39 protein-coding genes are annotated in these 42,875 nt (G+C 73.6%); 15 read left to right on the top strand and 24 right to left on the bottom strand.

What is annotated here, in order from left to right:
- Positions 1–422 precede the first annotated feature (422 nt).
- On the bottom strand, positions 423–1,427 hold the full coding sequence (locus ACWCXH_RS35245; RefSeq protein ID WP_449805584.1) for a stage II sporulation protein M: 1,005 nt from the start codon (positions 1,425–1,427) through the stop codon (positions 423–425).
- A gap of 310 nt (positions 1,428–1,737) precedes the next feature.
- On the opposite strand from ACWCXH_RS35245, the gene ACWCXH_RS35240 reads away from it, so the two are divergent.
- The gene (locus tag ACWCXH_RS35240) at positions 1,738–2,676 is read left to right on the top strand and encodes an RDD family protein (protein ID WP_449805583.1); all 939 of its coding nucleotides are present in this window, start codon (positions 1,738–1,740) and stop codon (positions 2,674–2,676) included.
- Between the two features lie 8 nt (positions 2,677–2,684).
- Here ACWCXH_RS35240 and ACWCXH_RS35235 read toward each other — a convergent pair whose 3' ends face one another.
- A complete protein-coding gene (locus tag ACWCXH_RS35235; RefSeq protein WP_449805582.1) occupies positions 2,685–3,320 on the bottom strand; it encodes a hypothetical protein in 636 nt (211 codons plus the stop codon).
- Positions 3,321–3,439: 119 nt separating this feature from the next.
- On the opposite strand from ACWCXH_RS35235, the gene ACWCXH_RS35230 reads away from it, so the two are divergent.
- Positions 3,440–3,952, top strand: coding sequence for a SigE family RNA polymerase sigma factor (locus ACWCXH_RS35230; RefSeq protein WP_449805581.1), 513 nt, complete (start codon positions 3,440–3,442; stop codon positions 3,950–3,952).
- The gene (locus tag ACWCXH_RS35225; protein ID WP_449805580.1) at positions 3,949–4,992 is read left to right on the top strand and encodes a hypothetical protein; all 1,044 of its coding nucleotides are present in this window, start codon (positions 3,949–3,951) and stop codon (positions 4,990–4,992) included. The genes ACWCXH_RS35230 and ACWCXH_RS35225 overlap by 4 nt, the downstream gene beginning before the upstream one ends.
- A 72-nt stretch (positions 4,993–5,064) precedes the next feature.
- On the opposite strand, the gene ahcY is transcribed toward ACWCXH_RS35225, so the two are convergent.
- The 6 genes from ahcY to ACWCXH_RS35195 all read right to left on the bottom strand — a co-directional run bounded on the left by ahcY (position 5,065) and on the right by ACWCXH_RS35195 (position 11,355).
- Complete coding sequence (gene ahcY / locus ACWCXH_RS35220) at positions 5,065–6,513, bottom strand: adenosylhomocysteinase (protein ID WP_449805579.1); 1,449 nt, start codon at positions 6,511–6,513, stop codon at positions 5,065–5,067.
- A gap of 271 nt (positions 6,514–6,784) precedes the next feature.
- Positions 6,785–7,759, bottom strand: a complete 975-nt coding sequence (locus ACWCXH_RS35215) for a cation diffusion facilitator family transporter (protein ID WP_449805578.1) — start codon at positions 7,757–7,759, stop codon at positions 6,785–6,787.
- A gap of 69 nt (positions 7,760–7,828) precedes the next feature.
- On the bottom strand, positions 7,829–9,079 hold the full coding sequence (locus ACWCXH_RS35210; RefSeq protein ID WP_449805577.1) for an SIS domain-containing protein: 1,251 nt from the start codon (positions 9,077–9,079) through the stop codon (positions 7,829–7,831).
- 75 nt (positions 9,080–9,154) lie between these two features.
- A complete protein-coding gene (locus ACWCXH_RS35205; protein ID WP_449805576.1) occupies positions 9,155–9,337 on the bottom strand; it encodes a Trm112 family protein in 183 nt (60 codons plus the stop codon).
- A gap of 132 nt (positions 9,338–9,469) precedes the next feature.
- Positions 9,470–10,855 (bottom strand): phosphomannomutase/phosphoglucomutase, encoded by a 1,386-nt coding sequence (locus ACWCXH_RS35200; RefSeq protein WP_449805575.1) that lies wholly within the window; start codon positions 10,853–10,855, stop codon positions 9,470–9,472.
- 134 nt (positions 10,856–10,989) lie between these two features.
- Positions 10,990–11,355, bottom strand: a complete 366-nt coding sequence (locus ACWCXH_RS35195) for a DUF3499 domain-containing protein (protein WP_449805574.1) — start codon at positions 11,353–11,355, stop codon at positions 10,990–10,992.
- Between the two features lie 163 nt (positions 11,356–11,518).
- On the opposite strand from ACWCXH_RS35195, the gene ACWCXH_RS35190 reads away from it, so the two are divergent.
- Positions 11,519–11,971: a metallopeptidase family protein gene (locus tag ACWCXH_RS35190; RefSeq protein WP_449805573.1), complete on the top strand. Its 453-nt coding sequence runs from the start codon at positions 11,519–11,521 to the stop codon at positions 11,969–11,971.
- A 34-nt stretch (positions 11,972–12,005) separates the two neighbouring features.
- Here the strand turns inward: ACWCXH_RS35190 and ACWCXH_RS35185 are convergent, their stop codons facing one another.
- From ACWCXH_RS35185 to ACWCXH_RS35175, 3 genes are all read right to left on the bottom strand, one after another.
- Positions 12,006–13,721, bottom strand: a complete 1,716-nt coding sequence (locus ACWCXH_RS35185; protein ID WP_449805572.1) for a DUF5719 family protein — start codon at positions 13,719–13,721, stop codon at positions 12,006–12,008.
- 6 nt (positions 13,722–13,727) lie between these two features.
- Positions 13,728–17,660, bottom strand: a complete 3,933-nt coding sequence (locus ACWCXH_RS35180) for a glycosyltransferase (RefSeq protein WP_449805571.1) — start codon at positions 17,658–17,660, stop codon at positions 13,728–13,730.
- 161 nt (positions 17,661–17,821) lie between these two features.
- Positions 17,822–18,094, bottom strand: a complete 273-nt coding sequence (locus tag ACWCXH_RS35175; RefSeq protein ID WP_030062195.1) for a WhiB family transcriptional regulator — start codon at positions 18,092–18,094, stop codon at positions 17,822–17,824.
- A 620-nt stretch (positions 18,095–18,714) separates the two neighbouring features.
- Between ACWCXH_RS35175 and ACWCXH_RS35170 the strand changes: the two genes are divergently transcribed.
- The 3 genes from ACWCXH_RS35170 to ACWCXH_RS35160 are packed head-to-tail and all read left to right on the top strand — an operon-like array spanning position 18,715 to position 21,790.
- The gene (locus ACWCXH_RS35170) at positions 18,715–19,392 is read left to right on the top strand and encodes a cysteine dioxygenase (RefSeq protein ID WP_449805570.1); all 678 of its coding nucleotides are present in this window, start codon (positions 18,715–18,717) and stop codon (positions 19,390–19,392) included.
- A gap of 41 nt (positions 19,393–19,433) precedes the next feature.
- Complete coding sequence (gene cofD / locus ACWCXH_RS35165) at positions 19,434–20,444, top strand: 2-phospho-L-lactate transferase (RefSeq protein WP_449805569.1); 1,011 nt, start codon at positions 19,434–19,436, stop codon at positions 20,442–20,444.
- Between the two features lie 53 nt (positions 20,445–20,497).
- The gene (locus ACWCXH_RS35160) at positions 20,498–21,790 is read left to right on the top strand and encodes a coenzyme F420-0:L-glutamate ligase (RefSeq protein WP_449805568.1); all 1,293 of its coding nucleotides are present in this window, start codon (positions 20,498–20,500) and stop codon (positions 21,788–21,790) included.
- 10 nt (positions 21,791–21,800) lie between these two features.
- On the opposite strand, the gene ACWCXH_RS35155 is transcribed toward ACWCXH_RS35160, so the two are convergent.
- Entirely contained in the window at positions 21,801–22,766 is a 966-nt protein-coding gene (locus ACWCXH_RS35155; RefSeq protein ID WP_449805567.1) for a DNA-3-methyladenine glycosylase family protein, read from the bottom strand.
- Between the two features lie 6 nt (positions 22,767–22,772).
- On the opposite strand from ACWCXH_RS35155, the gene ACWCXH_RS35150 reads away from it, so the two are divergent.
- Complete coding sequence (locus tag ACWCXH_RS35150) at positions 22,773–23,243, top strand: SgcJ/EcaC family oxidoreductase (protein ID WP_449805566.1); 471 nt, start codon at positions 22,773–22,775, stop codon at positions 23,241–23,243.
- Between the two features lie 147 nt (positions 23,244–23,390).
- On the opposite strand, the gene ACWCXH_RS35145 is transcribed toward ACWCXH_RS35150, so the two are convergent.
- Positions 23,391–24,548: a peptidoglycan recognition protein family protein gene (locus tag ACWCXH_RS35145; RefSeq protein ID WP_449805565.1), complete on the bottom strand. Its 1,158-nt coding sequence runs from the start codon at positions 24,546–24,548 to the stop codon at positions 23,391–23,393.
- A 104-nt stretch (positions 24,549–24,652) separates the two neighbouring features.
- Here ACWCXH_RS35145 and ACWCXH_RS35140 point away from each other — a divergent pair, with 104 nt between their 5' ends.
- The 3 genes from ACWCXH_RS35140 to ACWCXH_RS35130 all read left to right on the top strand — a co-directional run bounded on the left by ACWCXH_RS35140 (position 24,653) and on the right by ACWCXH_RS35130 (position 28,389).
- The gene (locus tag ACWCXH_RS35140; protein WP_449805564.1) at positions 24,653–25,444 is read left to right on the top strand and encodes a TIGR03089 family protein; all 792 of its coding nucleotides are present in this window, start codon (positions 24,653–24,655) and stop codon (positions 25,442–25,444) included.
- Between the two features lie 120 nt (positions 25,445–25,564).
- A complete protein-coding gene (locus ACWCXH_RS35135; protein WP_449805563.1) occupies positions 25,565–26,710 on the top strand; it encodes an LCP family protein in 1,146 nt (381 codons plus the stop codon).
- A 149-nt stretch (positions 26,711–26,859) separates the two neighbouring features.
- Complete coding sequence (locus tag ACWCXH_RS35130) at positions 26,860–28,389, top strand: LCP family protein (protein ID WP_449805562.1); 1,530 nt, start codon at positions 26,860–26,862, stop codon at positions 28,387–28,389.
- Between the two features lie 90 nt (positions 28,390–28,479).
- Here the strand turns inward: ACWCXH_RS35130 and ACWCXH_RS35125 are convergent, their stop codons facing one another.
- The 4 genes from ACWCXH_RS35125 to ssuE all read right to left on the bottom strand — a co-directional run bounded on the left by ACWCXH_RS35125 (position 28,480) and on the right by ssuE (position 34,059).
- On the bottom strand, positions 28,480–29,520 hold the full coding sequence (locus ACWCXH_RS35125) for a glycosyltransferase family 2 protein (protein WP_449805561.1): 1,041 nt from the start codon (positions 29,518–29,520) through the stop codon (positions 28,480–28,482).
- Positions 29,521–29,779: 259 nt separating this feature from the next.
- Positions 29,780–32,353, bottom strand: coding sequence for an ABC transporter permease (locus tag ACWCXH_RS35120; protein WP_449805586.1), 2,574 nt, complete (start codon positions 32,351–32,353; stop codon positions 29,780–29,782).
- A gap of 16 nt (positions 32,354–32,369) precedes the next feature.
- Positions 32,370–33,155 carry an ABC transporter ATP-binding protein gene (locus tag ACWCXH_RS35115; protein ID WP_449805560.1) on the bottom strand — a complete coding sequence of 262 codons (786 nt, stop codon included), beginning with the start codon at positions 33,153–33,155 and terminating at the stop codon, positions 32,370–32,372.
- Between the two features lie 337 nt (positions 33,156–33,492).
- Positions 33,493–34,059: an NADPH-dependent FMN reductase gene (ssuE, locus tag ACWCXH_RS35110; protein WP_449805559.1), complete on the bottom strand. Its 567-nt coding sequence runs from the start codon at positions 34,057–34,059 to the stop codon at positions 33,493–33,495.
- A 393-nt stretch (positions 34,060–34,452) separates the two neighbouring features.
- Between ssuE and ACWCXH_RS35105 the strand changes: the two genes are divergently transcribed.
- Both ACWCXH_RS35105 and ACWCXH_RS35100 read left to right on the top strand, forming a co-directional pair.
- The gene (locus ACWCXH_RS35105) at positions 34,453–35,787 is read left to right on the top strand and encodes an LCP family protein (protein ID WP_449805558.1); all 1,335 of its coding nucleotides are present in this window, start codon (positions 34,453–34,455) and stop codon (positions 35,785–35,787) included.
- Positions 35,788–35,831: 44 nt separating this feature from the next.
- Complete coding sequence (locus tag ACWCXH_RS35100; protein ID WP_449805557.1) at positions 35,832–35,999, top strand: hypothetical protein; 168 nt, start codon at positions 35,832–35,834, stop codon at positions 35,997–35,999.
- Here ACWCXH_RS35100 and ACWCXH_RS35095 read toward each other — a convergent pair.
- Positions 35,996–36,583 (bottom strand): hypothetical protein, encoded by a 588-nt coding sequence (locus ACWCXH_RS35095; RefSeq protein WP_449805556.1) that lies wholly within the window; start codon positions 36,581–36,583, stop codon positions 35,996–35,998. The genes ACWCXH_RS35100 and ACWCXH_RS35095 overlap by 4 nt on opposite strands.
- Before the next feature lie 138 nt (positions 36,584–36,721).
- On the opposite strand from ACWCXH_RS35095, the gene ACWCXH_RS35090 reads away from it, so the two are divergent.
- Positions 36,722–37,438, top strand: a complete 717-nt coding sequence (locus tag ACWCXH_RS35090) for a phosphotransferase family protein (RefSeq protein WP_449805555.1) — start codon at positions 36,722–36,724, stop codon at positions 37,436–37,438.
- A gap of 87 nt (positions 37,439–37,525) precedes the next feature.
- Here the strand turns inward: ACWCXH_RS35090 and ACWCXH_RS35085 are convergent, their stop codons facing one another.
- Both ACWCXH_RS35085 and ACWCXH_RS35080 read right to left on the bottom strand, forming a co-directional pair.
- A complete protein-coding gene (locus ACWCXH_RS35085; RefSeq protein WP_449805554.1) occupies positions 37,526–38,347 on the bottom strand; it encodes an arylamine N-acetyltransferase family protein in 822 nt (273 codons plus the stop codon).
- A 338-nt stretch (positions 38,348–38,685) separates the two neighbouring features.
- Positions 38,686–39,180: a peptidylprolyl isomerase gene (locus tag ACWCXH_RS35080; protein ID WP_449805553.1), complete on the bottom strand. Its 495-nt coding sequence runs from the start codon at positions 39,178–39,180 to the stop codon at positions 38,686–38,688.
- Between the two features lie 198 nt (positions 39,181–39,378).
- On the opposite strand from ACWCXH_RS35080, the gene ACWCXH_RS35075 reads away from it, so the two are divergent.
- Positions 39,379–39,771 (top strand): MerR family transcriptional regulator, encoded by a 393-nt coding sequence (locus tag ACWCXH_RS35075; RefSeq protein ID WP_449805585.1) that lies wholly within the window; start codon positions 39,379–39,381, stop codon positions 39,769–39,771.
- A gap of 72 nt (positions 39,772–39,843) precedes the next feature.
- Here the strand turns inward: ACWCXH_RS35075 and ACWCXH_RS35070 are convergent, their stop codons facing one another.
- The 4 genes from ACWCXH_RS35070 to ACWCXH_RS35055 all read right to left on the bottom strand — a co-directional run.
- A complete protein-coding gene (locus tag ACWCXH_RS35070; RefSeq protein ID WP_449805552.1) occupies positions 39,844–40,314 on the bottom strand; it encodes a GNAT family N-acetyltransferase in 471 nt (156 codons plus the stop codon).
- A 60-nt stretch (positions 40,315–40,374) separates the two neighbouring features.
- Entirely contained in the window at positions 40,375–41,607 is a 1,233-nt protein-coding gene (locus tag ACWCXH_RS35065; protein WP_449805551.1) for a beta-ketoacyl-[acyl-carrier-protein] synthase family protein, read from the bottom strand.
- Positions 41,608–41,771: 164 nt separating this feature from the next.
- Positions 41,772–42,626 carry an oxidoreductase gene (locus ACWCXH_RS35060; protein WP_449805550.1) on the bottom strand — a complete coding sequence of 285 codons (855 nt, stop codon included), beginning with the start codon at positions 42,624–42,626 and terminating at the stop codon, positions 41,772–41,774.
- A 152-nt stretch (positions 42,627–42,778) separates the two neighbouring features.
- Positions 42,779–42,875, bottom strand: a 97-nt coding sequence (locus tag ACWCXH_RS35055) for an acyl-CoA dehydrogenase family protein (protein WP_157849844.1), incomplete at its 5' end; no start/stop codon positions are given.

The following is a 42,875-nucleotide window of genomic DNA, read 5'->3' as shown; positions in this document are numbered from 1 at the left end:
CTGGCGTTGACTTTTGGCACGCTGTTGAGTTCTCAAGGAACGGACACTTCCTTCGGACCGCCTTCCAGCGGGCCCTCCGGGCGCTTCGTTCTTTCATGTTTCCAGCTTACCAGATGTTTTCCGCTCCGTTTTCCGGAGTTTCATTCAACCGATTCCCGCTGGGGGGATTTCCTGCGACTTCGCTCCGAAGCTTATCAAAGCTTTCGAACCGTTCAGTTCGCGGGATTTGCTTCGTCGGAGGGCGCGCATTTCGTGAAACGCGCTCGCCTCGATTCGGCGGTGTCGTGGACACTAGCGCCTGGGCCTGACCGTTGTCCAGTCAGTCCCAACCGTTCAAACCTACTAGCCCACCCCCACCACGTCAATGGTTTGGCCGGGATGCGAGAAGAGTAGCAGGTCAGAGGCCTGTTGATCACATCGGCTCAGGCGGCGACGGGCTGCAGGTCCGCCCGATCGGCCGCGTCCAGGTCTCCGGTCTCGCCGTCCGCCGCGGCCTTCTTCCCCAGCACCAGGGCGTAGAGCAGGAAGGCGACCTCCGCCACGACGCCGATCGAGATGCGTGCCGATGTGGGCAGGCCCGACGGGGTCACGAAGGCTTCGAGGACGCCGGAGACCGCGAGCACCGTGGCCAGGCCGATGGCCATGCCGATGATGGAACGGCCCTGTTCCGCCAGCGCCATCGTCCGGGTGCGCGGACCGGGGTCGATGACCGTCCAGCCGAGGCGCAGGCCGAGACCGCCGGCGACGAAGACTGCGGTCAGCTCCAGCAGACCATGCGGAATGAGCAGGCCGAGGAAGACGTCGAGCCGGCCGGCGGAGGCCATCAGCCCGACGCCCACGCCGAGGTTGAGGACGTTCGTCCACATCACGAAGAGCACCGGGATGCCCAGCGCGATCCCGAACAGCAGGCACTTGGCGGCGATCCAGGCGTTGTTCGTCCAGACCTGCGCGGCGAACGAGCTCGCCGGGCGGTCCGAGTAGTACGCCTCGAACTCCCCGCCGGGGCGGGTCATCTCGCGCAGCATCTCCGGCGAGGCCACGCTGTTGCGGACCTCGGGGTGGTTGGCCACCCACCAGGCGATCACCGCGGCGGCGATCAGCGAGACGACCGCGACCGGCAGCCACCACCGGCGCGACCGGTACAGCGCGGCCGGGAAGCTCACGGTGTAGTAGCGCGCGACGTCCTGCCAGCCGCTGCTGCGGGTGCCGGTGACGGCGGCCCGCCCGCGGGAGACCAGTGCGGTCAGCCGGCCCACCAACGTCGGATCGGGCGCCGCGGCCTGGATCTTGGCGAGGTGGCCGGTGGCCCGCTGGTAGAGGGTGACCAGCTCGTCCGCCTCCTCCCCGCTGAGCCGGCGCTTGCGGGCGAGGGCGTCCAGCCGGTTCCACTCCCCCTGGTGGGTGGCGACGAAGACGTCCAGGTCCATGCGGCGGCTCCATGGTCGACGCGGGGCGCGGGGTGCGGGGCGCCCCCGCGCGGGGCGCGGGGTGCGGGGCGCCCCCGCGCGGGGCGGGCGGTCGGGCGGGCATACGTACGGACACGTGCGGGCCCAGCATGCCAGGACGGACCGACGCCGCGGCCCCCGGGATCTCACTTCCCGTGCGAGCACCGGGCGCCGTATGTTGGCGACTGCGGATCGGACGGCAGAGAGCGGGTCGCGGGGGCCGGTCCGGGATGTCTCCCACCACGACGTCATCCACCTCGGCGACCTCAACGAGCGTGAACGGACGGATGTCTTGAGCGACCTGGTGACGGGTGAGGCGGTCGTCCTCGGCCTGCGCGCGGCGAAGCTTCCGAGCCGGGCGCTGGCGGTCGCGATCGACCTGGCCGTGGAGTTCGCCGCCCTGCTGATCACCTCGCTGGTCCTCAGCATCACGCTCTCGGGCATCGACGGCGCCGCGCTGACCGCCGTGATGCTCGGCCTGATGGTGTTCTTCCTGGTCGGCGTCCCGGTGATGGTCGAGACGCTCAGCCACGGGCGTTCGCTCGGCAAGGCCGCGCTCGGCCTGCGGGTGGTGCGCGGCGACGGCGGTCCGGTGCGCTTCCGGCACGCACTGGTGCGCGGCCTGACCGGCTTCTTCGAGCTGATCACGTTGACCGGCGCGCCCGCGGTGATCTGCTCGGTGGTGTCCTCGGACGGCAAGCGGCTGGGCGACATCTTCGCCGGGACACTGGTCGTCCGCGAGCGTGCCCCGGGCGGCGGCGGGACGGCGGTCGCGCTGCCGCCGGTGCACCCGCAGCTGCTGCAGTCGATGGGCGGCGAGCTGGTCGCGATGGACCTGTCGGCCGTCCCCGAGCCGCTCTGGCTCGCGATCCGCCAACTGCTGGGCCGGATCGGCCAGCTGGACCCGGCCGTGGCGCACCGGATGTCCGCCCGGCTGGCCGCCGACCTCGCCGCCAGGACGAGCCACGCGGTGCCGCAGGGGCTGCACCCGGCCGCCTACCTCGGCGCCGTGCTCGCCGAGCGCCAGCGGCGGGAGTGGACGCGGGCCCAGGGGTACGGGCCGATGGCCGCCCCACAGACCTTCCACACTCCGCAGGCAGCTCCACCCGCTCCGATACCCCCGGCGGCACCCGCGGCCCCGGCGCCCGCGGCCCCCGCCGCGCCGTCGGCTCCGGCCACGGCGACCACCACCGCCCAACCCAACGACATGGGCTTCGCCCCGCCCGCCTGACCTGCGCGCTACCCCCCGAATTCCACCGGCCAGGCGTTCGGCGACGACTCCAGCTCCTCCAGCTCGATCCCGTCCGCCGCCAGCACCACGTCCCCGGCGAGGTGCACCACCTGCTGCTCCCCCGTCTCCAGGTCCGCCACCTGGTACCGCTCGACGAGCAGCGGGCCGGAGTCGGTCGGGTGCGTGTCGGTTCCCTCCAGCAGCCAGCCCTGGTCGAAGGTGCGCGGCGCCAGCACCGGCTCGGTGAACGCCACCAGCCGCACCCGCGCGCTCGCCCCCTCCCGCAGCCGCAGCAGCCGGGCGGTCGCGACCAGGAAGGCCGGCGAGCGCCCGGTGAACCCGTGGGCGCGGTCGTGCCCCTCCACCGCGTGCTCGCCACCCGGGTCGGCCGCGTCCGTACGCACCCACGCCACGCCGTCCACCGCCCCGCCGCGGACCTGCCACCCGCCCGCCTTCAGCTCCATCCGCAGTGGCCGCGCGCGCGAGTCCAGCGTGAGGTCGACGGTGCCGGTCACCCGGCCGTCCGGGGCGTAGGTCTTGGAGACGTACCGCCAGCCGGCCGGCCCGGGAGCGCAGCTGAACCGCTCCTCGCCGAGCAGCACGTGGTCGTGGGTGTCATGGAGCGAGTACCGGCCGTTGGGCATGCCCGAAGCCTACGTGGCCGCCCGTGACGGATTGGCATGCAACCTTCCGGCCCGGCGCCCGCATTAGGGAGGCGGGCGGCGCGGGAGAGGCGCCGCCGACGCGACGAAGGGGGGTGCAGATGGCGAAGCAGACACACGACGCGGAGTTCACGGAGTACGTGGCCTCCAGGAGCGGCTGGCTGCGGAAGGTCGCCTATCTGCTGTGCGGGGACTGGCACCGGGCGGACGACCTGGTGCAGGAGACCATCACCAAGCTGTACGTGAACTGGTCGAAGGCCGCCCGGATGGAGAACGTCGACGGCTACGCCCGGCGAGTGCTGGTCAACGTGTTCCTGGGCGAGCAGCGCACCTCGTGGTGGCGCCGCACGATCCGTACGGAAGCCACGCCCGAGACGGTCGCCGGCAGCGTCGACCTGGACGCCTCGCTGGACCTGCGCCAGGCCCTGGCGGCGCTCCCACCGCGCCAACGTGCCACGGTCGTCCTCCGGTACTACTGCGACCTGACCGTCGAACAGGCCGCCGAGGCCCTGGGCTGCTCCGCCGGCAACGTGAAGAGCCAGAGCTCGCGCGGCCTGGACGCCCTCCGCACCAGGCTCGCCACCCGCCCCGCCGTCGCAGAGAGGACGTCATGACCACCACCGAACACGACGAGCTGGCCTCCCGCCTGACGGCCCTGGCCGATGCTCCGGCGCCACCGGCCGCCTTCGACGTCACCACCTCCATCGTCCGTGGGCGGGCCCGGCTGCGCCGACGACGCCGGGCGGCGGTCGGCACGCTGGCCGCCATGACGGCGGCCACAGTCACGGCCGTCCTGCTGCTGGCCCCAGGAGGCGGCACCGCGCACCCGACCCGGCTGCTGCCGGCGGCCACGCCCAGGGAGCGTCCCGGCCCCGACCCCACCGTGCCCCCGGTCGGCAGCCCGACCAACCCGCTGGTCGTCGGCGGCAAATTCGGCTGGCTCCCCGACTGGCTGGACCCGGCGCGCGACATCGGGTACCAGGCAACCGGAGAGACGGTCATCACCCGAGCCGGCCAGGGCGGCCTGTCGGGGCGGCACCTTGATCTCGTCGTCTACCCGGCCGGCCCCGAGCCCCAGTTGGTCGACTCGTCGGTGACGAAGCAGGAGAAGGAGCCGGCTCCCGCCGTCAACGGCCGGACGGCGTACTGGGTGACCGACCCGACCCATCCGACGTTCGACAGCAGCCAGCGGATCCTGCGCTGGCAGACCCCCTCCGGCCGCTGGGCGCAGCTGGTGTCGAACCGCCCGCGCGGCGGCGAGGTCCCCGATGACGTGCTGCTTCGGGTCGCGGCCGACGTCCAGGCCGGCGAGTGGCCCGTCGCACTGCCGTTCTGGCTGTCGGGGCTGCCGGAGGGCCTCCGGCCGACCGAAGCCGATCTGACCCGTCCTGCGGCCGGGCAGCCGTGGAGTGCGGGCGCCTCCTTCTCCATCGGCGAGATGAACATCGGATTCATCGTGGCCCCGGTGGGCGATCTGCGCTTCGGGAAGTACCGGACGGTCTGCCGGCAGGAGCAGAACCTGCAGATCTGCGCGACGACGGAGGGCGGCAGCGAGCCGCTGCTCGACCGGTTCGGGGGGCTGGAGGGCCTGACCCGGATGGTGCACCCCACCGGGGCCGACCCGTCGACCTGGACGACCGACGTCATCCGCTGACCGACGGCCTCAACGCACCGGTGGCCGGCACCCACGGGGGGTGCCGGCCACCGGCGTACGCCTGTCACCGCATCAGTAGCGGTACTGCTCCGACTTGTACGGGCCCTCGACCGGGACACCGATGTAGTCGGCCTGCTCCTGGGTCAGCGTCGTGAGCTTCACGCCCAGCGCGTCCAGGTGCAGCCGGGCGACCTTCTCGTCCAGGTGCTTCGGCAGCACGTACACGCCGATCGGGTACTGCTCGGTCTTCGTGAACAGCTCGATCTGCGCGATCGTCTGGTTCGCGAACGAGTTCGACATCACGAACGACGGGTGACCGGTCGCGTTGCCCAGGTTCAGCAGACGGCCCTCGGAGAGGACGATGATGGTGCGGCCGTCCTCCTTGCGCCACTCGTGGACCTGCGGCTTGACCTCGGTCTTCACGACGCCCGGCAGCTGCGCCAGGCCCGCCATGTCGATCTCGTTGTCGAAGTGGCCGATGTTGCCGACGATCGCCTGGTGCTTCATCCGCGCCATGTGCGACGCCAGGATGATGTCCTTGTTGCCCGTGGTGGTGATGAAGATGTCGGCCGTCTCGACGACGTCGTCCAGCGTGGCGACCTGGTAGCCGTCCATCGCGGCCTGCAGCGCGCAGATCGGGTCGATCTCGGTGACGATGACGCGCGCACCCTGGCCGCGCAGCGACTCCGCGCAGCCCTTGCCCACGTCGCCGTAGCCGCACACGACCGCGACCTTGCCGCCGATCAGCACGTCGGTGGCCCGGTTGATGCCGTCGATCAGCGAGTGGCGGCAGCCGTACTTGTTGTCGAACTTCGACTTGGTCACCGAGTCGTTGACGTTGATCGCCGGGAACAGCAGGTTGCCGTCACGGTGCATCTCGTACAGGCGGTGGACACCCGTCGTGGTCTCCTCGGTCACGCCCTTGATCGTGGCGGCGACCTCGGTCCACTTGTTCGGGGTCTCCTTCAGCGTGCGGTTCAGCAGCTCGAGGATGATCCGGAACTCGTCGTTGTCCGCGGTGGACGGGTCCGGCGCGGCGCCGGCCTTCTCGAACTCGACGCCCTTGTGGATCAGGAGGGTGGCGTCACCGCCGTCGTCGAGGATCATGTTCGGGGTCTTGCCGCCCGGCCAGGTCAGCGCCTGCTCGGTGCACCACCAGTACTCCTCCAGCGTCTCGCCCTTCCAGGCGAAGACCGGCACGCCCTGCGGGTTCTCCGGGGTGCCCTCCGGGCCGACCGCGATGGCCGCGGCCGCGTGGTCCTGGGTGGAGAAGATGTTGCACGAGCACCAGCGGACCTCGGCACCCAGCGCGGTCAGGGTCTCGATCAGCACCGCGGTCTGCACGGTCATGTGCAGCGAACCGGTGATCCGGGCGCCGGCCAGCGGCTGCGACTCGGCGTACTCGGCGCGGATCGACATGAGGCCGGGCATCTCGTGCTCGGCCAGCTGGATCTCCTTGCGGCCGAACGGCGCCAGGGAAAGGTCGGCGACCTTGAAGTCACCGGTGATGTCGGTCGACATGCGTCTGCTCCTCGCTGATGGGGTGGGGCAAGGCCAAGGTCCTGGGTGTGCGTCGCAGCGCGGCGGTGCCGTACGGGTGCACGGCCACGCCGAGGCCGCCGGGCCCGCTGTACCGGACCGGCTCCCTGTGCGCAGCACAAACCGTCGGAGGACCTCTCTCCCTCGACCGGGGCACACCCTACGAGTGCGGACCGCCGATCGACCGCCATCAGCAGCGACGTTCTGGCTCTGGTGACGAATCTACACCGGTGCTCCCGTCCGCCGTTCCCGGTTACGGATTTTCGGGGCCCGGCCCGCCCGGGGTGGCCGCCGGGTCGGCGCCGGCCGCCGCCTTCGCGGCGCTGTAGACGTCCGGCTCCAGGTAGATCGCGCGGGCGATCGGGACGGCCGCGCGCACCCGCTCCTCGGCGGCGTCGATGGCGGCCGCGACCCGGGCGGCGCTGTCCTCGGCGTTGACCGCGATCTTGGCGGCGACCAGCAGTTCCTCCGGGCCCAGGTGCAGCGTGCGCATGTGGATCACGCCGGTGACCGCATCGCCGTCCACCAGGGCCGCGCGGATGCGCCGCACCGACTCGCGGTCGGCCGACTCCCCGAGCAGCAGCGACTTGGTCTCCAGCGCGAGCACCGCGGCGATCAGCACCAGGAGGACGCCGATGCCCAGGGTGCCGACGCCGTCCCAGACGCCGTTCCCGGTGATCACGGTGAGTGACACGCCGATCAGCGCGAGCACCAGGCCGATCAGCGCGCCGGTGTCCTCCAGCAGCACCACGGGCAGCTCCGGCGCCTTGGCGGTGCGGATGAACTGCACCCAGCTCCGGCCGCCCTTGGCCTTCGCCGACTCGCGCACCGCGGTCAGGAAGGACCAGCCCTCCATCCCGATCGCGAAGACCAGCACGCCGACCGCCCAGTACCAGGAGTCCAGCGCCTTCGGGTGGCTCACCTTGTGCCAGCCCTCGTAGACCGCGAACAGGCCACCGACGCTGAACAGCACGATGGCCACCAGAAAGCCGTAGACGTAGCGCTCGCGGCCGTAACCGAACGGGTGCTCCTCGTCCGCCGCCCTGCGCGCCCGCCTGCCGCCGACCAGCAGCAGGACCTGGTTGCCGGAGTCGGCCACCGAGTGGACGCCCTCGGCCAGCATCGACGACGACCCGGTGATGCCGAAGGCGGTGAACTTGGCCACCGCGATCGCCAGGTTCGCCGACAGCGCCGCGACCAGCGCCTTCGTACCGCCTTCCGTACTCATGCGTCCACACGCACCTCTCGATGACGGGCGAGCTCGCTCGCCCGTGCCGCCCACGCTAGCCGCGCGGCCCTACGACTGCGCGGCGGCGAGCCCCAGGTAGACGGCGGCGAAGTCGGTCAGCGCGACGAGGTCGGCGAGCGCGTGCAGCGGCTCGGGCCGGGCGCTGGCGTACTCGGTGAGCCGGACGTCGTGGGCGGCGGCGAGGCGGTGGGCCCGGGAGACGCCGAAGCCGCGCGGGCCCTCGTCGTCCTCGGGCACCTCGGCCGGGCCCTGGTCCTCGTCGACCGGACCGCCGGGCGCGCCCGGGGTGTGCCGCAGCAGCAGGACCTGGAGGTGCAGCGGGTCCGGTTCCTCGACGCGGTCGCGGAAGAAGTCGTCCGGGTCGGCGCCCGCGCCCAGCTGGCCGGTGAACATGCCCCGGTGCGCGGTGAGCACCTGCGGCAGCAGCCCGGCCAGCGCCGGGCGGCCGGCGCGGTCGGCCAGCTGCGCGGCGAAGCGGACGGCGACGGCCCCCGCGACCGCGCCCTCGGCCCACAGCAGCGGGACGGTCCCGGCGAGCCGGGCGGCCAGGCCCTTGGCCGGGTTGGTGTACGCGGCGGCGTCCGGGCGGCAGCGGACGGCCGTCGCGTCGAGGAGGTCGGCGGTGGCCGGCAGCGCGTCGTACGGCAGCTGGGTGACGCCGATCTTCTGGGCGAGCGCCAGCAGCGGGGTCAGGTGGGACCAGAGCGCGCCCGGGTCCTCGGCGGGCAGGTCCGGTTCGGCGGCGAGCCCGGCCGGCAGCCCGTCCTCGGGCAGCGCGGACGGCACGTACGGCAGCGGCAGCGCCCGCACCTGGAGGGCCGCCTCGGCGAGCGGGCTGCCCTCGGGAGCGGTGACGACGATCGCGCAGCCGCGCGCGTAGGCCTGCTCGGCGAGGCCGATCAGGCCCTGCTCGCCGCCGTCGGCGGAGCTGATCACCAGCAGGTCGAGCGGCCCGGCCCAGCCGGGCAGCTGCCAGCCGAGCCCGGAGGTGAAGACGGGCGGGGCGCCGCCCCGGTCGGCGCGCGGGGCGGTGACGTCGACGGCCGGCAGCGGGGTGACGAGGCAGCCGGTGCCGGCCAGCGCGGCGAGGATCTCGCCCGCGGTCAGGGCGCTGCCGTGCCCCGCGACGAGGACGGCGCGCGGACGGCCGTCGGGCCGCAGCCGGTCGAGGCCGGCCGTGTCGGCGAGCCGCAGCGCGGTGCGGACCCGCGCCCCGGAGCCGGCCAGGGCGAGCAGGGCGCGGTCGCGGTCGGCGCGCTGGAGGGCGGCCGGGTCGTCGAGCAGGGTGTCGTCGAGCATGCGGCGGGCCTCCGTCTGCTGTCGGCTGCTGTCCCGGTGGGGCACTGGGCTGCGGGTGGGGCTTCGCCCCAAGGATCAGGCCGGGCGGCGGGCCTCGTCCACCAGGAGGACCGGAATGCCGTCGCGGACCGGGTACGCGAGGCCGCAGTCCGCGCCGGTGCAGACCAGCTCGGGCTGCTCCTCGGTGCCGGCCTCGGCGAGCGCGGCCCGGCACTGCGGGCAGACCAGGATCTCCAGCAGGAAGGATTCGAGCTTCAAGGGGCTCTCCAAGAGTCGGGAGGTGGCGCGGCGGTGCCCCGGCCGATAGGCAACCCTACCGGCCGGGGCACCGCGGCTTCCGCTCAGGCGCGGGAGCCGGCGCTCAGGCGCGGGAGCCGGCGCTCAGGCGCGTCAGGCGCGGACGATCGCGAGGACGCCGTCGCGCAGCTCGGCCATCTTCGCCGGGTCCTTGGCCTCGACGTTCAGGCGCAGCAGCGGCTCGGTGTTGGAGGCGCGCAGGTTGAACCACCAGTCCGGGCCGGCCACGGTGAGGCCGTCCAGCTCGTCGACGGTGGTGCCCGCGAGGCCGGCGTAGGCGGCGCGGACGGCGGCCGAGCGCTCGGCCTGGTCGGCGACGGTGCTGTTGATCTCGCCGGAGGCGGCGTAACGGTCGTACTCGGCGGTGAGCTCGGACAGCGTGCCCGGCTGCCCGCCGAGGGCGGCGAGCACGTGCAGGGCGGCGAGCATGCCGGTGTCGGCGCGCCAGAAGTCGCGGAAGTAGTAGTGGGCGGAGTGCTCGCCGCCGAAGACGGCGTCGGTGACGGCCATCTCCTGCTTGATGAAGGAGTGGCCGACCCGGGTGCGCACCGGGGTGGCGCCGAGCTCGCGGACCACCTCGGGGACGGTCCAGGAGGTGATCAGGTTGTGGATGATGGTCGGCTCGGCCTCGCCGGCGGCCTTGGCGCGGGCGATCTCGCGGGCCGCGACCAGGGCGGTGATGGCGGACGGGGAGACCGGCTCGCCGCGCTCGTCGACGACGAAGCAGCGGTCGGCGTCGCCGTCGAAGGCGAGGCCGAGGTCGGCGCCGACCTCGCGCACCTTGGCCTGGAGGTCGACCAGGTTCTTCGGGTCGAGCGGGTTGGCCTCGTGGTTGGGGAAGGTGCCGTCCAGCTCGAAGTACATCGGGACGAGCTCGATCGGCAGGCCGTCGAAGACGGTCGGCACGGTGTGGCCGCCCATGCCGTTGCCGGCGTCGACGGCGACCTTGAGCGGGCGGATCGCGGTGAGGTCGACCAGGCCGAGCAGGTGGTCGGCGTAGCCGCGCAGGGTCTCCTGCTCGGAGAGCGCGCCGGGCTTCACGTCCTGGGCGGGGACGGTGACGGTGTCGTCCTCGCCGGTCCAGGACTCGACCAGCTCGCGGATCTCGGCGAGGCCGGTGTCCTGGCCGACCGGGGCGGCGCCGGCCCGGCACAGCTTGATGCCGTTGTACTGGGCGGGGTTGTGGCTCGCGGTGAACATCGCGCCGGGCAGGTCGAGCTTGCCGCTGGCGTAGTAGAGCTGGTCGGTCGAGCAGAGGCCGATCTGGACGACGTCGGCGCCGTAGGCCGCTGCACCCTCGGCGAAGGCCCGGCTGAGCGACGGGGAGGAGGGCCGCATGTCGTGGCCGACCACGATCGCGGTCGCGCCGGTGACCTGGACGAAGGCGGCACCGAAGGCCCGGGACAGGCTCTCGTCCCACTGGTCCGGGACAACGCCTCGGACGTCGTACGCCTTCACGAGCTGCTTGAGGTCGCGCACTGCGGCTCCACCCTGGTCTCTGTACTGATCGTTCACGATACGTCGGGGTCACCGCCCGTTCGGTCGACGGTGCGCGGTGACGGTAGACGGGCAGCGTACCTGTGCCGGACGAACGTCCCGTGCGGGGTGAGCCGTCAGTTGTCGGGCGAGCGCAGGACCCGCAGGTGGCCGCGGCGGCCGCCCTCGGTGGACTCGCCCTCGGAGGCGCGGCCCTGACGGGGGGTCTGCGGACGGGCGGCCTCGCGGACGGCGTTGGCGAGGGCCTCCAGGTCGTCGCTGCTGCGGCGCAGCGGCCCGGCCTCGGCGGCGAGCCGGACGACCTCCCAGCCGCGCGGGGCGGTGAGGCGCTCGGCGTGCTCGGCGCACAGGTCGTAGCAGTGCGGTTCGGCGTAGGTGGCGAGCGGGCCCAGGACGGCGGTGGAATCCGCGTAGACGTACGTCAGCGTCGCGACGGCCGGCCGGCCGCACGCGGTCCGCGAACAACGACGTACAGAGCTCACGAGGGTGGACGGTACAGCACTCCCCGCCGGGGAGCGAAGACCGCCTGCCCGGGAGGTGTGACGTGTCGCGCCGCGCGCCCGGGGGTGTGCGCCCCTCGCCCCGGGCGTTTCCCTGCCGGAGTGGTCCACTTCCGACCGCCCAAGGACTACCCTCGGCAGTGATATGGACAGCTCTGCACCGCAGTCATCGACGGGACCCTCGCGCCGCCCCCGGCACCGCGACCGGCACGGCAGGGGGCTGCGCGGCCCGCTGGCGCCGCCCCAGGTGCCGATCTCGCTCACCCGATCCGAACTGTTCGACGACTACGTGCGCGAGTCGGTGGAACGGCTGGAACGGCGTTGGCCGCAGCTGATCGAGGTGGAGTTCGCCGTCCAGGAGGTGCCGCTGCACGAGGCGGACGGCACGGACTCCGAGGACGGCGTGCCGCTGGGGCGGGTGTCGCCCGGCCAACAGGGCCGCAAGAGCCAGATCGTGGTGTACCGGCGGCCGGTGGAGATCCGGGCGAAGACCCGGGAGGACCGGGCGGCGCTGGTGCACGAGATCCTGATCGAGCAGGTGGCCGAGCTGCTCGGGCTGTCGCCGGACGCCATCGACCCGCGCTACGACGAGGACTGACGTCCCGGGGCCCGCGGGCCCCCGGGACGCCCGGTCAGCGCAGGACGACGCCCGGGTCCTGGGAGGCCTGCGGGACCTTGACGGTGCTGTGGTCGTCGCGCAGCGCCTGGATGGTGAACATCGGCACGTCCTTGGCGGGGAGCGCGAGCATCCGGGCGGCCACCACCGGGCCGCCGGAGGCGGTCTCCACGGTGAGCGCGAAGGAGCCGTTCAGCCCGCCGGGCTCGGGCGCCGGGACGGCGACGGTGGCACCGGCCGGCACCTGGACGTCCTTGGTCACCGGGGTGCCGCCGCTGGTGCCCGCCGAGGCGGTGACGTGGACGGTGGCGGCGTCGCCGGTGGAGGTCAGGAACAGGGTGGACGCGCCGGCCCGGTCGTCGGCCACCGTGGCGCGGGCGCCGACGGGGGCGCTGCCGGTGAGCCAGGCCGCGTCGGTCTTGCCGTTCGAGCCGGCCCGGTCGACCCGGACTGCGGCGACGACCGCGGTGGGGTGCTTGTCGTCGCTGGGCGACAGCCGCAGGCCGCCGGGCTCCTCGCCCCGGGTGATCTTCCCGAGGTCGACGGCGGCGACCATGCCCGCCTTGACGTGGATCGACTCGTTGCCGGCCGGGGTGAACCAGCCGTTCTTGCCGGAGATCTGGATCTTCAGGTCGGCGTCGTCCTCCGGCGGCGCCCAGACGACCAGGCGGGCGGCCGCGGTGTCGGCGGGCAGGCCGGGCAGCACCTGGGTGGGGGCGGGCTCGACGGAGGCCGGGATCCAGTCGGCGCCCTTGTTTCCGTCGGCGGCGTGCAGGAACGCCCCGAGCCGGCCGCTGCGGGCCACGACGTGCACGGCGAGGTCGGTGACCGCGCCCTTGGTCAGCGTCGGCAGCAGGATCGACTGGGAGCTGTTGGGGGCGACGGTGATGCCGTTGGCGGCGTCGTTGTCGATCGGGCCCTTGTCGCCGTAGAGCTTGATGTCGACGACGGCGGCGGCGGACTCGGTGTTCACCAGGCTGAGGTAGTCCGTCCGGTCGCCCGCGGTGCTGGCCCCGGCGAACCAGAAGCTGGTGCCGGCCGGGGTGCAGGTGACGCCGGACAGGCCGAGGCCGCGCTGCTCGGTGACCGTGGTGGTCTGCGTGACGGTGAAGCCGGGGGCGAGGGCGCCGGTGGCGACGGCCCCGGTACCGGGCGCGGTGTCGGCGTTGGCGGCGGGGGCGGACACCGGGGTGCCGGGCTTGGCCAGCGTCAGCCGGGCGTCGGCGGGCGCGCCGCCTTTGTCGGGGCCGGCCGAGCCGGCCGGTGCCGGGGTCGTGGGGGCCGGCGGTGCGGGCGTGGCCGGGGCCGACGGTGCGGCGGTGGGGGGTGCCGCGGGCGCGTTGGCGTCGGCGAGCCAGCCGGCCCCGCCGGTGGCGTTGCCGGTGCCGGGCGGGGTGTAGGCGGTGAGCGTGGTCGAGCCGGTCAGACCCTGGATCGGCTGCGGGCAGACCGCCGCCGTCCGCTCGACCTGCGCGGTGGTCGCCGTGGCGCCCGTGTCACCGGTCGCGGGGGCGGCCGGCGGGCGGACCTCGGCGATGCCGAACACGACGGCGAGCACGGCCGCGGCGGCCAGCAGCGACGGCGTCGTCCGGCCGGCGCCCGAGCGCCCGGCGGGGCGGGCCGGCGCCGGGGCCCCGTCCGTGCCGGGGGCTTCGGCCGGCTCCGGCGGGGTGTAGCCGGTCTCCTCGGCCTCGGCGGGCGCGGACTTCTTCCCGAAGGAGGGCTTCTTCATCGCGGGTCAGCTCCCCGATCCGTGGTGGTGCGGGTACCGGCCCGTTCCGTTGGGGTCGTTCGGGTCGTAGTAGGGCTCGGCCTGCGGCTGCCCCGGCACCCACGGCTGCTGGTGCTCTGTCTGCTGGTAGGGGTCGTAGCCGTACTGGGGGTCCTGCGGGTACGGCTGCTCGTAGCCCTGCTGCTCGTACCCCTGCTGGGAGTACGGCTGCTGGTAGCCCTGCTGCTCGTAGCCCTGATGGGAGTGGGCCTGACCGCCGTACGGCGTGGCCGCCGGCTGCTGTGCGGCGTAGGGGTCGTAGCTGTACGGGTCGGCCTGCTGGTACGTCTGGTACGGGTCCGTGTACGGCTCGGTGTCCTGGGCGGCGGCCGCCGCCTGGGCGGCCTCCGTCACCGGATCGGCGGTGGGCTGCGTCGGGACGGCGCCCTCGTACACCCCGGTGTCCTCGGTGCCCGGCTCGGCGCCCTCGCCGCGCTCGGCCATCCGGCGGGCCCGGCGGCTGCCGGGGGCGGGGGCCTGCGCCTGGGCCGCGGCGGCCAGGGCGGCGGCGGCCACCACGTCCTCGGGCAGGTCGTCGTCCTTGTTGCTGCGGCGGCCGGGCAGGGCGAGCACCAGGATGGTCAGGCCGAGCACCACCTGCGCCCAGATCCAGCCGGTGTGCAGCGGGCTGTCCCCGCGGGTGACGGACAGCTTGCCGCCGCCCGCCGGGAGCTTGAAGCCCTGCGCCCAGCCGTCGACCGTGGTGGGCTCCAGCGTGGTGCCGTCCAGGGTGGCCTTCCACTCGGGGGCGGCGCTCTCGGCGAGCCGCAGCACCCGGCCGTCCGGGCCGGCCGCGACGGTCGTGTCGATGTCGCGGGCGCCGGACGGGACGACGACGGGAGCCGCGCCGGGGGCGGTGATCACCGCGCGGACCGCCGGGGCGCCGTCGACCTGCCAGAGCGCGGCGTCGCCGTCCTGGTTGGCCTTGACCAGGCCGGGGGTGGCGTCCAGGACGTCCTTGAAGGCGTCGATCGCGGGCCGCTCGACCAGCACGTACGCGATGCCGTAGCCCGACAGGGCGCCGGCCTGGTCCGCGCCGGAGCCGGCCAGCAGGCTGCCGACCGCCTTGTTCAGGCCGTCCTGGGTGCCCGTCGCCGGGTCGACGGTGGACTCGGACTGGCCGAGCGTCAGACCGGCGCCGCGGACCACGGTGTAGCGGACGGCTCCGCCGCTCTTGTCCCCGGTCACGACCAGGGTGCGGGAGCGGTCGGTGGTGCCGGCCTCCTCCGCGATGAACGCGGGCACCTGGCTCGCGTCGGCGCGGTGCAGCGGACCGTCCGCGCCGGTCACGGCCCACCAGAGGCCGGTGCCCAGCGGGGCGAGCGCCGCGGCGGCCACCACCAGGGCGGCGACCGGCTGGCGCCAGCCGAAGGCGATGCCGGCCACGCGGGCGTTGGCACCGTCGGCGCCGATCGCGGCGGCGGCCAGCAGGGCGATTCCGGCGATCAGGGTGGCCGGCCCGGCCCAGGCGGGCACGGTCGGGCCGCCCGAGGCGGGGGTCACCGAGGTGCCGGCCACGGCGACGGCGAAGACCATGCCCGCACCGGCCGCGCCCCACGCGGCGAGCACCGCGCGGCGGCGGTCGGCGCGCAGCAGCGCGGCGAGCGCGGCGAGCACGACACCGGCCGACAGCCACACCGGCGGCACGCCGGCGCCGCCCGGGTTGACGAGCACCAGGCCGAACGCGCTCGCGCCACGGCCGTGCAGGCCCGGCAGGCCGGCCTCCAGCAGCAGCGACTGCGGGTGCGACAGCACCTTCAGCGACCACGGCGCGAGCACCGCCACCGGCACCGCGAGCACCACGAGGACGCGCAGGCCGAGCAGCCGCAGCGCCGTGCCGCCGGAGCCGAAGGCTCCGCCGCGGACGACCGCGACGACGAGCGTGGCCAGGCAGAGCGGCACCGCGAGCGCCCAGGTCAGCGGGACGAAGGCGGTGGCCAGGGTGAGCAGCAGGACGGTCATCCAGACCGGCCGCCAGCCCGGACGGGCGCCCTTGGCGGCGCTCTCGTCGCGGATGCCGAGGCCGGCCGTGATCGCGGCGGCGCGGGCCAGCGGCGGCAGCAGGACGGCGAGGACGGCGGTGCCGAGGCGGCCCTGCGCGAGCGCGCCGGTCGCGGCGGGCAGCAGCGCGTAGGTGGCGCCGGCCCACGCGCGGACCAGCTTGGAGTCCAGCAGCGGACGGGAGACCAGGTAGGCGCTGACCGCGGCGAGCGGCACCGTCAGCACGAACAGCAGGGTGATCGCGAGGTTGGCGTGGCCGAACAGGATCCAGGACAGGACGGAGAGCACGCCGAGGTACGGCGGTGCGGCGGCCGTGGAGCCGGTGCCGATCGGGTGCCAGGCGTCGGCGTACATCGACCACAGGCCGCCGGCGCCGTCGGAGGCCGGCAGCAGGGCGCCGCCGAACAGGTCGCCGCTGCCGATCAGGGCACGGCAGGCCACCAGGGCGAACACCAGCAGGGCCGCGAACAGGACGGGCGCTGGGCGTCGGGCGAGCTTCTTGAGCAGGGCGAACTGCTCGACGACCAGGTCCTCGGCGTCGTCGTCGCCGCCGGCCTCGGCCGATCCGTGCCGGCCGACGGAGTCGTCCGATCCCCCTATCCCCAGCGAGCTGATGACGCCCTCGACCGCGAGCCGGGTGGTCGCGCCGGGCGCCGGGAAGAGCGAGCGGTCGTCCAGCGCATCGGCGGCCCTGGTCCGGGCGCGGCGTTTGCGTGCGGCCAACAGTCTCGGCATCCGGACGAGTTCGTGGCCGAGCCCGGCGAGTTCGTCGAAGGCCTGGCGCGGGTCCTTGCCCAGCAGGTTGGTGACGGCCCGCACCAGGGTGCCGAGCACCAGGCGCAGCAGGACGTAGGGAAAGAGCGCACCCTTGCAGTTGGCGAGCAGGGTGTAGACGGCGCCGGCCTTGTCCACCCGGTGCGGGTGGGAGGCGCCGCAGTCGATGGCGCGGCGCTCACGGCTGGCCGCCTCGGCGTGCCGCAGCACGGCGTCGGGGGCGACCACCACGCGGTGGCCGGCGGCGTTGACGCGCCAGCAGAAGTCGGCGTCGTCGCGCATCAGCGGCAGCGCCTTGTCGAAGCCGCCGAGCTCCTCGAAGACGTCCCGGCGCACCAGCATGCCGGCGGAGGAGACGGCGAGCACCGGGCGGACCTGGTCGTGCTGGCCCTGGTCCTGCTCGCGGCGGTCGAGGCCGGTCCAGCGGCGGCCGGAGCGGGCGATCGTGACGCCGACCTCCAGCAGCTGGCGGCGGTCGTACCAGCTGCGCAGCTTGGGGCCGACGACGGCGGCGCTCGGGGTGGAGTCGGCGACCTGGAGCAGGCGGCGCAGCGCGTCGGTCTGCGGTTCGCAGTCGTCGTGCAGCAGCCAGAGCCACTCGACCGGCCGGGTCTCGCGCGGGCCGCCGCGGCCGAGGTCGTCCTCCTGGGCGAGCGGGTCGCCGAAGTCGTCCCAGCCGCCGGTGACCGGGTCGTAGCCGGACGGGTCGAGCCGGTACGGGAGGTCCTCCGGACGCAGCGGCGGGCTGTTGAAGACGGCCTCGGCGACGGCCGTGCCGAAGCCGGCCCGGCGGCCGAGGATCAGCGGGCCGCTCTCCGGCAGCCAGTCGGTGAGGGTGTCGGCGAGCAGCTGCGGGGAGCTGTCGGTGGACCCGGTGTCGACGGCGAGCACCCGCTGGACCTGGCGGTCCTGGCCGAGCAGGCCGGCCAGGGCCTGCGGCAGCCAGCGGGCGCCGTCGTGCGAGACGATCACGGCGGTGACCAGGTGGCGCGGATAGGCGGGCGGCCTGGCAGCGGTGAAGCCGCTCTGGTGGCTGTAGACGGTCATCGAGTGCGCGGGCCCCAGTTCTCGGTGGACACAGCCGGTGAACGGCAACCGGATGGCGCACCACACTAACGGCTCCACGTTGCGGCTCCGTCCACGGTGTCCGTGCGGGGACGGTGAAGAGCGGCCCGGAGCCGTGCCCGGACACGCGAAAGCGCCCCACCACCGCGGTGAGGCGCCCGTGCGGCTCTGTGGTTGTCCTTCGGTGCCGGAGGGTCAGCGGGGGTCGGAGGCCATCCCGGTCAGACCGCGCTCTTCTTGAGCCGGCGGCGCTCACGCTCGGAGAGGCCGCCCCAGATCCCGAAGCGCTCGTCATTGGCGAGGGCGTACTCCAGGCACTCGGAGCGGACCTCGCAGGCGAGGCAGACCTTCTTGGCCTCGCGGGTCGAGCCGCCCTTCTCGGGGAAGAAGGACTCGGGGTCGGTCTGGGCGCACAACGCGCGCTCCTGCCAGCCGAGTTCCTCCTCGTCCTCCGCGATGCCGTCACCGATCAACAGCTCAAAGAGCTCGCTCATGTGGCGCGCCTCCTCTGCCCCTACTTGGCGTCCCCGTGGTTGCCGTTGCCTCGTGCGGCCGACGACACGAGTGAAATTACAGTTGCGTCACTCTGGCTCAGTCAAGCCGAGCTCTGGTATTGGAGCCAGGATTCACTCCCCGGCACCAAGCCGTTACGAATAGTGTGCATATATGGACACATCGGACTTTTCGCCGAAACACCCCAGGCAGTCGCGAACCGTCCGCAACCATCCGCCGATTGACGCCCGGTCACCATCACAGGCCGGTCATCGCGCTGCCTTCCCGACGATCTTCCCATCGAAACATAGAGGGTGATGAATCACCCCATCCGGTACTTCCGGACTTAACCCACCCGAATGCCGCATCTCCAGGTTTGACACCACCCCTGCGGATGAGGTCTCCTTTCCCCCATGTCAGAGTTCACGAGCCCCCGGAGCGGTTCCACGCTCCGCCGTGCCGTGAATCCCTGTTGTCGCCTCTGTTCCTGCTGCATCTAGGCGCACGCGTCCCACCGCGCGCCGCCCCAGGAAGCACAGAGGCCGCCCGCGATTCCCGCCCCAGGACATCCCGGATCCGGCTGATCCCCGACGAACCAGCCGCCGATCCGAGGACGACTCCCGTGCGCATGACCCGCATCCGCAAGCGGAACCGCGACCGCAACAAGCTCGCCCGCCGAAACTCCCGGCCCGCCCCGCGCACCACCGTCCGCACCGGCGGCTGGAGCGACGGCCTCAGCGACGTCTCCATCGCGGGCGACCCGCTCGCCTTCCCGCACCTCGCCCGCACCGACCTGCCCGCCCACCCCACCACCGTGGCCGGCTACGCCCGGCTCGTCCGCGAGATCGCCGCCGACCGCGCCCGCTGGGAGCCGCTCGTCCGCTACGACGCGCTCACCCGCTGGTACGCCCGGCTGGAGACCGGCCCCGGCTACGAGGTGTGGCTGCTCAGCTGGCTGCCCGGACAGAGCAGCGGCTTCCACGACCACGGCGACTCCTCCGGCGTCATGACCGTCGTCCGGGGCGAGCTCATCGAGCGCTCGCTCACGCACGCCGGCGAGGCCACTCGCATCCTGCGCCCAGGCGGGACGGGGGTCCCCCCGGCCGGAGGCTGGGGGAGGGTGTTCTCCTCCGGCTACCTGCACGAGGTGGTCAACGGCGCGCTGGAGCCGGCCGTCTCCATCCACCTCTACAGCCCGGGCCTCACCGAGATGAACCAGTACGGCCACACGGACGCCGTCCCCGAGCAGCACCCAGAGCAGCACCGGCAGGCACAGGCCGGGGCGCATCGACCGAGTTGACCGAGGACTGACGGACAGTCGGGCCATGGCAGGATGGGCGCATGCGCATCGTGGCACTGGCAGGCGGAATCGGCGGGGCGCGCTTCCTGCGCGGACTCCTCGCGGCGGTCGACCCGCAGGACGAGATCACCGTCATCGGCAACACCGGCGACGACATCCACCTCTACGGGCTGAAGGTCTGCCCCGACCTCGACACCGTGATGTACACCCTCGGCGGCGGCATCCACGAGGAACAGGGCTGGGGCCGGACGGACGAGACCTGGTCGATCAAGGCCGAGATGAAGGAGTACGGCGTCGGACCCGAGTGGTTCGGGCTCGGCGACCGCGACTTCGCCACCCACCTCGTGCGCAGCCAGATGCTCACCGCCGGGTACAGCCTCAGCCAGGTCACCGAGGCGCTGTGCGTGCGCTGGAAGCCCGGCGTGCGGCTGCTGCCGATGAGCGACGACCGGGTCGAGACGCACGTGCGGATCACCGACGAGCAGGGCACCCGGGCGATCCACTTCCAGGAGTACTGGGTCAAGCTGCACGCCGCCGTCGACGCCGAGGCGATCATCCCGATCGGCGCCGACACCGCCAAGCCCGCGCCCGGCGTGCTGGAGGCCATCGCCGAGGCGGACGTCATCCTGTTCCCGCCGTCCAACCCGGTCGTGTCGATCGGCACCATCCTCGCCGTGCCCGGCATCCGCGAGGCCGTCGCCGCCGCACCCGCGCCGGTCGTCGGGCTCTCCCCCATCATCGGCGGGGCCCCGGTGCGGGGCATGGCCGACAAGGTGCTGGCCGCCGTCGGCGTCGAGGCCACGGCGGAGGCGGTCGCGCTCGACTACGGCAGCAGGGCAGCGCTGCGAAGCAGCTCGGGCGAGGGTGGTGGCGGGCGACGGGAGGGCCTGCTGGACGGGTGGCTGGTCGACACCGCGGACGAGGGTGCGGTGGGCGCCGTCGAGGCCGCCGGGATCGCCTGCCGGGCCGTCCCGCTGCTGATGACCGACGTCGACGCCACCGCCGAGATGGCACGGGCCGCGCTCGCGCTGGCGGATCAGGTCCGTTCGTGAGCGAGCGGGGCACGGGAGTCCCTGCGGCCGGAAACCGGGCGAGAGCCGGGCGCATGAGCGTTCGGATCCTTCCGGTCGAGGGGCTGCCGGAGATCGAGGCCGGGGCCGACCTCGGCGCACTGCTCGCCAAGGCGGGGACGTACGAGGACGGCGACATCCTGCTCGTCACCTCCAAGATCGTCAGCAAGGCCGAGGGGCGGCTCCTGCACGCCGCCGACCGCGAGGCCGCGATCGACGCCGAGACCGTCCGGGTGGTCGCCCGGCGCGGGCCCGCCCGGATCGTCGAGAACCGCAACGGCTTCGTCATGGCCGCCGCCGGCGTCGACGCCTCCAACACCGCCCCCGGCACCGTCCTCCTGCTGCCCGAGGACCCCGACGCCTCCGCCCGCGCCCTGCGCGCAGTGCTGCGGCGGCTCACCGGGCGGCGGCTCGCCGTCGTCGTCACCGACACCTTCGGCCGGCCCTGGCGCAACGGGCTCACCGACGTCGCCGTCGGCGCCGCCGGGCTGTCCGTGCTGGAGGACCACCGCGGACGCACCGACAGCCACGGCAACGAGCTCGCCCTGACCGTCACCGCCACCGCCGACGAACTCGCCGCCGCCGCCGACCTGGTGAAGGGCAAGGCCACCGGCGTGCCGGTCGCGATCGTGCGCGGTCTCGGACACCTCGTCACCGCCGAGGACGGCGAGGGCACCCGGCCGCTGGTGCGCCGCGCCGCCGACGACATGTTCCGGCTCGGCACCTCCGAGGCCCTGCGGGAGGCCGTCACCCTGCGGCGCACCGTCCGGGCCTTCACCGACGAGCCGGTCGACCCGGGCGCCGTCCGCCGCGCCGTCGCCGCCGCCGTCACCGCGCCGGCCCCGCACCACACCACGCCGTGGCGGTTCATGCTGCTGGAGTCCCCCGGGACCCGCACCCGGCTGCTCGACGCGATGCTCGACGCCTGGCGGCGCGACCTGCGCGAACTCGACGGCTGGGACGACGCCCGGATCGCCCGCCGCACCGCGCGCGGCGACGTCCTGCGCAACGCGCCCTACCTCGTCGTGCCGTGCCTGGTGATGGACGGCTCGCACGACTACCCCGACCCGCGGCGCGCCACCGCCGAACGGGAGATGTTCACCGTCGCCGCCGGCGCCGCCGTGCAGAACCTGCTGATCGCGCTCACCGGCGAGGGCTACGGCTCCGCGTGGGTCTCGTCCACCATGTTCTGCCGCGACACCGTCCGCGCCGCCCTCGACCTCCCGGCCGACTGGGACCCGATGGGCGCCATCGCGGTCGGCCGCCCCGCCGAACCGCCGCGCGAACGGCCGGGGCGCAGCGCGGACGCCTTCATCGAGGTGCGGTAACCGGGCCGGTTCAGCGGCGGCGGTGGTCGTTGGGGGCCAGGCGGGGGCCGTAGCGGGGGGCGTGGGTGCCGGTGGACGTGAGGAGGCGGCAGACGCGGTGGCGGTGGGGGCGGTAGGGCTCCAGGAGGGCGAGCATCTGGGCGTCGTCGCTGCGGGGGCGGCCGGCCAGGGCCCAGCCGACCAGGTTCGGCAGGTGGAAGTCGCCGACCGAGACCGCGTCCGCGTCGCCGTTGCTGCGCTGCAGGGTCTCGGCGGCCGTCCAGATCCCGATGCCCGGCACGGCGGTCAGGCGCGCGAAGGCCTCGGCGTGGTCCATCGCGGACGCCTCCTCCAGACGGGGCGCCAGGCGCACGGCGCGCACGACCGTCGCCGAGCGCTTCGGGTCCACCCCCGCGCGGTGCCACTCCCAGCTCGGCACCAGTGCCCACTCACGGGCCGACGGCGCCACCCGCATGCCCTCCGCCGGGCCCGGCGCCGGGGTGCCGAAGTCCCGCAGCAGCGTCCGCCACGCGCGGTAGGCCTCGTCGGTCGTCACCTTCTGTTCCAGGATCGCCGGGACGAGCGACTCCAGCACCAGACCGGTCCGGGTCAGGCGCACACCGGCCGTACGGCGCTGGACGTCGCGCAGCGGACCGGGCGGCAGCACCAGGCCCTCCGGGTGGTCCTCCGCGCCCAGCAGCACGGGCAACCGGTCCAGCAGCCACCCGGCACCCGGGCCCCAGGCCCGCGCCTCCACCTCGCCGGCGCCCGGGCGGGCCAGCACACGCAGCGTGCCGACGCCGGCGGGCGTGCGGGACGCCCGCCAGACCGCGCCGTCGCCGGTCGTCCGGTAGGAGGGGTCGGCCGGGCCGCGGCGCAGCGGGAGCAGCGTGCGGGCCGCGTCCAGCGGGAAGCCCGGCCGCCAGCGGCGCACCGCCTCGTCCGTCACCGCCCCGCACCTCCTCCGCTGTCCGGCTCCACCGCCTTCGTCGACCATGGGGATATGAACGATACGCGGATGCCGGAGCTGTCCTCCGCGGACGAGAGCGCGGTGCGGGCGCTCTACCACCGGGTCCTCGACGGATGGAACCGGCGGGACGGCTCGGCCTTCGCGGGGCCCTTCGCCGACGACGGCGAGGTGATCGGCCACGACGGGACGCGGCACCGCGGGCGGTCGGCGATCGCGGCCGAGCTCGGACGGATCTTCGCGGACCACGTGACGCCGCGGTACGTGGCCGCCGTGCGGCGGGTGCGGGGGCTCGGGGCGGGGGTGGCACAGCTGGACGCCGTCGCGGGGCTGGTGCCGGCGGGGGCGGCGGACCTCGTGCCGGAGCTCAACTCGGTGCAGACGGTGGTCGCGGTGAACGCGGGGGCGGGGTGGCGGATCGAGCTGATGCAGAGCACACCCGCGCGGTACGACCTCCGGCCGGATCTGGCGGCGGCGTTGACGGAGGAGTTGCGGCAACTGGCGTAGAGGGAATGTGGCGCCAACTGCCCTCCTGTAACGCACAGTTCACCGCGCCTCTGTCCGAGCTCGGGGATGGGCGGAGAGATCCGGAGAGAGGAAATCCGAGGAAAGAGGAGGAGAGGGGAAAGGCGCGCGGTACGGGAGTCGGGGCCGTCACTGCGCCTGCAGGTGGGCCGCGGCCTCGCGCAGGGGCGGGAGTTGGGCGTAGAGGGCGGCGCCGGGGCATTCGGTGGCGAAGGCATCGCGGTGGCCGGAGATGGTGTCGAAATCGACGACCGTGCCCTTCGGGAAGCGGCTGGCGTCGGAGGTGGACGTGAGCCGGGTGCGGCCGTCGGCGGCGTGGGCGGTGAGGCCGAGTTTCCACGCGGCGATGGCGGCGATGCCGTCGAGGAGGGGCTGCGGCGGGGCGTCGGTGATGTAGGTGCCGATCGCGGCGACACCGGACGAGTCGTTGTTGAAGCCCAGGGTGTGGGCGCCGTGGACGGGCTTGTCGACGCCGCCCGCGCGGCCCTCGTAGACGGTGCCGCAGCGGTCGACCAGGAAGTTGTAGCCGATGTCCCGCCAGCCGCTGCTCTGCACGTGGTACTGGTAGATCGCCCGGATCACCCGCGGGGCGTCGGTGCAGGCGTAGTCGGTGGCGGTGGCCGTGTGGTGGACGAAGACCACCCGGACCGGGCCGGTGTACTGGAAGGGGGACTGGTCGCGCAGGGACTCGTCGGCGCCCCAGCCCGCCCGCGTGACGATCGCGGGGCGCGGGGTGTCGGGGGCGGCCGGCAGCGTCCGGGCGGAGGCGGCGGAGACGCCCTCGCCGGGGTCGACGAGTTCGAGGCGCAGGCCGGGCGGCGCTCCCGCCGGGCCGGGGTGCACCTCGACCGCGACACCGTCGCTGCGCCCGGTCCACAGCGGCGCGGTCGCGCCGTGGGAGCGCGTGTCCGGTCCGTCCTCGGTGTCCGTCTCCAGTGCGCGCCAGTCGCCCCAGTGTCCGGTGGCCGCGTCGCGGGTGCGGACCCGGACGGTGCCGCCGGCGAGCGCGTCCGCGGGGCCGTCCCAGCCGACGCCGAGGAGCTCGAACGGGGTCGTGACGCGCGGCGCGAAACCGCGGCCCGCCGCGACCGGCAGCGACGTGACCGACCCGCCGCCGGCCGAGGCGCGGCGCTGCACGGCTGGGACGCCGGGCCCCTCGCCCCCGGCCTGGCGGCTGGGAGGTGCCCCCGGCCCGGGGGCGGGCAAGGGCGGAGAGCCGGCGGACGCGGCCGCGGCGGGCTGGAGCATCAGGATCGCGAGGGCGACGGCGGGGAGTGAAAGGCGCATAAACCGGATGGTCGCCGCAAACACGGGTGTTCGCCACGCGACCCCGCGCCGGGTCCGCCGCCCCTCCCGGGGCGCCACCCGAAGGCCGTAGGCTGGGGCGCACCATGACTGCGCCTTTCGCTGCCGATGCCCGCACCCCCGTCGAGCTGCTGCACGCATACCTGCGAGGTGGCACCCCTTCGGTCGATCCCGCGGCCCCGCTGGTCACCTTCTACGACGACGCCACCGGCGAACGGGTGGAGCTGTCCGCCCGGACCTTCGACAACTGGGTGGCCAAGACCGCCAACCTGCTCCAGGACGAGCTCAACGCCGGCCCCGGCGACCGCGCCGCCCTCCTCCTGCCCGCCCACTGGCAGAGCGCCGTCTGGCTGCTGGCCTGCTGGTCGGTCGGGGTGACGGCGGTGCCGGGTGGCGACCCGGCCGCCGCCGACCTGGTGGTCAGCGGCCCGGACGGCCTGGGCGCCGCCCAGGCCTGCGAGGGCGAGCGGGTCGCGCTCGCCCTGCGCCCGCTGGGCGGCCGGTTCCCGCAGCGCCCGGACGGCTTCCTCGACTACGCCGCCGAGGTGCCCGGCCAGGGCGACCGCTTCGCGCCGTACTCCCCGGTCGCCCCGGACGCGCCGGCCCTGGAGACCGGCGTGGACGGGCTGCCGCTGAAGCTGACCGGCGAGCAGACCGTCGCCCTGGCCCGCGAGGGCGCCGTGCGGCTCGGCCTGAACCCCGGTGACCGTGTTCTGTCCACGCTGTCGTACGACGACTGGACGGGCCTGGAGGCCGGCCTGCTGGCACCGCTGGCGGCCGGCGCCTCGGTGGTGCTGTGCCGCAACTCGCAGGGCCTGACCCCCGAGCAGTGGGAGAAGCGGACCGAATCCGAACGGGTGACACTGCGCCTCGGGTAACTCCCGCCGCCGGCCCGGCGGGTAGGGATCCCTGCCATGGCCGAGGATGACGCTGCGCACCCCCCGACCGGCACTCCCCCGAACACACCCGGACGCCCCCGTTGGCGCCGGCGGTGGCTGTTGATCACCGCCGGCGTCGTCGCGTTCCTGCTCGTCGGCACCGCGGTGCTGCTCTGGGTCGCCTACCGGAAGCTCGACCGGAACATCCGCACGGACACGGCCACCGACCAGCTGCTCGCCAAGCTGGAGGCGGAGCGGCCGGGCCGGACCGCCGGGGCCAAGGGCGCCGGGAACATCCTGCTCATCGGCAGCGACGACCGCTCCGGCGCGAACGGCGCCTACGGCGGCGAGGCGGGCACCCAGCGCTCGGACACCACGATCCTGCTGCACCTGGCGGCGGACCGGAAGCACGCGACGGCGGTCTCCGTCCCGCGCGACGTCATGGTCACCGTCCCCGCCTGCGAGAAGCCGGACGGCACCCGGAGCAAGCCCGCCCTCATGCAGTTCAACTGGGCGTTCGAACTCGGCGGTCCGGCCTGCTCGATCCGCACCGTCGAGCAGCTGAGCGGCATCCGGATCGACCACTACGTGATCCTCGACTTCACCGGCTTCAAGGCGATGGTGGACGCGATCGGCGGGGTCGAGGTGTGTGTGCCGCAGCCGATCCACGACAAGGAAGCCAAGCTCGACCTGCCGGCCGGGCGGCAGACCCTCCGGGGCGAGCAGGCGCTCGGCTACGTCCGCGCCCGGGAGAGCCTCGGCGACGGCAGCGACACCCAACGGATGGGCCGTCAGCAGCAGTTCCTGGCCTCGCTGATCCGCAAGGTGCAGTCGCAGGGCGTGCTGCTCAACCCGGCGAAGCTGTGGCCGGTGCTGGACGCGGCCACCTCCTCCGTCAAGGCGGACGGCGGCCTGTCCTCGCTCGGCGCGCTCTACGAGCTCACCCAGGACCTGCGCGGCATCCCCTCGGCGGACGTGGTGTTCCTCACCGCGCCGCGCCGCCCCTACCACTACGACTCGGACCGGGACGAGTTCGTGCAGCCGCAGACCACCCAGCTGTTCACCGCGCTGCGGGACGACCAGCGGATCACCGTACGGCCCCCCGGCTCGGAGCCATCGCCGACGGCCGTCGCGAGCCCGGGCCGGACGCCCGGCTCGGACGGGGCCACCGGGGCCAGCGCCTCGGCCTCGGCCTCACCGTCGGCCGGGGCCGCGCCCGTCTTCGAGGGGCGGACGGCCGACGTGGACGCCTGCGCGCAGCACTGACCACCCCTTCCGGCTTTACGTTTCGATTACCTGTATGTGACGGGCATCATACTCGGAACAATTCCCCCGTTCGGCTCGTCTACTGTGTCCGGATCGGCCCATCGCCCCGGTGTGCCGGACCTCGTGACCCGCCGGACGTAGGGAAGCCCGTGCAGAAGGACAAACCGAAAACCGGTGAGTACAGCGGGGACGGCCACCGGACGGCGAAGCGTCGGGCGGCCGCCGCCAGGCGCAACCGGCGCCGGTGCAGGACGCTCAAGTGGACGGCCGGGGCCGGCGCGCTGGTCATGGCCGCGGGCTGCTGCGGCGGCTACTACCTGTACCGGCACTTCAACAGCAACCTGACCTCGGTCAAGGTCCAGCTGGGCGACGAGGCCGAGCGGCCCAAGCCGGCCGGGGACGCGCTCAACATCCTCGTGCTCGGCACCGACAGCCGCGAGGGCCTCGGGAGCGACTACGGCGACGAGGGCAGCTCCGGGCACGCCGACACCACGCTGCTCCTCCACGTCGCCAAGGACCGCTCCAACGCGACCGTCATCAGCATCCCGCGCGACCTGATGGTGCCGATCCCCGAGTGCCGGACGCCGGACGGCAGGCGGATCCCCGGCTCCGTACGGGACATGTTCAACAACAGCCTGGGACAGGAGGGCCGGGACCCGGGCTGCTCCTGGAAGACCGTCGAGAAGGTCACCGGGATCCGGGTCGACCACTTCGTCCAGGTCGGCTTCGAGGCGGTGAAGACGCTCTCCACCGCCGTCAGCGGGGTCGAGGTGTGCGCGGCCAAGGACATCAACGACCCGAAGTCGCACCTGAAGATGAGCAAGGGCCGGCACGTCGTCCAGGGCGACGACGCGCTCGCGTTCGTCCGCACCCGGCACGGGGTCGGGCTCGGCGGCGACCTCACCCGGATCCCGCTCCAGCAGCAGTTCATCAGCTCGATGATCCGCAAGATCAAGAGCGACGACACCCTGACCAGCCCGAGCAAGCTCTACAGGCTCGCGGACGCCGCCACCAAGGCGCTCACCGTCGACTCCGGCATCGGCAGCGTCGACAGACTGAAGGACCTGGCACTGGACATCAGCACGGTGGACACCAGGAACATCACCTTCACCACCGCGCCGGTGCTCGACGACCCGAAGGACGAGAACCGGCTGATACTCAAGCAGCCGGACGCCGGGCAGCTGTTCTCGATGATCGCCGCCGACCGCTCGCTGACCGGGACGGCGACCACCCGGAGCGCCACCCCCGCCCCGGCGACGCCGGAGACGCCCACCGCGCCGAGCACGCCCGCCGCGCCGGCGGTGGACCCGAAGGACGTCCAGGTGATCGTCCGCAACGGCAGCGGGACGCCGGGCCAGTCGAGCCCGACCGTGGACAAGCTGCGGGCCAAGGGCTTCGCCAAGGCCTCGACGGGCCCCAACGCGCCCACCACGGCGACCGGTTCGATCTCCTACCCGGCCGGACAGGAGGACGCGGCGGCAGCCCTGGCCGCCGCCCTCGGCCTGCCCGCCGACGCCACCCGGCCGGACCCGAAGGCCGCCGCGAAGGGACCGCTGGTGCTGGTGCTCGGCAAGGACGTCCTCGCGGCACCCGCCTCACCGGCCGCGGCGCCGACGGCGGCGGCACCGACCGACCTCCAGCGGGTGCAGGCGGACGACACGGACGTGTGCGCCAAGTAACGCTCGTGGAAAGCGGGTCGGAGGCGGGTGAGGGTGCCGTCCGCCTCGACGCCACCGGCCTCAGCGCCGGGGCGGGTCGGCGGCGGTCGGTCAGCGGGCCTCGGAGAGGACGTCGGCCGGGGTCGGCGCGGTGCTGCCGATGACCTTGCGGGCCAGCGAGCGCGGCGAGGTGAGGAAGCCGAAGCCCCAGCTGAGGTGCATGGTGGCGAGGGCCACCGGCAGCATCGCCTTCGCCTTGACGGACAGGCCGCGGCCCTCGATCACCGAGCCGCCGAGGATCCCGAGCAGGTACGCGCCGGGCGCGGCGAGGAAGACCGGGTGGACGGCGGCGCCGAGCACCAGGCCGAGCGTGACGCCGAGGAAGGCGGCCGGCGGGGCCAGGTAGCGCAGGTTGACCGAGCCGCGGTGGTAGCGGGTGACCACGCGCCGCCAACGGCCGTAGTCCTTGTACTGTTTGGCGAGCGCCCGGACCGACGGCCGGGGCCGGTAGGTGACCTTGAGCTGCGGGGTGAACCAGATCAGCCCGCCGTCCTGGCGGATGCGGTAGTTGAGCTCCCAGTCCTGGGCGCGGATGAACTCCTCGTTGTAGCCACCGAGCTTCTCCAGGACCTCGCGCCGGAACACGCCGAGGTAGACGGTGTCCGCGGGGCCGGCCAGGCCGCCGGTGTGGAAGGCGGCGTTGCCGACGCCGATCTTGGAGGTCATCGCGGCGGCGACCGCGTTCTCCCACTCGGTCTCGCCCTCGGCGTGCATGATGCCGCCGACGTTGGCCGCCTCCATCTCGTCCAGCAGGCGGACGGCGGTCGCGACGTAGCCGGGGGTCAGCAGGCCGTGGCCGTCCACGCGCACCACTATCGGGTGGCGGGAGCCGCGGATCGCCGCGTTGAGACCGGCCGGCGTGCGGCCGGTGGGGTTCTCCACGGTCCGGACCCGCGGGTCCTCGGCGGTCAGCTCGGCGGCGATCTCGGCGGTGCGGTCGGTGGACGGACCGAGGGCGATCACCACCTCCATCGGGCCGGCGTAGTCCTGTTCCAGGATGTGCCGCACGGCCGTGCGCAGGTGTCGTTCCTCATTGAGCACCGGCATGATCACGGAGACCGCCGGCAGCTCCTCAGCAGCCTTGGTGTTCATCGGGGCCAACCGTACCGGTCAGAGGAGGAAGTGGACGACCGTGAAGGTGACGAACCCGAGCAGCGCGATCCGGTCGAGGACGTGCTGCGGGCTGCCGGGCCGGTCCGGCAGCGCGACGGACGGCCGCAAACCGGGCTGGTGCGGCCGGGAACGCCGTAGGGGCCGGGTGCTCGCTCGCACCCGGCCCCTACGCCCCCCGTTCCCCCGTTCCCCCGTTCCCCCGTTCCCCCCGTTTTCCCCGGCGTCCCCCGCCGCCGGGTCAGTCCGTCGCGATGGCCGCGAGGACGTTCATGCGTCCGGCCCGGAAGGCCGGGACGAGGGCCGCGAGCAGACCGATCACCACGGAGGAGACCAGCGTCACGGCGATCGTGGTGGTCGGGACGGTGAGCGTGCCCAGACCCTGGTCGCGGAGCACCTGCTGGGCGGTGACGCCCCAGGCGAGGCCGAGCACCGTGCCGAGCACGGCGCCGAAGACCGCGATCACCACGGACTCCAGCCGGATCATCCGGCGCAGCTGGCGGCGGGAGAGCCCGATCGCCCGCAGCAGGCCGATCTCGCGGGTCCGCTCGACCACCGACAGCGCCAGCGTGTTGACCACGCCGAGCACGGCGACCGTGATCGAGAGGCCGACCAGCCCGTAGATCAGGTAGAGCAGGGTGTTGACCTGGGACTGGACGAGCTCCTTGTAGCCGGCCTGGTCCTTGATGGTCAGCTGCGGGTACTCCTTGAGCGCGTCCTGCAGGGCGGTCAGCGTCTTGGCGACGTCCGCTCCGGAGGAGGCCTTGGCGAAGAAGGTCCAGACGGGCGGCTGTTCGGCGGCCGGGACGACCTTGGCCATGGTGTCGAGGCCGACGAAGGATCCGTCGCCCAGCAACCCGCCCTTCTCGAACACCACGCCCACCGGCAGCACCTGGGTGTGGCCCTTGCCGTAGTCGACGGTCACCTGGTCGCCGACCTTCAGGCTGTGGTCCTTGGCGAAGGTCTCACCGATCCCGAGCGAACCGCGCCCGACCGAGTCCACCGAACCGGAGGTGACCGTGGGGTGGAAGTCGGCGGCGAAGAAGGTGGCCGGCACGGCAGTCAGGTCGGTCTTCGCGTTCTGCCCGCCGGGCAGTTGGACCTTCGCGTGGTTGAAGGCTTCCTGGGTGGTGATGTGGTCGACGCCCGGGGTGTGGCGCACCGTGTCCATCATCTCGGTGGTGACCGGGGTGCGGCCGCCCGAGATGATGTAGTCCACGCCCACCGACTTGTCGATCTGCGCGCCGGCCGAGGTGACCGCCGAGGAGCTGAACACCGAGGAGCCGATCACCAGCGCCAGGCCGATCATCAGCGCGGCGGCGGTGGCGCCGGTGCGGCGCGGGTTGCGCGTCGCGTTGCGCTGGGCGAGCTTGCCGGCCGGGCCGAACAGGGCCGGCAGGAGGGCGCCGAGCACCTTGATCACGGCGGTGGCCAGCAGCGGGCCGAGCACCACGACGCCGATCAGGGTCAGCAGCACGCCGAGGCCGAGGTACTGCCCGCCGGTCGCCGCCTTCTCCGCCTTCGCGGCGAGCACCAGCAGGCCGCCACCGCCCAGGGTGAGGACGAGGCCGATGACCGTCCGGACGATGTTGGAGCGCGCCTCCGCCGGGGTGCCGTGGTCGCGCAGGGCGGCCATCGGTGCGATCCTGCTGGCCCGGCGGGCCGGGATCCAGGCCGCGATGACGGTGATCAGGATGCCGACCGCGTACCCGGCGACGAAGACGTCCGGGCCGATCTGCAGGTCGCTCGCCTTGAGGTCCATGCCGATCGCGTTCATCAGCTGGATCAGGCCGACGGCGATGCCGAGGCCGGCCCCGATGCCGAGGGTCGAGCCGAGCACGCCCAGGATCAGCGCCTCGACCAGCACCGAGCCGTTGACCTGGCCGCGGCTGCCGCCGATGGCGCGCAGCAGGCCGATCTCCCGGGTGCGCTGGGCGACCAGCATCGAGAAGGTGTTGATGATCAGGAAGCCGCCGACGATCAGCGAGACGCCGGCGAAGCCGAGCATCGCGTACTTCATGAAGTCGAGGCCGCTGCCGACGCTCTTGTTGTTCTCGTCCTTCTGCTCGGCCGCGGTCTTGACCTGGTAGCCGCCGCCGAGCTCGGCCAGGGTGTCGGCCTTGAGCTGCGCGTCGCTGCGGCTGCCGTCGCCGAACGCCTCCACGGAGGTGTAGGCCGCCCCGCCGAGCAGCACCTGCTGCGCGGTCGGGGTGTCCAGGAAGGCGAGCGCCGCACCCGGGTTGGTGGTGGTGAAGGTCGCGATGCCCGCGACGGTGAACTCGTGCTTGCCGCTCGCGTTGTCGACCCGCACCTTGCTGCCGAGGCCGAGCTTGGCCTTCTTCGCGGTGTCGGCGTCGAGCACCAGCTCGCCGGCGTTCTGCGGCACGTGGCCGGAGGTGATGCGCACCGGGTTGCGCGGCGTGTCGGTCCAGTTGCCGACCAGGGTCGGCGCGCCGCTGGTCGGGCCGACCAGCTTGTTGGTGGCCGGGTCGACCAGGATCGCGTCGCCGACCATGACCTGGCCGATGGCCGTCTTCACCCCGGGCACCGCGGCGACCTGCCGGGCGAGCGAGACCGGGACGGTCGGCGTCTTGTCGCCGGGCTGCTGGTCGTCGTCCTCGGCCGGCTTCGGCGGCTGGACGGACACGTCCGAGGCGGTCGCGGCGAAGAGCTTGTCGAAGGTGCTGGTCGCGGTGTTGGAGAAGACCAGGGTGCCGGAGACGAAGGCGACCGACAGCACGACGGCTACCAGGGAGAGCGCCATTCTGCCCTTGTGGGCGAAGAAGCTCCGCAGTGACGTCTTGAGGATCATGATGTGTCGTCCCGCCCGCTCAGCTGGTGCGCTTGCCGTCGAAGCGGCGCATGCGCTCCAGGACGGAGTCGGCGGTCGGGGAGTGCATCTCGTCGACGATCACGCCGTCGGCGAGGAAGAGCACGCGGTCCGCGTAGCCGGCGGCGACCGGGTCGTGGGTCACCATGACGATGGTCTGGCCGAGTTCGTCCACCGAGCGGCGCAGGAAGGTCAGCACCTCGGCGCCGGCCCGGGAGTCGAGGTTGCCGGTGGGCTCGTCGCCGAAGATGATCTCGGGACGGGCGGCCAGGGCTCTCGCCACCGCGACGCGCTGCTGCTGGCCGCCGGAGAGCTGGGTCGGGCGGTGCTTGAGCCGGCCGGCCAGGCCGACGGTCTCCACCACCTGGTCCAGCCAGGCCTGGTCGACCCTGCGGCCGGCGATGTCCATCGGGAGCGTGATGTTCTCCAGCGCGTTCAGCGTCGGCAGCAGGTTGAAGGCCTGGAAGATGAAGCCGATCTTGTCGCGGCGCAGCCTGGTCAGCTGCTTGTCCCGCAGGCCGGTGATCTCGGTGTCGCCGATCCAGATCCGCCCGCCGCTCACGGTGTCGAGGCCGGCCAGGCAGTGCATGAGGGTCGACTTGCCGGAGCCGGACGGGCCCATGATCGCGGTGAAGCGGCCGCGCTGGATGTCGACGTCGACCGCGTTCAGCGCGGTGACCTTGGTCTCGCCCGCGCCGTACGCCTTGGTGACCTGGCGGGCCGAGGCGGCGGCGGCGGACTCGCCGCCGGGAAGCTGGGGGTCGAACACGGCTGCTGCCGTCGTCACTGGAGTCTCCTAAGGAATGGGCCCACCCGTTGACCCCCAGCCTGGTCGGCCCCACCTGTCCGGCGACATGGTGGAAGCGGTAGTCCTCGACCGGGAGTTATCCCCACCCTGCCCGGCGGACCGGGCCGTCGGCCCGACGGGACCGGGCCGTTTCCGGGGCGGGCGGGGATGTGTGAACCACGTTAGGAGCGGATGGCGCGACGCTCGTCCTCCGCCGGGATGAAGCGGCCCGACGGGAGTTGTACGGGGCGCGGCGACCCTCCCCCTAGGGGTCGCCGCCACCCTTCTCGGGGTGGCCCCGTACGGGCCCCGGTGCCGGGGCCCCGGGTGCGGCTCGTCAGCCGGTCAGAGCCGGTGCGGCCGCCGGGGCGGGCAGTCGCTCCAACGCCGTCGCGAAGGCCTGCACGACCGGGGCGAGCAGCGTCTCGGTCTCGCGCTCGACGAGGGTCTTCCCGTCCTCCCTGACGGTGATGTGGCGGTCGAGCACGAACCAGCCCTGGGTGATGTGGCCGGCCCCCATCGAGCTGAGGACCGGGCGCAGCGCGTAGTCCACGGCGAGGACGTGCGCGGGCGAACCGCCGGTGGCGAGCGGCAGGACGGCCTTGCCGGCCAGCGCGTACTGCGGCAGGACGTCGAGCAGGGCCTTCAACAGGCCGGAGTACGCGGCCTTGTAGACGGGGGTGCCGATGACGACGCCGTCGGCCCGGGCGAACAGCTCGACGGCGGCGGCGATCTCGGGATGGCCGGAGTCGCCCGAGAGCAGCGCGTGCGCGGGCAGGTGGCGGGCCTCGAACGGGATCACGTGGTGGCCGCGGGCTGCCAACTGCGCGTCCACGTGGCGCAGGAGGCGGGTGGTGCGGGACGTCGCGGACGGGGAGCCGGAGACGGACAGGACGGTGGCCATGGGTGCACCTCTGCGGGAAGCGGGGACGGCGCTGCGCGGCGGCTCTTCTGCCGCCCGGGAAAAGGGGGTTGAGGGATTCGACGGGCGCGCGTCAGCCACGACAGAGCGAACGGGACACACGCTTCAGGTCGACGTGCCGCCGACGCGTGAGAGTCCTTCGCTGGTCCATGCCGAAAATGCAAACACGGGGTGTTCGGGACGGTCAAGAATCGTTTCGGCAGGCGAGCGGCAGGGTGAGGCGGATCACGCCGGCGGCCGGGGCGGCCCACGGGAGCGCGCACGCGCGGAAGTTGCGGCGGAACGATCCGGTGCGTGCATCAAAACTGCTACAAGAGGCCTGGTGGAGCCCCCAGGGGGGAGTCAGGCCGGACGCGGTCGGGCATCCTCGACCACATGAACACGTGGCAGGAGGGCCGCCCGGGCGGCGGCGGGCACCCCTACGGCGGCAGCGGCGGCGGGAACCCGTACGGCGGCGGCAACGGGGGCGGCGCGTACGGGCGCGGCGCAGGCGGCACCTCGGCCGAGCCGCCGCTGCCGGCCGGACTGAACCCGCGCGGGCCGGGCGCCCCGGCGCCGCGGCAGCCCGAGCCCTCCCGCGTCGGCGGCGTCCCACCGCAGGGGCCCGGCCGTCCCGGCGGCCCTGGCGGTCCCGGCGGCCCTGGCGGTCCCGGCGGCCCTGGCGGTCCCGGCGCCCCCGGCGCCACCCGGCCGCCCGCGGCGGGCGCAGCCGGGCCCGGACGCTGGACGAAAGGCCGGATCGCCAAGTGGACGGTCTTCGGCCTGCTCGTCGCGATCATGGTGACGGCCGTCTCCACCTGGTTCTGGGCCGACTCCAAGCTCAACCACGACAACGTGCTCGCCGACTACCCCGGCCGCCCGGCGGCCGGCAAGGGCACCAACTGGCTGATCGTCGGCTCGGACAGCCGCGAGGGCCTCACCGACGCCCAGGAGGAGAACCTCCACACCGGCCACGACGTCGAGGGCAAGCGCAGCGACTCGATGATGATCCTGCACATCGGGGACAGCGGGAACACCCTGATGAGCGTGCCGCGCGACTCCTGGGTGTCGATACCGGAGTACAGGACGAGCAGCGGCAAGACCGTGAAGGCCACCACCTCGAAGATCAACTCGGCCTTCGCCAACGGCAACGGCCGCCTGCTGGTCCAGACCATCGAGCTGAACACCGGCATCCGCATCGACCACTACGCCGAGATCGGCTTCTCCGGCTTCGTCGGCATCGTCGACGCGGTGGGCGGCGTGCAGATGCACATCGACCAGGACATCAAGGACAAGGACTCCGGCCTCGACCTCAAGGCCGGCGACCAGACCCTCAACGGCACCCAGGCCCTCGCCTTCGTCCGCCAGCGCCACCAGATGGCCGACCAGGACCTCGGCCGGATGCGCAACCAGCAGAAGTTCCTCGCCGCCCTCGCCCACCAGGCGGCCTCCCCGGGCACGCTGCTCGACCCGTTCACCTTCTACCCGCTGGCCGACGCCGGACTCGGCACCCTGATCGTCGACAACGACACCGGCCTGACCGACCTCGGCTCGCTCTTCCTCGCGATGAAGGACGTCAACGGCGGCAGCGGCAAGACGCTCACCATCCCGATCGCCAACCCGGACTACCGCACCAACACCGGGGAGTCGGCCGTCAAGTGGGACTCCGCCAAGGCCAAGCAGGTGTTCGACGCCTTCAAGAACGACACCCCGGTGCCCGACGTCAAGTAACGAACCTCCGCGACTCGCGGTGATCACGTGAACACGATGGGCGGATGTCACTCGTCACCGCGCTGATCCACCGCCGCGACCGCCTCCTGGGCCGCCTGGCCCAGGAGGCGGTCGCGCTTCACGGAACGGAAGTGCCGGGCGCCTGCGAGATCGGGCCCGGCGCCCCGGCCCGCAAGGCCGGCCCGCGGGAAGGGGCTCGGGCCGCCGCCTAACGGGTCAGCGGCAGCAGGCCGGTGACGTACTCCGGGAAGCGCACCAGCCACTCCCCCTCGCCGCCGTCGGCGCCCTCGGCCTCCGTCGGGCCCGCGTAGCCGTAGTGGATCTCCCGGCCGCAGCCGCCGTCCACCCACCGGGCGGCCGTCAGGTGCACGGCGAGGGCGGCCGGGTGGTGCGGGTCGGGGCGTTCGAGGACGAGCTCGTGCTCGGTCTCGCCGGGGCGGAAGGCGATCACGGTCTCGCTGGTGCGCCGCCGCGGGCGCCCGTCCGCCCGGTACGTCCAGTACGCGGCGACGGTGACCGTCAGCGTGCCGTCCGGGCTCCCCGCGTCCGGACGGACGTACTCCTCGTCGGGGACCCACCGGGCGTGGTGGCGGATGTCGTCCGGGCCGCGCTTCTCGTCCCAGCGCACCCAGTAGCTCGCCACGCGCTTGACCGTCATCACCTCGCGCGAGACGCGGACCGGGACGCGTGCCGGGTTGGCCGGCTCGCCCGCCGTGACGGAGACCACCGTGACCTGCTCGTACGTCACCTCGGCGTCGTCGAGGCCCTGCCCCATCGCTTCCATCGGCTGCTCCATCGGTGAACCACCTTGGCGGAGAGTGGAGTTGAGCGCGACTCGGCCGCGCACGGAGAGCCTACGGCGACCGCGCGGACACCCGGAGTGATTGTGTGATTCCGGCCCGAACCGATCGGGCCCGGCGCTACCCTGCCCCGCGTGGACGAACGAAGCGGCGCGGGGCCGCTGCTGGGCCGCGGACGGACGGCGGACGTCTTCGCCCTGGACGACCGGTGGGTGCTGCGCCGGTACCGGGACGGCAGCGACGCGTCCGGCGAACTCGCCGTGATGCGGCACCTCGCGGAGCACGGCTACCCGGTGCCCGCGGCGGGCGCCGGGGCCGCGCCCGGCGAGCTCGTCCTGGAGCGGCTGACGGGCCCCACGATGCGCGAGGCGCTCGTGGCGGGCGACATCGCGCCCGAGGCGGCCGGCGGGCTGCTGGCCGGACTGCTGCGCCGCCTGCACGCCGTCCCGGCCCTCGCGGGCGCGGACCCGGCCCACCGGATCCTGCACCTCGACCTGCACCCGGAGAACGTCCTGCTGACGCCGCGCGGGCCGGTGGTGATCGACTGGGCGACGGCCGCCGAGGGCCCGCCCGCGCTGGACACGGGCACGTCGGCGCTGATCATGGCCGAGGTCGTGCTCGCGCTGCCCGCCGACCTGGCGGCGGCCGCCCGGGCCGTCCTGGCCTCGCTGGTGCGGCACCTCGGCGGGCCGGGCGACCTCGCCGCCGCCCGCGCGCGCCGGGCCGCGAACCCCACGCTGGCCGCGGCGGAGGTGGCACGGCTCGACACGGCGACGGCGCTGGCGCTGGCGCTCAGCCGGGGAACCCCCGCCGCCCGCCCGGAGCACGGGCGTGGCGGCTCACCGGCCTGACGGCCGGACGAGGGCCCGTGCTCCCGGTCGTACGGCTGGGGGGGAGCGTCGCCGCGCAGGCGGGGTCCGGGGACGGGCCCCCGGCGCTCAACCCCGCGGACCCGGGATCGCCGGGAGGCGGTCCAGGGTGATCCCGAAGTGGGCGCGGTAGGCGGCCAGGACCTCGTCGTCGGCGAGGGTCAGCTCGGTGCGCTCGCCGGCCGGGGTGGTGGTGATCAGGCGGCTGCCGCCGAGGGTCACCCGGCCGCCGTCCGCGGTGAGCATCGAGCAGGTCGCCGACCGGGTGAAGTGGGAGTCCGGCGAGGTGGTCTGCCACCAGCAGGTCGGACCGAAGTCGGCGAGCTCGAACGGGCGCAGGCCCAGGCGGTACTGCGGCTCGCCGTCCAGCAGGACGTCCAGGTCGTCGTGCCCGCCCGTCGGGGCGAGGGTGAACGTGCCGTGGGCGTCCGCCTGTTCGGCGCGCTCGTCGAGGCGCAGCGGGCCGCGGCTGAAACGGCCGAAGCCGACGTCGACCAGCCACGGCTCGTCGAGGTCCACCCGCAGCGCGAGGTGGTCGAACGGCGGGCCGGGCCGCTCGCCCTCGAAGACGCGGCCGGCCAGCAGGCTCACCCGGTAGCCGAGCGAGGTGAGCAACTCGGCGAAGACGCCGTTGAGTTCGTAGCAGAAGCCGCCACGACGGCGGGTGACGACCTTCGCCACCAGGGCGCCGGGGTCGAGGACGACGGGCTCGCCGAGGTGGATGCTCAGGTTCTCGAACGGGACGGTGCGCAGGTGCGCGAGCTGAAGCCGGGCGAGTGCCTCCGGGGAGGGCGCGCCGGGGTCGGGGAGGGCTATGCGGTCGAGGTAGGCGGACCGCTGGGCGGCGGTGAGGCCGGCGTACGGCTGCTCGGAGCGTGGCGCGTGATCCATCCGGCCATTCCACCCGGGCGCGGGCCGCAGGGCCATCGTCTTTGGGTCCTACGTCCTCGCCGCATCCTCACCGGGTCCTCGATGCTGGGAGTGGGAAGCCGGACGAGGACCGGCCGGCGCAACGGCAGACCTTCGAGTCCCGGGCCTGGAAGCCGGCCCGCTCGCAGAGGCGTCACCCTTTCGCGTGAACTCACATGAGATGAAGGGGAGTTCACGCCAACCGGGAGGTCCGCAAACGCCACCGCCCCGGAGTGGGGAGCCGACGGATCCGACTTTCCACGACGGGGCGGTACGCGTTACCGGGCCGGCCGGGCCGGAGCCCGGCCACTCACCGGTGATTACTCGACGATGCCGGACTTGGCGATGGTGACCTTGGCCGAGGTGCGGCCGCTCTGCGAGCCCTTGGACTCGATGAGCTTCACGAGGTCCATGCCCTCGACGACCTCGCCGAAGACGACGTGCTTGCCGTCCAGCCACGGGGTGGGGATGGTGGTGACGAAGAACTGCGAGCCGTTGGTGTTGCGGCCGGCGTTGGCCATCGAGAGCAGGCCGGCGCGGGTGTGCTTGATCTCGAAGTTCTCGTCCGCGAACTTCTCGCCGTAGATGCTCCGGCCGCCGGTGCCGTTGTGGTTGGTGAAGTCACCACCCTGCAGCATGAACTCGGGGATCACGCGGTGGAAGCCGGAGCCCTCGTAGCCGAAGCCGTTCTGGCCGGTGGCGAGCTCGCGGAAGTTGCGGGCGGTGACCGGGACGACGTCGTCGTAGAGCTTGAAGACGATCCGGCCGGCGGGCTGGTCGTCGATCGTGATGTCGAAGAAAACGTTGGAAGCCATGCAGGGATCATGGCACGACCGGCGGGCCGACGCGCGGCACCCCCGGCCGGGCGCCGGGCCTCGCCGCCGTGTTATCCGGCCCGTCCGGCGCCATCGGGCTCATCCGGTACCGCCCCACCGCCCCGGACGCGGAAGCTACCATCGGCTTCGGCATTCGAGCGGACGCGGATGTCCGATCATGGCGACGGGGCGGGCGGCATGCGGATCGGTGAACTGGCCAGGCGCACGGGCGTCAGCGAGCGCTCCCTGCGCTACTACGAGAAGCAGGGCCTGCTGGCGCCCGAGCGCACCCTGGGCGGGCACCGCGACTTCCCGGACGGCGCGGTGGACCGGGTCGTCCTCATCCAGGAGCTTTTCGCGGCCGGACTGCACAGCCGCAAGATCTACGAGATCCTCCCCTGCATGCGGGACTCCGACGGCGGCCCGAGCGAGATCGCCACCCCGCTCCTGGTCGAGGAGCTCACCGCCGAGCGGGAGCGGATCGACCGGATGATCGCCGACCTGGTCCGCTCGCGCGACGTCCTGGACGAGGTGATCCAGACCGCCTCCGGCCGCCCGCCGCTCGGCACGGCCGGACGCGAGGCGCGCTAGCAGTCGCGGCTCGCACGGCCGCCGCCGACGCCTGGGACGCCGAACTCGCGCCCTTCCCCGGCCGCTGACGCGTCAGGCCAGCTCCAGCTCCGCCACCGCCTCGTCGCCGCTCATCTCGCCCGTCGGGCGGAAGCCCAGCCGGGCGTAGAAGGCGGCGGGGCCCTCCGGGCCGGGGACGTAGGTGACGGTGACGCGGGTGCCGCCGCGGCGGCGGATCTCGGCGCACACCTGCTCGACCGCGAAGCGGCCGTAGCCGCCGCGCTGCCGGTCGGCGTCGACGAGGAGGCGCCAGAGGCCCGAGCGCGGCCGGTCGCCCGGCTGGTCGGGGTGGAACCTGACGTCGAAGAAGGCCATCACGAACCCGACCATCCGCTCGCCGTCGAAGATCAGCCGGGGCCACGCGGTGTCGCCGTGGGCGTACGCCTCGGCGAGGGACTTCACGACCGGAGAGACCAGCCCCTCCTGGTCCGGCCGCACGCGCAGGGCGAGGGCGGCGTCGATGGTGGCGGGGGTGACCGGTTCGAGGCGCAGGGCGGAAGACATGGCGGTCAGCCTACGAAGCGAACGGCCGTGCGTCGCCCGGTTTTTCAGCGCCCGCCCGGGTCAGCGCGCGAACACCAGCGAGACGTTGTGCCCGCCGAAGCCGAACGCGTTGGTGAGCGCGACCGGCACGGGCCCGGTGCGCGGCGCGCCCGCGACGACGTCGAGCTTCACCGCCGGGTCGAGCCGCTCCAGGTTCGCGGTGGCCGGCACGATCCCCTCCCGGACGGCGAGGACGGCCGTGAGCGCCCCGAGCGCGCCGGCCGCGCCGAAGAGGTGCCCGGTGAGCGACTTGGTCGCGGTGACGGCCGGGTGGAGGCCGATCGCCTCGGTGACCGACTCCGCCTCCGCGAGGTCGCCGATCTGGGTGGAGGTCGCGTGGGCGTGGACGAGGGCGACGTCCTGCGGGGCGAGCCCGGCCTCGGCCACCGCGCGCCGCATGGCCCGGACCTGGCCCTCGGCCGCCGCCGCGGTGATGTGGTGGGCGTCGGAGGTGACGGCCGCGCCGGCGAGGGCCGCGTGGGTGCGGGCGGCCCGGGCGGCGGCGAACTCGGCCCGCTCCAGGACGAGGACGACCGCGCCCTCGCCGATCACGAAGCCGTCCCGGTCGACGTCGAACGGCCGGGACGCCCGGGTGGGCTCGTCGTTGCGGGTGGAGTGGGCCTTCGCCTGGGCGAAGCCGGCCATCGGGAGCGGGCAGATGCAGGCCTCGGCGCCGCCGGCGACGACGACGTCGGCGCGGCCGAGCCGGATCAGGTCGAGGCCGAGGGCGATCGCCTCGGCGCCGGAGGCGCAGGCGCTGACCGGGGTGTGCGCGCCGGCCCGCGCGCCGAGCTCGATGCTGACCCACGCGGCCGGGCCGTTGGCCATCAGCATGGGCACGGTGTGCGGGGAGACCTTGCGGACGCCGGAGGCCTCCAGCACGTCGTCCTGCGCGAGCATGGTGACCGCGCCGCCGGTGCCGGTCCCGATGACGACGGCGAGGCGCTCCGGGTCGACCTCGGGCGAACCCGCGTCCGCCCAGGCCTGCCGGGCGGCGATCAGCGCGATCTGCTCGCAGCGGTCCAGCCGCCGGGCCTGGACGCGGTCCATCACCTCGGACGGCTCGACCTTCAGCCGGCCGGCGATCCGGGCCGGCAGGTCCGCCGCCCACGCGTCCTCGATGGCCGCGATGCCGGACTGGCCGGCCAGCATCCCGGCCCAGGTCGAGGGGACGTCGCCGCCGAGCGGCGTGGTCGCCCCGAGACCGGTCACGACCACGCGGCGGGCGTCGGCGGCACCACTGTCGGCATTCATGAAATCTTTCCCCCTACGTTTATGGAGAGGCCACAAATCAAAACCGCCCTCCGGGCCGATGGGCCCGAAGAGCGGTTGAACCCTGTGCCACTCTGACAGGGGATTGAGGGATCATCAGGGGTCGAACAGCACCGATTCGGACGCAGTCCCTTTGTAGGTTTCCCCTAGTTTGCGAAGTCAGTACCGCGACCGACCCGCTCCCACTCCTCGACCTCCTTGCGGGCGTTGTCGAGGTTGCCCAGGATCCCGTCGACGGCGTCGTTGCCGAGCGCGAGCCGCAGCGGGGTGCGCTCGGCGGCCAGGGCGGCGAGGATCGCGGCGGCGGCCCTGGCCGGGTCGCCGGGCTGCTTGCCGTCGGAGTCCGGCAGGCCGGTGCGGACCGGGCCGACGACCGGCTCGTAGGCGGCGATCGGGGTGGTGCGGGCGAGGGCGCCGCCGCCCGCGAAGCCGGTCCGGAACGCGCCCGGCTCGACGATCAGCACCTTCACGCCGAACCCGGCGACCTCCTGCGCCAGCGCCTCGGACAGCCCCTCCAGCGCGAACTTGGTGGCCGAGTACGCGCCCACGCCGGGGAACGAGAACCGCCCGCCCATGCTGCTCATCTGCACGACCGCCCCCGAGCCCCGCTCCCGCATGTGCGGCAGGACGGCCCGGGTGAGCGCGGCCGGCCCGAAGAAGTGCAGCTCCATCAGGTCCCGCAGCTCGCGGTCGGCGCACTCCTCGACGGCGCCGATCAGGCCGCGCCCGGCGTTGTTCACCAGGACGTCGATCCGGCCGAACCGGGACAGGGCGTCCTCGACGGCCGCCGCGATCTGCGCCGGGTCCGTCACGTCCAGCCGCACCGGCACGACCCGCCCCGGGTGGGCGTCGGCCAGCCCCTTCAGGGTCTCCGGCCGCCGGGCCGCGGCCACCACGGTGTCCCCGGCCGCGATCGCGGCCTCGGCGATCGCCTGCCCGAACCCGGAGTTGGCCCCGGTGATCAGCCAGACCCGGCCGGTGGTCTCCCCACGAGCGGTCATCTGCGTCTCCTCCGTACTCGGTTGCCCTACAGGAAAGTTGACGATCATTTATACGACACCGCGGCGGTACCGGCCGGACCCGCCCGGAAACGCAGGAGCCCCCGGCCGATCGGAATCGGCCGGGGGCTCCTGGATGTCCGAGGTCGCGCGCGTCACGGCAGGTTGCGGGCCATGACGATGCGCTGGACCTGGTTGGTGCCCTCGTAGATCTGCGTGATCTTCGCGTCCCGCATCATCCGCTCCACCGGG

Source organism: Kitasatospora sp. NPDC001660, assembly GCF_053596725.1.
Note: the sequence above shows the minus strand (reverse complement) of the source record. Positions and strands in the feature narration are given on the sequence as shown.

Excerpts from the sequence above, each read along its gene's own strand:
- ACWCXH_RS35140 (WP_449805564.1), top strand. The coding sequence starts at position 24,653 with ATGACTGCGCCTTTCGCTGCCGATGCCCGCACCCCCGTCGAGCTGCTG.
- ACWCXH_RS35065 (WP_449805551.1), bottom strand. The coding sequence starts at position 41,607 with ATGAATGCCGACAGTGGTGCCGCCGACGCCCGCCGCGTGGTCGTGACC.
- ACWCXH_RS35175 (WP_030062195.1), bottom strand. The coding sequence starts at position 18,094 with ATGAGCGAGCTCTTTGAGCTGTTGATCGGTGACGGCATCGCGGAGGAC.
- ACWCXH_RS35215 (WP_449805578.1), bottom strand. The coding sequence starts at position 7,759 with ATGAGTACGGAAGGCGGTACGAAGGCGCTGGTCGCGGCGCTGTCGGCG.
- ahcY (WP_449805579.1), bottom strand. The coding sequence starts at position 6,513 with ATGTCGACCGACATCACCGGTGACTTCAAGGTCGCCGACCTTTCCCTG.
- ACWCXH_RS35230 (WP_449805581.1), top strand. The coding sequence starts at position 3,440 with ATGGCGAAGCAGACACACGACGCGGAGTTCACGGAGTACGTGGCCTCC.
- ACWCXH_RS35150 (WP_449805566.1), top strand. The coding sequence starts at position 22,773 with ATGAACGATACGCGGATGCCGGAGCTGTCCTCCGCGGACGAGAGCGCG.
- ACWCXH_RS35100 (WP_449805557.1), top strand. The coding sequence starts at position 35,832 with ATGTCACTCGTCACCGCGCTGATCCACCGCCGCGACCGCCTCCTGGGC.
- ACWCXH_RS35210 (WP_449805577.1), bottom strand. The coding sequence starts at position 9,079 with ATGCTCGACGACACCCTGCTCGACGACCCGGCCGCCCTCCAGCGCGCC.
- ACWCXH_RS35060 (WP_449805550.1), bottom strand. The coding sequence starts at position 42,626 with ATGACCGCTCGTGGGGAGACCACCGGCCGGGTCTGGCTGATCACCGGG.
- ACWCXH_RS35155 (WP_449805567.1), bottom strand. The coding sequence starts at position 22,766 with ATGGTCGACGAAGGCGGTGGAGCCGGACAGCGGAGGAGGTGCGGGGCG.
- cofD (WP_449805569.1), top strand. The coding sequence starts at position 19,434 with ATGCGCATCGTGGCACTGGCAGGCGGAATCGGCGGGGCGCGCTTCCTG.
- ACWCXH_RS35080 (WP_449805553.1), bottom strand. The coding sequence starts at position 39,180 with ATGGCTTCCAACGTTTTCTTCGACATCACGATCGACGACCAGCCCGCC.
- ACWCXH_RS35075 (WP_449805585.1), top strand. The coding sequence starts at position 39,379 with ATGCGGATCGGTGAACTGGCCAGGCGCACGGGCGTCAGCGAGCGCTCC.
- ACWCXH_RS35085 (WP_449805554.1), bottom strand. The coding sequence starts at position 38,347 with ATGGATCACGCGCCACGCTCCGAGCAGCCGTACGCCGGCCTCACCGCC.
- ACWCXH_RS35145 (WP_449805565.1), bottom strand. The coding sequence starts at position 24,548 with ATGCGCCTTTCACTCCCCGCCGTCGCCCTCGCGATCCTGATGCTCCAG.
- ACWCXH_RS35185 (WP_449805572.1), bottom strand. The coding sequence starts at position 13,721 with ATGAAGAAGCCCTCCTTCGGGAAGAAGTCCGCGCCCGCCGAGGCCGAG.
- ACWCXH_RS35235 (WP_449805582.1), bottom strand. The coding sequence starts at position 3,320 with ATGCCCAACGGCCGGTACTCGCTCCATGACACCCACGACCACGTGCTG.
- ACWCXH_RS35160 (WP_449805568.1), top strand. The coding sequence starts at position 20,498 with ATGAGCGTTCGGATCCTTCCGGTCGAGGGGCTGCCGGAGATCGAGGCC.
- ACWCXH_RS35105 (WP_449805558.1), top strand. The coding sequence starts at position 34,453 with ATGAACACGTGGCAGGAGGGCCGCCCGGGCGGCGGCGGGCACCCCTAC.
- ACWCXH_RS35245 (WP_449805584.1), bottom strand. The coding sequence starts at position 1,427 with ATGGACCTGGACGTCTTCGTCGCCACCCACCAGGGGGAGTGGAACCGG.
- ACWCXH_RS35225 (WP_449805580.1), top strand. The coding sequence starts at position 3,949 with ATGACCACCACCGAACACGACGAGCTGGCCTCCCGCCTGACGGCCCTG.
- ACWCXH_RS35190 (WP_449805573.1), top strand. The coding sequence starts at position 11,519 with ATGGACAGCTCTGCACCGCAGTCATCGACGGGACCCTCGCGCCGCCCC.
- ACWCXH_RS35125 (WP_449805561.1), bottom strand. The coding sequence starts at position 29,520 with ATGAACACCAAGGCTGCTGAGGAGCTGCCGGCGGTCTCCGTGATCATG.
- ACWCXH_RS35070 (WP_449805552.1), bottom strand. The coding sequence starts at position 40,314 with ATGTCTTCCGCCCTGCGCCTCGAACCGGTCACCCCCGCCACCATCGAC.
- ACWCXH_RS35095 (WP_449805556.1), bottom strand. The coding sequence starts at position 36,583 with ATGGAGCAGCCGATGGAAGCGATGGGGCAGGGCCTCGACGACGCCGAG.
- ssuE (WP_449805559.1), bottom strand. The coding sequence starts at position 34,059 with ATGGCCACCGTCCTGTCCGTCTCCGGCTCCCCGTCCGCGACGTCCCGC.